At 74.0% G+C, this 57,554-nt stretch carries 52 protein-coding genes (2 of these 52 cut by a window edge); 10 read left to right on the top strand and 42 right to left on the bottom strand.

The genetic code is table 11. The features are described from left to right. The 15 genes from DQ237_RS16655 to pyrR form a co-directional block, all read right to left on the bottom strand. Positions 1-1,845, bottom strand: the 5' portion of a protein-coding gene (locus DQ237_RS16655; protein WP_240619691.1) for a primosomal protein N'. 144 nt of this gene lie to the left of the window's left edge; 1,845 of the gene's 1,989 nt are visible here — the first part of the coding sequence; the start codon lies at positions 1,843-1,845; its stop codon lies off the left edge, out of view. Between the two features lie 39 nt (positions 1,846-1,884). Then, complete coding sequence (locus DQ237_RS16650) at positions 1,885-2,520, bottom strand: transcriptional regulator (protein WP_113801258.1); 636 nt, start codon at positions 2,518-2,520, stop codon at positions 1,885-1,887. Next, entirely contained in the window at positions 2,520-2,915 is a 396-nt protein-coding gene (locus DQ237_RS16645; protein ID WP_113801257.1) for a DNA-binding protein, read from the bottom strand. Before DQ237_RS16645 ends, DQ237_RS16650 begins: the two co-directional genes overlap by 1 nt. A gap of 38 nt (positions 2,916-2,953) precedes the next feature. After that, positions 2,954-4,150, bottom strand: coding sequence for a methionine adenosyltransferase (metK, locus tag DQ237_RS16640; RefSeq protein WP_113801256.1), 1,197 nt, complete (start codon positions 4,148-4,150; stop codon positions 2,954-2,956). 91 nt (positions 4,151-4,241) lie between these two features. Next, positions 4,242-5,468, bottom strand: coding sequence for a bifunctional phosphopantothenoylcysteine decarboxylase/phosphopantothenate--cysteine ligase CoaBC (coaBC, locus tag DQ237_RS16635; RefSeq protein WP_113801255.1), 1,227 nt, complete (start codon positions 5,466-5,468; stop codon positions 4,242-4,244). 95 nt (positions 5,469-5,563) lie between these two features. Next, a complete protein-coding gene (gene rpoZ / locus DQ237_RS16630; RefSeq protein WP_014376157.1) occupies positions 5,564-5,827 on the bottom strand; it encodes a DNA-directed RNA polymerase subunit omega in 264 nt (87 codons plus the stop codon). Positions 5,828-5,891: 64 nt separating this feature from the next. Continuing rightward, positions 5,892-6,491 carry a guanylate kinase gene (gmk, locus tag DQ237_RS16625; RefSeq protein WP_113801254.1) on the bottom strand — a complete coding sequence of 200 codons (600 nt, stop codon included), beginning with the start codon at positions 6,489-6,491 and terminating at the stop codon, positions 5,892-5,894. 43 nt (positions 6,492-6,534) lie between these two features. Beyond that, positions 6,535-6,861, bottom strand: coding sequence for an integration host factor, actinobacterial type (gene mihF / locus DQ237_RS16620; protein WP_113801253.1), 327 nt, complete (start codon positions 6,859-6,861; stop codon positions 6,535-6,537). A gap of 328 nt (positions 6,862-7,189) precedes the next feature. Then, positions 7,190-8,029: an orotidine-5'-phosphate decarboxylase gene (pyrF, locus tag DQ237_RS16615; protein WP_113801252.1), complete on the bottom strand. Its 840-nt coding sequence runs from the start codon at positions 8,027-8,029 to the stop codon at positions 7,190-7,192. Then, positions 8,026-9,348, bottom strand: a complete 1,323-nt coding sequence (locus tag DQ237_RS16610; RefSeq protein ID WP_113801251.1) for a dihydroorotate oxidase — start codon at positions 9,346-9,348, stop codon at positions 8,026-8,028. Before DQ237_RS16610 ends, pyrF begins: the two co-directional genes overlap by 4 nt. Then, entirely contained in the window at positions 9,345-12,671 is a 3,327-nt protein-coding gene (gene carB, locus DQ237_RS16605; RefSeq protein ID WP_113801250.1) for a carbamoyl-phosphate synthase large subunit, read from the bottom strand. The genes DQ237_RS16610 and carB overlap by 4 nt, the downstream gene beginning before the upstream one ends. After that, positions 12,671-13,837, bottom strand: a complete 1,167-nt coding sequence (gene carA / locus DQ237_RS16600; RefSeq protein WP_113801249.1) for a glutamine-hydrolyzing carbamoyl-phosphate synthase small subunit — start codon at positions 13,835-13,837, stop codon at positions 12,671-12,673. The genes carB and carA overlap by 1 nt, the downstream gene beginning before the upstream one ends. After that, positions 13,834-15,123, bottom strand: coding sequence for a dihydroorotase (locus DQ237_RS16595; RefSeq protein ID WP_113801248.1), 1,290 nt, complete (start codon positions 15,121-15,123; stop codon positions 13,834-13,836). The genes carA and DQ237_RS16595 overlap by 4 nt, the downstream gene beginning before the upstream one ends. Then, on the bottom strand, positions 15,120-16,040 hold the full coding sequence (locus tag DQ237_RS16590; protein ID WP_113801247.1) for an aspartate carbamoyltransferase catalytic subunit: 921 nt from the start codon (positions 16,038-16,040) through the stop codon (positions 15,120-15,122). The genes DQ237_RS16595 and DQ237_RS16590 overlap by 4 nt, the downstream gene beginning before the upstream one ends. Next, a complete protein-coding gene (gene pyrR / locus DQ237_RS16585) occupies positions 16,037-16,609 on the bottom strand; it encodes a bifunctional pyr operon transcriptional regulator/uracil phosphoribosyltransferase PyrR (RefSeq protein WP_113801246.1) in 573 nt (190 codons plus the stop codon). The genes DQ237_RS16590 and pyrR overlap by 4 nt, the downstream gene beginning before the upstream one ends. 232 nt (positions 16,610-16,841) lie before the next feature. Between pyrR and DQ237_RS16580 the strand changes: the two genes are divergently transcribed. The 3 genes from DQ237_RS16580 to DQ237_RS16570 all read left to right on the top strand — a co-directional run bounded on the left by DQ237_RS16580 (position 16,842) and on the right by DQ237_RS16570 (position 19,516). Next, positions 16,842-17,399 carry a transcriptional regulator gene (locus DQ237_RS16580; protein WP_113801245.1) on the top strand — a complete coding sequence of 186 codons (558 nt, stop codon included), beginning with the start codon at positions 16,842-16,844 and terminating at the stop codon, positions 17,397-17,399. Between the two features lie 159 nt (positions 17,400-17,558). Further along, on the top strand, positions 17,559-18,482 hold the full coding sequence (locus DQ237_RS16575; protein WP_113801244.1) for an ABC transporter ATP-binding protein: 924 nt from the start codon (positions 17,559-17,561) through the stop codon (positions 18,480-18,482). Further along, complete coding sequence (locus DQ237_RS16570; RefSeq protein WP_113801243.1) at positions 18,479-19,516, top strand: hypothetical protein; 1,038 nt, start codon at positions 18,479-18,481, stop codon at positions 19,514-19,516. Before DQ237_RS16575 ends, DQ237_RS16570 begins: the two co-directional genes overlap by 4 nt. A 10-nt stretch (positions 19,517-19,526) precedes the next feature. Here DQ237_RS16570 and nusB read toward each other — a convergent pair whose 3' ends face one another. From nusB to DQ237_RS16495, 15 genes are read right to left on the bottom strand one after another with little or no spacing between them, the layout of a single operon-like run. Continuing rightward, positions 19,527-19,934, bottom strand: a complete 408-nt coding sequence (gene nusB, locus DQ237_RS16565) for a transcription antitermination factor NusB (protein WP_113801242.1) — start codon at positions 19,932-19,934, stop codon at positions 19,527-19,529. 12 nt (positions 19,935-19,946) lie between these two features. Further along, the gene (gene efp, locus DQ237_RS16560) at positions 19,947-20,507 is read right to left on the bottom strand and encodes an elongation factor P (protein WP_113801241.1); all 561 of its coding nucleotides are present in this window, start codon (positions 20,505-20,507) and stop codon (positions 19,947-19,949) included. Next, complete coding sequence (locus tag DQ237_RS16555) at positions 20,508-21,611, bottom strand: Xaa-Pro peptidase family protein (RefSeq protein WP_113801240.1); 1,104 nt, start codon at positions 21,609-21,611, stop codon at positions 20,508-20,510. Continuing rightward, on the bottom strand, positions 21,608-22,042 hold the full coding sequence (gene aroQ / locus DQ237_RS16550) for a type II 3-dehydroquinate dehydratase (protein ID WP_113801239.1): 435 nt from the start codon (positions 22,040-22,042) through the stop codon (positions 21,608-21,610). The genes DQ237_RS16555 and aroQ overlap by 4 nt, the downstream gene beginning before the upstream one ends. Beyond that, the gene (aroB, locus tag DQ237_RS16545) at positions 22,039-23,100 is read right to left on the bottom strand and encodes a 3-dehydroquinate synthase (RefSeq protein WP_113801238.1); all 1,062 of its coding nucleotides are present in this window, start codon (positions 23,098-23,100) and stop codon (positions 22,039-22,041) included. Before aroB ends, aroQ begins: the two co-directional genes overlap by 4 nt. Further along, positions 23,097-23,630, bottom strand: a complete 534-nt coding sequence (locus DQ237_RS16540) for a shikimate kinase (RefSeq protein WP_113801237.1) — start codon at positions 23,628-23,630, stop codon at positions 23,097-23,099. The genes aroB and DQ237_RS16540 overlap by 4 nt, the downstream gene beginning before the upstream one ends. Beyond that, positions 23,627-24,805: a chorismate synthase gene (gene aroC, locus DQ237_RS16535; RefSeq protein WP_113801236.1), complete on the bottom strand. Its 1,179-nt coding sequence runs from the start codon at positions 24,803-24,805 to the stop codon at positions 23,627-23,629. The genes DQ237_RS16540 and aroC overlap by 4 nt, the downstream gene beginning before the upstream one ends. Before the next feature lie 10 nt (positions 24,806-24,815). Continuing rightward, entirely contained in the window at positions 24,816-25,481 is a 666-nt protein-coding gene (locus DQ237_RS16530) for an A24 family peptidase (RefSeq protein ID WP_113801235.1), read from the bottom strand. A 9-nt stretch (positions 25,482-25,490) separates the two neighbouring features. Next, positions 25,491-26,294 (bottom strand): shikimate dehydrogenase, encoded by an 804-nt coding sequence (locus DQ237_RS16525; RefSeq protein WP_113801234.1) that lies wholly within the window; start codon positions 26,292-26,294, stop codon positions 25,491-25,493. Next, a complete protein-coding gene (gene mltG / locus DQ237_RS16520) occupies positions 26,291-28,006 on the bottom strand; it encodes an endolytic transglycosylase MltG (protein WP_166509655.1) in 1,716 nt (571 codons plus the stop codon). Before mltG ends, DQ237_RS16525 begins: the two co-directional genes overlap by 4 nt. Then, positions 28,003-28,713, bottom strand: coding sequence for a Holliday junction resolvase RuvX (ruvX, locus tag DQ237_RS20295; RefSeq protein ID WP_113801233.1), 711 nt, complete (start codon positions 28,711-28,713; stop codon positions 28,003-28,005). The genes mltG and ruvX overlap by 4 nt, the downstream gene beginning before the upstream one ends. A 5-nt stretch (positions 28,714-28,718) precedes the next feature. Then, the gene (gene alaS / locus DQ237_RS16510) at positions 28,719-31,394 is read right to left on the bottom strand and encodes an alanine--tRNA ligase (protein WP_113801232.1); all 2,676 of its coding nucleotides are present in this window, start codon (positions 31,392-31,394) and stop codon (positions 28,719-28,721) included. A 57-nt stretch (positions 31,395-31,451) separates the two neighbouring features. Then, entirely contained in the window at positions 31,452-31,733 is a 282-nt protein-coding gene (locus DQ237_RS16505; protein ID WP_113801231.1) for a hypothetical protein, read from the bottom strand. Continuing rightward, the gene (locus tag DQ237_RS16500; protein ID WP_113801230.1) at positions 31,733-32,158 is read right to left on the bottom strand and encodes a DUF948 domain-containing protein; all 426 of its coding nucleotides are present in this window, start codon (positions 32,156-32,158) and stop codon (positions 31,733-31,735) included. The genes DQ237_RS16505 and DQ237_RS16500 overlap by 1 nt, the downstream gene beginning before the upstream one ends. Positions 32,159-32,215: 57 nt before the next feature. Next, positions 32,216-33,559, bottom strand: coding sequence for a replication-associated recombination protein A (locus DQ237_RS16495; protein WP_113801229.1), 1,344 nt, complete (start codon positions 33,557-33,559; stop codon positions 32,216-32,218). Between the two features lie 36 nt (positions 33,560-33,595). Here DQ237_RS16495 and DQ237_RS16490 point away from each other — a divergent pair, with 36 nt between their 5' ends. Further along, complete coding sequence (locus tag DQ237_RS16490) at positions 33,596-34,450, top strand: aldo/keto reductase (protein ID WP_113801270.1); 855 nt, start codon at positions 33,596-33,598, stop codon at positions 34,448-34,450. Between the two features lie 60 nt (positions 34,451-34,510). On the opposite strand, the gene DQ237_RS16485 is transcribed toward DQ237_RS16490, so the two are convergent. Next, entirely contained in the window at positions 34,511-36,040 is a 1,530-nt protein-coding gene (locus DQ237_RS16485; RefSeq protein WP_113801228.1) for an APC family permease, read from the bottom strand. Positions 36,041-36,467: 427 nt separating this feature from the next. Here DQ237_RS16485 and speB point away from each other — a divergent pair, with 427 nt between their 5' ends. The 3 genes from speB to DQ237_RS16470 are packed head-to-tail and all read left to right on the top strand — an operon-like array spanning position 36,468 to position 39,846. After that, entirely contained in the window at positions 36,468-37,508 is a 1,041-nt protein-coding gene (gene speB, locus DQ237_RS16480) for an agmatinase (protein WP_113801227.1), read from the top strand. Further along, entirely contained in the window at positions 37,505-39,463 is a 1,959-nt protein-coding gene (locus DQ237_RS16475; protein WP_113801226.1) for a primary-amine oxidase, read from the top strand. The genes speB and DQ237_RS16475 overlap by 4 nt, the downstream gene beginning before the upstream one ends. After that, on the top strand, positions 39,463-39,846 hold the full coding sequence (locus DQ237_RS16470) for a hypothetical protein (protein WP_113801225.1): 384 nt from the start codon (positions 39,463-39,465) through the stop codon (positions 39,844-39,846). Before DQ237_RS16475 ends, DQ237_RS16470 begins: the two co-directional genes overlap by 1 nt. Positions 39,847-39,849: 3 nt before the next feature. On the opposite strand, the gene DQ237_RS16465 is transcribed toward DQ237_RS16470, so the two are convergent. From DQ237_RS16465 to gabT, 3 genes are all read right to left on the bottom strand, one after another. After that, positions 39,850-40,347, bottom strand: coding sequence for an Lrp/AsnC family transcriptional regulator (locus DQ237_RS16465; protein ID WP_113801224.1), 498 nt, complete (start codon positions 40,345-40,347; stop codon positions 39,850-39,852). Positions 40,348-40,454: 107 nt separating this feature from the next. Next, a complete protein-coding gene (locus DQ237_RS16460) occupies positions 40,455-43,520 on the bottom strand; it encodes an NAD-glutamate dehydrogenase domain-containing protein (RefSeq protein ID WP_205730255.1) in 3,066 nt (1,021 codons plus the stop codon). Positions 43,521-43,597: 77 nt separating this feature from the next. Beyond that, positions 43,598-44,956 carry a 4-aminobutyrate--2-oxoglutarate transaminase gene (gene gabT, locus DQ237_RS16455; protein WP_113801222.1) on the bottom strand — a complete coding sequence of 453 codons (1,359 nt, stop codon included), beginning with the start codon at positions 44,954-44,956 and terminating at the stop codon, positions 43,598-43,600. 138 nt (positions 44,957-45,094) lie between these two features. On the opposite strand from gabT, the gene DQ237_RS16450 reads away from it, so the two are divergent. After that, positions 45,095-46,603, top strand: coding sequence for a PucR family transcriptional regulator (locus DQ237_RS16450; protein ID WP_205730254.1), 1,509 nt, complete (start codon positions 45,095-45,097; stop codon positions 46,601-46,603). 112 nt (positions 46,604-46,715) lie between these two features. Then, positions 46,716-48,161 carry a gamma-aminobutyraldehyde dehydrogenase gene (locus DQ237_RS16445; protein WP_113801220.1) on the top strand — a complete coding sequence of 482 codons (1,446 nt, stop codon included), beginning with the start codon at positions 46,716-46,718 and terminating at the stop codon, positions 48,159-48,161. 89 nt (positions 48,162-48,250) lie between these two features. On the opposite strand, the gene DQ237_RS16440 is transcribed toward DQ237_RS16445, so the two are convergent. From DQ237_RS16440 to DQ237_RS16415, 6 genes are all read right to left on the bottom strand, one after another. Further along, complete coding sequence (locus tag DQ237_RS16440; protein ID WP_113801219.1) at positions 48,251-49,687, bottom strand: aldehyde dehydrogenase family protein; 1,437 nt, start codon at positions 49,685-49,687, stop codon at positions 48,251-48,253. Positions 49,688-49,827: 140 nt separating this feature from the next. Then, complete coding sequence (locus DQ237_RS16435) at positions 49,828-50,919, bottom strand: alanine--glyoxylate aminotransferase family protein (RefSeq protein ID WP_113801218.1); 1,092 nt, start codon at positions 50,917-50,919, stop codon at positions 49,828-49,830. Between the two features lie 9 nt (positions 50,920-50,928). After that, entirely contained in the window at positions 50,929-52,719 is a 1,791-nt protein-coding gene (gene aspS, locus DQ237_RS16430; protein ID WP_113801217.1) for an aspartate--tRNA ligase, read from the bottom strand. 45 nt (positions 52,720-52,764) lie between these two features. Beyond that, entirely contained in the window at positions 52,765-53,751 is a 987-nt protein-coding gene (locus DQ237_RS16425) for an aldo/keto reductase (protein ID WP_240619690.1), read from the bottom strand. Further along, positions 53,748-55,001 (bottom strand): histidine--tRNA ligase, encoded by a 1,254-nt coding sequence (gene hisS / locus DQ237_RS16420; RefSeq protein WP_240619689.1) that lies wholly within the window; start codon positions 54,999-55,001, stop codon positions 53,748-53,750. The genes DQ237_RS16425 and hisS overlap by 4 nt, the downstream gene beginning before the upstream one ends. A 9-nt stretch (positions 55,002-55,010) precedes the next feature. Continuing rightward, positions 55,011-55,694, bottom strand: coding sequence for an MBL fold metallo-hydrolase (locus tag DQ237_RS16415; RefSeq protein ID WP_113801214.1), 684 nt, complete (start codon positions 55,692-55,694; stop codon positions 55,011-55,013). Between the two features lie 113 nt (positions 55,695-55,807). Here DQ237_RS16415 and DQ237_RS16410 point away from each other — a divergent pair, with 113 nt between their 5' ends. After that, entirely contained in the window at positions 55,808-56,647 is an 840-nt protein-coding gene (locus DQ237_RS16410; protein WP_113801213.1) for a peptidylprolyl isomerase, read from the top strand. Positions 56,648-56,794: 147 nt separating this feature from the next. On the opposite strand, the gene DQ237_RS16405 is transcribed toward DQ237_RS16410, so the two are convergent. Next, positions 56,795-57,373, bottom strand: coding sequence for a hypothetical protein (locus tag DQ237_RS16405; protein WP_147251841.1), 579 nt, complete (start codon positions 57,371-57,373; stop codon positions 56,795-56,797). Positions 57,374-57,494: 121 nt separating this feature from the next. Beyond that, a protein-coding gene (locus tag DQ237_RS16400) for a bifunctional (p)ppGpp synthetase/guanosine-3',5'-bis(diphosphate) 3'-pyrophosphohydrolase (protein ID WP_113801211.1) crosses the window boundary here: on the bottom strand, positions 57,495-57,554 show its final stretch. Its footprint extends 2,370 nt past the window's final position; only the last 60 of its 2,430 coding nucleotides appear in the window; its start codon lies beyond the right edge, outside the window; it ends in the stop codon at positions 57,495-57,497.

Below are 57,554 nucleotides of genomic sequence, written 5' to 3'. Positions count from 1 at the left end.
CCCCTCCTGCCCGGGGCGGGGCCGCTCGGGCACCGGGCCGAGCAGATCCGCACCGTCGGGCAGCCGCAGCGCGCCGAGGAACTCGGCCAGCGCCGCGGGCGACGCGGAGAGCGACGCCATCCGGGTCACCGGGGGGAACCCCAGCTCGCGCCGGTCGGCGACCTCGCGCTCGGCCAGCCCGGCCGGATCCCAGCGCACCAACGCCTGGACCACGGGGTGGGCGCCGTCGGCGGCCACCACCACCTGCCCTCCGGCCGAAGCCGGGCGCACCAGCGTGGCGGCGTTCAACCACCGCCGCATCGTCTCCTCCGCCGCCCGCAGGTCCGCCCGGCCCAGGAGCGCCCACGAGTCGAGCAGCAGGGCCGCGCCGTAGCCGCCCTCGGCGACCGGTTCCGCGCCGGGGGTGGCGACGACGAGCGCCGGACCCGCGGGCACGGTGGCGAGCACCCCGGTGGTGCTCCCGGAGGTGCGCACCACCGCGCCCGGGAAGGCCCGCGCCAGCTCCTCGGCGGTCCGGCTCTCCCCGATGACCGCGGCCCGCAGCTTGGTCCCGTGGCAGTGCGGGCAGTCGAACGTCGCCGCCGGCCGGGCACACCACCGGCACGCGGGGATGCGGGCCCCCCCGGGGCCCGGCCGCGGGGAGATGCCCAGCGGCCCGGAGCAGTGGGCACAGCGGGCCGGCGCCCGGCAGCGCGCGCACGACAGCGAAGGCACGTAGCCGCGCCGTGGCACCTGCACGAGCACGGGCGCGCCGTCGGCCAGTGCCTTCCGGGCGGCAGCGTGGGCGAGCGAGGGCAGCCGGGCCGAGCGCGCGGCCGGGTCGCGGGCGAGTTCGAAGTCCTCGCCCAGCGCCTGCACCCGGGGGGCGGCGGCCCGCAGCACCGACCGGTCGGCGACCAGCTCGTGCGCCCAGCCGGACTCCACGAGGACCGCCGCCTCCGCGGTGCGCGCGGTCCCGGCGACCACGGCGGCGCACGAGTCGAGCCAGGCGCGCTGGATGAGCACGTCGCGGGCGTGCGGATAGGGGGCGTGCTCGTCGGCGTGCAGGTCGTCGCCGTCGTCCCAGATCACCACCAGACCCAGATCGCGCACGGGCGCGAACATCGCCGCACGGGTGCCCAGCACCACCTGGGCGGCTCCGCGGGACGCGGCGAGGAACCGCCGGTAGCGCTTCTCCGGGGAGTCGTCGGCGCGCAGCACGGTGAACGAGTGCTCCGGCAGCAGCGCCCCGGCCGCCGCCTCCAGCCGGTCCAGGTCCTTGCCGTCGGGGACGACGACGAGCGAGCCCCTCCGTCCCGAGAGCGCTGCCCGGCACAGCTCGACCAGCCGGGTGGGCCAGTCCTCCCCCGGCAGCGCGTTCCACACCGCTCGAGCCGGCCGTCCCTCCGCCAGGGCGGACAGCAGCGCCGGCCCTGCCTGGTAACGGCCGAAGCCGGCGGGATCGGGCGGATCGGGCAGCGCCTCCGGGGTCGGGCACTCACGCTTCTCCGCAGCCGAGCGGCGGGGCGGGAGGGCCAGGCGCAGGACGTCACTGGCGGTGCCGGCGTACCGGTCGGCGACGGCCCGGACCAGCCGGGCGACCTGTGGGGTGAGCACCGGTTCCCCGGAGGGGACGTGCGAGAGCGGCTGCAGGGTGCCGGTGAAGTCGGTGGTGTCCCCGAGCTCCCAGACGACGCCGTCGACCAGCCGGCCGTGGAAGCGGACGCGCACCCGGCAGCCGGGCCGGACCAGGTCGGCGAACTTCTCCGGGACGGCGTAGTCGAACGGCCGGTCCAGGTGCGCCAGGGGCACGTCGACCACCACCCGCGCCACCGCCGGGGCGGGGTCGGCGGAGGCGGGTGGCACGTCGGGGCACGCTACCCAGGGGGTGCGACAGCGCGGGCCTCAGGCATCGGTACCGCGCTCGATCCCCAGGGTGGCCAGCAGGTCCTCGTGGAACTGGATCCACAGCAGGTGCAGCGAGTCCCGGTCGGGGGCGTCGACCCATCCCCGCTCCCCCGCCCGCACCCGCCGGAGCGCCTCCGAGTAGCGCGGCGCGTAGCCGGCGAAGCGGTCCAGCTGGGCGGTCAGCTCCGCACACAGGACGCCGAAGCCCTGCTCCACCGAGGTCAGCGTGCGCAGCACCCGCTCGTCCCAGCGCCAGTCGCCGTGGTCGTTGGCCGCCATCGGGTCGAGCCGGTCGGGACGGACCTGCCAGTCGGTGCAGGCCGCGCCGAACCGCCGGTTGAGCGGACGGAAACGGGCATGCACGTCCTGCACCTGCGGCCGGGCGCCGAGGTCGTCCAGCTCCCGGGCCAGGCGGCGCTCGTCCTCCGCCCGGCCGGCGTCGGTCAGCGACCAGCCGGAACTGCCGCCGAAGGAGGTCTGCCGCGCCCAGCCCCGCGCCTCGGCGTCGAGCAGCGTCTCCTCGACGAACGCGCGGTCCAGCCGCCACCGACCGGCGACCCGGGCCGCCGTCGGGAAACCGAGCACCCGCACCCCGTGCAGCGCGAGGTCGGCGGGGTCGGACGCGTGCGCCATCAGCTCCGCCCGTCCAGCCGGCCGGTCACGCGGTCGAACCGCTGCTGCGCGGCCTGCGGGGAGCTCAGCCCGAGGGCCGCGGAGATCCGGGACCAGGAGAGCCCGGCGGCCCGGGCACTGAGGAGGACTCCTGCCTCCAGCTCGTCGGCCTCGGCCCGGACGGCCGGAAGCAGCGCCAGCGCCGCCAGCACCCCGTCCTCGTCCAGGGAACCGCCGGCGGCCCGCCAGAGGGCGAAACGCACGAGCTCGGACGCCGCCGGCGGTTGGGCGCCCCGCGCCCACGGCGGGCGCGGCAGGGCGTCGGCACCGGCCCCGAGCAGGGCGTTGCGGGCGTCGGCCTCGCGGGCGGCGCGGGCCTGGTCGTCGTCACGAGGAGCCACGACGACCAGGCTCATCCATCAACGGATCGTTGTCAACGATCCGTTGAGGACTGTCAGGCGCCGACGGCTCCGCGCAGCGCCTCGACGCGGTCCAGCCGCTCCCAGGGGAGGTCCAGGTCGGAACGGCCGAAGTGGCCGTAGGCGGCGGTGGGCCGGTAGATCGGGCGGAGCAGGTCCAGGTCGCGGACGATCGCGCCCGGGCGCAGGTCGAACACCGAGGTGATCGCCTTCTCCAGCACCTCGTCGGCGACCGTGCCGGTGCCGAAGGTCTCGACGAAGAGGCCGACCGGGTGCGCGGCGCCGATGGCGTAGGCCACCTGCACCTCGCACCGCTTGGCCAGGCCCGCGGCGACGACGTTCTTGGCGACCCAGCGCATCGCGTAGGCGGCCGAGCGGTCGACCTTCGACGGGTCCTTGCCCGAGAAGGCGCCGCCGCCGTGCCGCGCCATGCCGCCGTAGGTGTCGACGATGATCTTGCGGCCGGTCAGGCCGGCGTCACCCATGGGGCCGCCGATCACGAACTTGCCGGTCGGGTTCACCAGCAGGCGGTGGCCCGTCGTCGGCAGACCGAGCGCGGCGAGCTCGGGCTCGACCACGAGCTCCTCGATGTCGGGGGTCAGCAGGGTCTCGATGGAGATGTCCTCGGCGTGCTGCGAGGACACCACCACGGTGTCGACGGCGACCGGCCGGTCGTCCTCGTAGACGACGGTGACCTGGGTCTTGCCGTCCGGACGCAGGTAGGGCACCGACCCGTCCTTGCGCACCGCGGACAGCCGTCGCGAGAGCCGGTGGGCCAGCGCGATCGGCAGCGGCATCAGCTCCGGGGTCTCGTCGGTGGCGTAGCCGAACATCAGCCCCTGGTCACCGGCGCCCTGGCGCTCGATCGCGTCGTCCGCGCCTCCGGCCGTGCGGGCCTCGTAGGCGGTGTCGACGCCCTGCGCGATGTCCGGAGACTGGGCGCCGATGGAGACGCTGACACCGCAGGAGGCGCCGTCGAAGCCCTTGCGGGAGGAGTCGTAGCCGATGCCCAGCACCGTCTCGCGGACGATCGCCGGGATGTCGACGTAGCCGCCGGTCGTGACCTCGCCGGCGATGTGGACCTGGCCGGTGGTGATGAGGGTCTCGACCGCGACCCGGCTGCGCGGGTCCTGGGTCAGCATCGCGTCGAGGATCGCGTCGCTGATCTGGTCGGCGATCTTGTCAGGGTGGCCCTCGGTCACCGACTCGGACGTGAAGAGGCGGCGTGGCACTCGGTACTCCCTGGGGATCGGCGGCGGCTGACGTCTACTGCGGATGCGCACGTTACCGGCGCGGGGGAACGCCTGGCGCGACGGCGTGCCCTCAGCCCTCCGCGGGCGGGTCGAGCCGCCCGGCGACGGCTGTCCAGACCCCCGCGGCGACGGCGTCCTTGCTGCCCTTGGGAACCTCCGTGACCGAACCGTCGGCACCCAGCACGACGACCGCGTTCTCCGCCCGTCCGAACACCTGCCCGGCCGAGACGTCGTTCACGACGAGCACGTCGCACCCCTTGCGGGCGAGCTTGGCGCGGGCGTGGGCGAGCACGTCGCCGTCCGCGTCACCGGTCTCCGCGGCGAACCCGACGACGACCTGGCCGGGTGCGCGCCCGGCCACCAGCTCGGCCAGCACGTCGGGGTTGCGGACCAGCGGGACGGTGTCCGGCTCGCTGGCCGAGCCCTTCTTCATCTTCGTGGCCGCCACGGCCGCCGGGCGGAAGTCCGCCACCGCCGCGCTCATGACCACGACGTCGGCATCGGCGGCCTCGGCGAGCATCGCCGCGCGCAGTTCCTCGGCGGTGCCGACCGGCACGATCCGGACGCCGAACGGCGCGGGCAGCTCCACGTTCGCCGCGACGAGGACCACGTCGGCGCCGCGGGCGGCAGCCACGCGGGCGAGCGCCCAGCCCTGCTTCCCCGACGACCGGTTGCCGAGGTAGCGCACGGGGTCCAGCGGCTCGCGGGTGCCGCCGGCGCTGATGACGACCCGGCGGCCCACGAGGTCCTGCGCCAGCGCGCCGGCGCCCGCGTCGAGGACCACCGCTGCCAGCGCCGCGATGTCCGCGGGCTCGGGCAGCCGGCCGGGGCCGGAGTCGGGGCCGGTCAGCCGGCCGACCGCCGGCGGGAGCACGACGGCCCCCCGACGTCGCAGCGTGTCGACGTTGTCCTGGGTGGCCGGGTGCAGCCACATCTCGGTGTGCATCGCGGGCACGAACACCACCGGGCAGTGCGCGGTGAGCAGCGTGGCGGTGAGCAGGTCGTCGGCGCGGCCCATGGCCGCGCGGGCCAGCAGGTCGGCGGTGGCCGGGGCGACCACGACGAGGTCGGCGTTCTGCCCGATGCGCACGTGCGCGACCTCGGGGACGTCGGACCAGACGTCGGTCGTCACCGGGTTGCCCGACAGCGCCTCGAAGGTGGCGGCGCCGACGAAGTGCAGAGCGCCCGGGGTCGGGACCACGCGGACGTCGTGCCCGGCCTCGGTGAGGGCTCGCAGCAGGAGCGCCGACTTGTACGCGGCGACGCCACCGCTCACACCCAGCACGATCCGGCTCATGCGCTCATCCTGCCGTAGACGCGACGACGCCCCCGGTACGGAACCGGAGGCGTCATCACAACGAGGGCTGGAAGGCCCCCTGGGGGGTCGGCTGGTCAGTTCTCGCCGGCGGTGTGGGCGAGCAGGCCCTCGTTGATCTCGCGCAGCGCGATCGACAGCGGCTTCTCCTGCGGAGCGGTGTCGACCAGGGGGCCGACGTACTCGAGGAGGCCCTCGGAGAGCTGGCTGTAGTAGGCGTTGATCTGACGCGCGCGCTTGGCGGCGAAGATGACCAGGCCGTACTTGCTGCTGGTGCGCTCGAGCAGCTCGTCGATCGGCGGGTTGGTGATGCCCTCGGGGGCAGGTGCGACTCCGGACACGGGCGGGCGTGCTCCTCAATCGATCGGTGGGAGTGAGCGGGGCGGCGGATGATCAACCGCCGACTCACTCGTGAGCGCCGGCCTCCTGGTGCAGACCGGGCGACGGCGCAGTCAGCAAGCCTACCAACTCGTCCGCAGCCCTGGCGACGTCGTCGTTGACCACCACCCGGTCGAACTCCCCGGAGGAGTCCAGCTCGGCCTGCGCGATGCGCAGCCGCTCGCTCTGGACGTCGGCGCTCTCCGACCCCCGGCCGGCCAGCCGGCTGACCAGGTCGCCCCAGGACGGCGGGGCCAGGAAGACCAGTTGCGCCTCGGGCGCCCGGGCCCGGACCTGGCGCGCGCCCTGGAGCTCGATCTCCAGCAGGGCGGGACGGCCGGTGGCCAGCTGCGCCCGGACCGGCTCGGCCGGGGTGCCGTAGCGGTTGCCGGCGTACTCGGCCCACTCCAGCAGCCCGTCGGTGGCGATCAGCCGGTCGAACTCGGCGTCGTCGACGAAGTGGTAGTGGGCGCCGTCCACCTCGCCGGGACGGGGACGACGAGTGGTGACCGACACCGACACCCACACGTCGGGGTGCCGGCGCCGGACCTCGGCGACCACGGTGCCCTTCCCGACCCCGGAGGGCCCGGAGAGCACGGTCAGTCGTGCCGGTGTCGCTGCTGCCACTCGTCGTCCTCGCCGGGGGTCGTGCGTGCGGCGGAGAGCGGGGTCAGACGACCTGCTCGCCGCCGAACTCCGACTCCAGCGCACGGCGCTGGTTGGCGCCCAGGCCCCGGACGCGGCGCGTCGGGGAGATCTCCAGGCGTTCCATGATCTTCGCAGCCCGGGCCTTGCCGACTCCCGGCAGGGACTCCAGGACGGCGGAGACGCGCATCTTGCCGATCACCTCGTCGGTCTCGCCCTGCTTGAGGACGTCACCGACCGTCGCGCCCTTGCTCTTGAGCCGCTCGCGCAGCTCGGCGCGGGCCTTGCGGGCCGCGGCGGCCTTCTCGAGGGCTGCTGCGCGTTGTTCCGGGGACAGGTCAGGGAGGGGCATGGTGCAACCCAATCGTGTCGAATCGACCCAGGGGCCGACGGTGTTTCCGCTGGTACCGAGGAGCTGCAGCTCTCCGTTGGAAGCGTGTCCGCCACGTTAGTTCCCGGCAAATTCGCTGGTCACGCCTGCCGCCGTCGACACACCGTCGACGACGCGGACGCCGGCTCCGCACGCACGCCGCCCGGCCGGTGACGCAGCGTCATCCACGCTGCTCAGTGGCTTCGACGAACCGATATCGTTCCGCAATCCGTGGAGGCCCGGGTCGGGTCACCGCACGCACGACACGCCGTGGGAGCGACACGCCGGGGCGGCGCCCGGAAGGCCCTGCTCAGGCCGTGAGGGCCTCGGCCCATCGTTCGGCCGCGGCTCGCAGCGCGGCGACGTCCGGCCCGGCTCCCAGCACGTCACGCGACACCGTCGGGACCACGGGCACGCTCGCGCCGAAGAGGCGCCGCAGGTCGCTCACGGCTCCACCCTGGGCCCCGAGCCCGGGAGCCAGCACCGGGCCACCGAGGCCGGTCAGGTCGACGTCCAGCTCCGTCAGGGTCGCGCCCACCACGATCCCGAAGGACCCGGTGGTCGGACCGAACCGGCCGGCCGGGTCCTGCGCCGCCCCGGAGGCGTTCCAGCCGCGCACGGTGTCGACGACGCGCTGGGCCACCGATGGCTCGCCCACGAGCTGCAGCGCCCCGGCGTCGGGGTTGGACGTCCGGGCCAGGACGAACAGTCCCCCACCGAACCGCCGGGCGGTCTCCACGGCCGGCTGCAGGGAGCCCGGGCCCAGGTAGGGGCTGACGGTCATCGCGTCGACGGAGAGGGGGTGCTCGGGGCGGAGGTAGTCGGCATAGGCGTCCATCGTCGAGCCGATGTCGCCCCGCTTGGCGTCCAGCAGCACCAGGGCACCGGCGGCACGGGCCCGGGCGGTGGCCTCCTCCAGGACTGCCAGCCCGCGGGAACCGTGCCGCTCGTAGAAGGCCAGCTGGGGCTTGAGGACGGCGACGGTCCCGGCCAGCGCGTCGACGACCGCGTCGGTGAACCGGGCCAGGCCGCTGGGGTCGTCCGGCAGCCCCCACGCCTCCAGCAGCGGCACGTGCGGGTCGATGCCGACGCACAGCGGGCCGCGAGCGGCCACCGCCTCGGCGAGTCGCTGTCCGAACGGTGCGGTCACAGGGTCTCCCCGAGCTCGATGGTGCACTTCTGCGCGAGGAGCGGGTCGGCGAAGGCGCCGGCGGCGGACTGCACGGCGCCGGCGCCCGCGACGAACAACGCCTCGAACGAGGCCGGGTCGGTGACCCCGCCCATGGCGAGGACGTCGAAGTGCACGCCACCCGCGTCCCGCAGGGCGACGAGGCGGCGGGTGAAGTCCAGCGCGGGGTCGCGCACCGCGATGCCGGAGAGCCCGGCGAGCTCGCGACCCGGGAACGTGGGGGTGCCGTCGCTGCGGCGCACCCGGCTCTGCACGGTGTTGATCCCGGCGATGCCGTCGACCAGCGGTGCCAGTCGCGGGACGAGCGCCGCCAGCTGCCGTTCGTCGAGCCAGGAGAGCTTGGCGACCAGGCCGGTGCGGTCGTCCAGGGCGCGGCGCACGTGCTCGACCACGGCGACGGTGGCGTCCGGGTCCAGGCACAGCGGCGGCTTCACCCCCGCCGCGCTGAGGGTGTTGGGGCAGGACAGGTTCAGCTCGACCACCGCCGCCCCGGCCTCCTGCGCCATCAGCGCGGTGCGGGCGAAGTCGGCGGCGAGGTCCTCCCCCTCCCCCATGACGCTCACCAGCAGCAGCTGCTCGTCGCCGACGGCGGCGACCGCGCGCGCCAGGTCGGCCATCCACTCCTCGGGCTCGGGTGAGGGCACGCCGAAGGAGTTCACGCTGCTGACCGTCGACGAGCCGGGCTCCACCCAGTCCCAGGGGTCGGCCACCACGTCGGCCGGCGCCCCGGGGGCCAGGCTCGCGGTCTCGCGGGCGGCGAACGCCCAGTTCGGCTGCTCGTTGGGCGGGTGCGCGCGACCGCGCACGGTCTTGTAGGTGAGCACGTTCCAGCCGTTGGCCACGTTGTGCCGCACCCACGCCTCGCTGCCGTTGAGCACGCACGCCGGGATGCCGATCGGGAAGCCGATCGTGCGGCCCAGCAGCCGCCACCGCCGCGCCGTCACCGGCCGCTCCGCCAGTCGAGGGCCGAGCGGCCGGGCCAGGTTGTCGCGGAACCCGCCGAGCACGTCGTACATGGGGCTGAGGACGCCACGGCCGGCCAGCAGGTCGGCGTGCCCGCCGAGGTACAGCGCCCGGGTCAGCAGCGGCAGGTCGCCGTCGTCGGCCGTCCCGGCGGAGAGCCGCCCGGCGAGGGCGGTCACCTCCGCCGTCAGGGCGTCCAGCTCAGCCTGGGGCGGTCGGCCGAACCGGGTGATCCCGGCCAGGAAGGCCGCGGGCAGGCCCTCGACCAGCCCGCGGCCGACCAGGTCGTCGCGCAGCTGCCGGGTCGGGGATGTCACTCCCCCGCTCCCGCGACGAGCGCGGCGTGCACCTCCTGCAGGCTGCGGACCCCGATGCCGCCCTGGCGCAGCGACTCGATGCCCTGGACCGCGGCGGCCATCCCCTGCACCGTCGTGATGCACGGGATGCCGGCGGCGACCGCGGCGGTGCGGATCTCGTAGCCGTCCAGCCGCGGCCCGCTGTTGCCCGGGGCGCCGAAGGGGGTGTTGAAGACCAGGTCGACGTCGCCGGCCTGGATCCGCTCCACGACGTTGCCCGGGCCCTCGCTGAACTTGCCCACCACCTCCGCGGCCACGCCGTGGCGGCGGAGCACCTGTGCGGTCCCGACGGTGGCCAGCAGCGTGAAGCCGAGGTCGGCCAGCCGCTTGATCGGGAAGACGGCGGAGCGCTTGTCCCGGTTGGCCAGGGAGACGAACACCGTTCCCTCCGTGGGCAGCGACCCGTAGGCCGCCGCCTGGGACTTGGCGAACGCCCGGCCGAACTCGCTGTCCAGCCCCATGACCTCGCCGGTGGACTTCATCTCCGGCGAGAGCACCGTGTCCACGCCGTAGCCCTCGACGGTGCGGAAGCGGTGGAAGGGCAGGACCGCCTCCTTGACCGCGATCGGGGCGTCGACGGGCAGGTCGGTGCCGTCACCGGACGCCGGCAGCACGCCGGCGGCGCGCAGCTCCGCGATCGACTCACCCACCGCGATCCGGGCGGCCGCCTTGGCCAGCTGCACCGCCGTCGCCTTGGAGACGAAGGGCACCGTCCGGCTGGCCCGGGGGTTGGCCTCGATCACGTAGAGGATGTCGTCCTTGATGGCGTACTGGACGTTCATCAGCCCGCGCACGCCGATCCGCTCGGCCAGCTTCTCGGTCGCGGCCCGGATCTTGAGCAGGTCCGCCGAGCCCAGCGTGATCGGCGGCAGCGCGCAGGCGGAGTCACCGGAGTGGATGCCGGCCTCCTCGATGTGCTCCATGACGCCGCCGAGGTACAGGTCGGTGCCGTCGTAGAGCGCGTCGACGTCGATCTCGACCGCGTCCTCCAGGAACCGGTCGACCAGCACCGGGTGGGCGGCGCTGACGTCGGTCGCCTTGGCGATGTAGGCCTCGAGCGTGGCGTCGTCGTAGACGATCTCCATGCCGCGACCGCCCAGGACGTAGGACGGCCGCACCAGCACCGGGTAGCCGATCGCGGCGGCGATCTCGTGCGCCTCGGCGTAGGTCGTCGCCGTGCCGTGCTTGGGTGCCAGCAGCCCGGTGTCGGCGAGCACGCGGGAGAAGGCACCGCGGTGCTCGGCGTCGTCGATGGCCTCCGGCGAGGTACCGAGCACCGGGACGCCGGCGTCCTTCAGCCGCTGGGCCAGGCCCAGCGGCGTCTGGCCGCCGAGCGTGCAGATGACCCCGGCCACCGGGCCGGCGGCGCGCTCGGCCTCGACCACCTCGAGGACGTCCTCGAAGGTGAGCGGCTCGAAGTAGAGCCGGTCGGCGGTGTCGTAGTCGGTGGAGACGGTCTCGGGGTTGCAGTTGACCATCACCGCCTCGTAGCCGGCGTCCTGCAGGGCCATCACCGCGTGCACGCAGGAGTAGTCGAACTCGATGCCCTGCCCGATGCGGTTGGGCCCGGAGCCGAGGATCAGCACCGCCTCCTTCTCGCGGGGCTGCACCTCGGTCTCCTCGTCGTAGGACGAGTAGTGGTACGGCGTGCGGGCGGCGAACTCCGCGGCGCAGGTGTCGACGGTCTTGTAGACCGGCCGGACGCCGAGGCGCCAGCGCAGCGCGCGGACGCCGTCCTCCCCGGCCAGCTCCGGCCGCAGCGCGGCGATCTGCCGGTCCGAGAGCCCGTGCCGCTTGGCCCGCCGCAGCAGCGCGGCGCTCAGCGACGGCGTCTCACGCACCTCGTCGGCCACCTCCCGGACCAGCGCGATCTGGTCGACGAACCACGGGTCGAACCCACTGGCGGCCGCGACCTCCTCGACGGTCGCGCCGGCCGCGAGCGCGGCCTCGGCGGTGTAGAGCCGGCCCTCGACCGGGGTGCGCAGCGCCTCGAGCAGCTCCTCGGCCGAGCGGGTCGCTCTGCCGCCACCCGCCCACGCCGCCCCGTCGTCCTCGGTCCAGAAGCCCGACGCCTTGGTCTCGGTCGACCGCATCGCCTTGCCGAGTGCCTCGGCGAAGTTGCGCCCCATCGACATGACCTCGCCGACGCTCTTCATGGTCGTGGTCAGCCGGGGGTCCGCACCCGGGAACTTCTCGAAGGCGAACCGCGGGATCTTCACCACGACGTAGTCCAGCGTCGGCTCGAACGCGGCCGGGGTGACGCCGGTGATGTCGTTGGTGATCTCGTCGAGCGTGTAGCCGATCGCAAGCTTCGCCGCGATCTTCGCGATCGGGAAGCCGGTGGCCTTGGACGCGAGCGCGCTGGACCGGGAGACGCGGGGGTTCATCTCGATGACGACCAGGCGGCCGTCGGCCGGGTTGACGGCGAACTGGATGTTGCAGCCACCGGTGTCGACGCCCACCTCGCGCAGCACCGCGATGCCGACGTCGCGCATCCGCTGGTACTCGACGTCGGTGAGGGTCATCGCCGGGGCGACGGTCACCGAGTCGCCGGTGTGCACGCCCATCGCGTCGATGTTCTCGATCGAGCAGATGACGACCACGTTGTCGCTGCGGTCGCGCATGAGCTCGAGCTCGTACTCCTTCCAGCCCAGCACCGACTCCTCGATGAGCACGGTGTGCACCGGGGAGTCGGCCAGGCCGTGGGCGGCCATGCGGCGCAGCATCGCCTCGTCGGTGGCGAAGCCCGAGCCCAGGCCGCCCATGGTGAAGCTCGGCCGGATGACGACCGGGTAGCCGACCTCCTCGGCGGTCTCCAGCGCCTCCTCGACGGTGGCGCAGACCCGCGAGCGGGGGGCGTCGGCCCCGATGGAGCGGACGATGTCCTTGAACTTCTGCCGGTCCTCGCCGCGGTTGATCGCGTCGACGTCGGCGCCGATCAGCTGGACGCCGTACTTCTCCAGCACGCCGTTCTCGAAGAGGCCGATGGCGATGTTGAGCGCGGTCTGCCCGCCGAGGGTGGCCAGCAGCGCGTCGGGACGCTCCTTGGCGATGACCTTCTCGACGAACTCCGGGGTCAGGGGCTCGACGTAGGTGGCGTCGGCGACCTCCGGGTCGGTCATGATCGTGGCCGGGTTGCTGTTGACCAGGCTGACCCGCAGCCCCTCGGCCTTGAGCACGCGGCAGGCCTGGGTGCCGGAGTAGTCGAACTCGGCGGCCTGGCCGATGAGGATCGGCCCGGAGCCGATGACCATGACGTGGCCGATGTCGGTGCGCTTGGGCATCAGTTCTTCTCCCCGGTGCTGTGCTCGACGACCGGGACGGGCCCGCCCGCGTGTGCCTCGCCTGCGCGGGCAGCTTCCATGAGGTCGACGAAGCGCTGGAACAGCGGCGCCGCGTCGTGCGGCCCAGCGGCGGACTCCGGGTGGAACTGCACGCTGAACGCCGGGGTCTCGGTCAGCCGCAGCCCCTCGACGACCTGGTCGTTGAGGCCGACGTGGCTGACCTCCACGGGCCCGTAAGGGGTGTCGGTCGGCCGGTCCAGCGGGGCGTCGACGGCGAAACCGTGGTTGTGGCTGGTCACGCGGACGGTCCCGCTGACCCGGTCGAGCACCGGCTGGTTCAGGCCGCGGTGGCCGAACTGCAGCTTGTACGTGCCCAGCCCCAGCGCCCGGCCCAGGATCTGGTTGCCGAAGCAGATGCCGAACAGAGGACGGCGCGCGTCGAGCACGCCCCGCACCGCCTCGACCGCGTAGTCGGCGGCGGCCGGGTCGCCCGGGCCGTTGGAGAGGAAGACGCCGTCCGGGCCGGCGGCGAGCAGCTCCTCGGCGGTGGCCGTCGAGGGCAGGACGTGGGTCTCCACGCCGAGCTCGGCGAGGTGCCGCGGGGTGGCGGTCTTGATGCCGAGGTCCAGCGCCGCGATGGTGAACCGCTTCTCCCCCACCGCGGGCACGACGTAGGCCTCCTGCGTGCTCACGGTCGGCGCGAGGTCGGCGCCGGTCATGCCCTCGGCGGCGGTGACCCGGGCGAGGAGCTCGTCGGCGGAGAGCTCGGTGCTGATGCCGGCGCGCATGGCGCCGCGGTCGCGCAGGTGCCGGGTGAGCGCGCGGGTGTCGATGCCGCTGATGCCGACGACCCCCTGCGCGACCAGCTCGTCGTCCAGGCTGCCGGTGGCCCGCCAGTTCGCCGGGCGCCGGGCGGGGTCGCGGACGACGAAGCCCGCCACCCACATGCGGCGGCTCTCGTCGTCCTCGCCGTTGACCCCGGTGTTGCCGATGTGGGGTGCGGTCATGGCCACGATCTGACCGGCGTAGCTGGGGTCGGTCAGCGTCTCCTGGTAGCCGGTCATGCCGGTGGCGAAGACCGCCTCGCCCAGCGTCGTCCCGGTCGCCCCGTAGGACTCGCCCCGGAAGGTGCGCCCGTCCTCGAGCACGAGCAGAGCCTCTGTCACCGTGTCGCCTTTCCGTCCAGAACGGTCGCCGTCCCGCGGAGGAACGTCGCGACCACCCGGCCGGGGAGCTCCCGGCCGGCATAGGGGCTGTTGCGGCTGCGGCTGGCCAGCGCCGCGGGGTCGACCGTCGAGCGGGCGGCCGGGTCGACGAGCACCAGGTTCGCGGGCTCGCCGGGGGCGATCGGGCGGCCGTGGTCGCCGAGGCGGCCGATCTGCGCCGGGCGCACCGACATGCGGTCGGCGACGCCGGCCCAGTCCAGCCGGCCGGGCTCCACCATCGTCTCGATGACCACGGAGAGCGCCTGCTCCAGCCCGAGCATCCCGGGCCGGGCCTGCGCCCACTCGCTCTCCTTGTCCTCGACCGCGTGCGGGGCGTGGTCGGTGCCGACGGCGTCGATCGTGCCGTCGGCGAGCCCGGCGCGGAGGGCCTCGACGTCGGCGTCGGTCCGCAGCGGCGGGTTCACCTTGAACACCGGGTCGTAGGACTCCGCGCAGGCGTCGGTGAGCAGCAGGTGGTGCGGCGTCACCTCCGCGGTCACCTGCACGCCGCGGGACTTGGCCCAGCGCAGGATCTCCACCGATCCCGCCGTCGAGACGTGGCAGACGTGCAGCCGCGCGCCGACGTGCTCGGCCAGCAGCACGTCGCGGGCGATGATCGCCTCCTCCGCGGCGGCCGGCCAGCCGGTCAGTCCGAGGCGGGCCGAGCGGTCGCCCTCGTGCATCTGCGCGCCGACGGTGAGCCGCGGCTCCTCCGCGTGCTGGGCGACGACGCCGTCGAAGGCCTTCACGTACTCCAGCGCGCGGCGCATGAGCGCGGGGTCGGAGACGCAGTGCCCGTCGTCGGAGAAGACGCGGACGCGGGCGGCGGAGTCGGCCATCGCACCCAGCTCGGCCAGCCGCTCGCCCGCGAGCCCTACGGTGACCGCCCCGACCGGGACGACGTCCACCAGGCCGGCCTCCTGGCCCAGGCGCCAGACCTGCTCGACGACGCCGGCGGTGTCGGCGACCGGGTCGGTGTTGGCCATGGCGTGCACCGCGGTGAACCCGCCGAGCGCGGCGGCGCGGGAACCGGTCCCGACCGTCTCGGCGTCCTCGCGGCCGGGCTCGCGCAGGTGGGTGTGCAGGTCGACCAGGCCCGGCAGGGCGACCAGCCCGGCCGCCTCGACCACCTCGGCGCCGGTGGCGCTCAGCGAGTCGCCGACCGCGGCGATCCGGCCGTCCGCCACGAAGATGTCGACGGCGTCGCCGCCGAGGGGCTTCGCGCCCTTGATCAGGTAGTTCGTCACTGGGGCGACCCTCCGAGCAGCAGGTACAGGACCGCCATGCGGGTCGAGACGCCGTTGGCGACCTGCTCGACGATCGTGGAGCGGACGGAGTCGGCCACCTCGGCGGCGATCTCCATCCCGCGGTTCATCGGGCCCGGGTGCATGACGATCGCGTCGTCGGGCAGCACGGCCATGCGCCGGGCGTCGAGGCCGTAGCGGCGGCTGTACTCGCGGGCGCTGGGGAAGAACGAGGCGTTCATGCGCTCGGCCTGCACCCGCAGCATCATCACGACGTCGCTCTTGGGCAGGACGGCGTCCAGGTCGTAGCCGACCTCCGCCGGCCAGCTGCCGACCCCGACCGGCAGCAGCGTCGGCGGGGCGACCAGGGTGACCTCGGCGCCCAGCGTGTGCAGCAGGCCCACGTTGGACCGGGCGACCCGGCTGTGCAGGACGTCGCCGACGATCGTCACGCGGACGCCGTCGAGCCGGCCCAGCCGCTGCCGGATCGTGTACGCGTCCAGCAGTGCCTGCGTCGGGTGCTCGTGGGTGCCGTCCCCGGCGTTGACCACGCTGCCGCGCACCCAGTTCGCCAGCCGGTGCGGGGCGCCCGACGCCGAGTGCCGGACGACGACGCCGTCGGCGCCCATCGCCTCGAGGGTCAGCGCGGTGTCCTTGAGGCTCTCGCCCTTGGAGACGCTGCTGCCCTTGGCCGAGAAGTTGATGACGTCGGCGGAGAGCCGCTTGGCCGCCAGCTCGAAGGAGATCCGGGTACGGGTGGAGTCCTCGTAGAAGAGGTTCACCACGGTGCGGCCGCGCAGCGTCGGGAGCTTCTTAACCTCCCGGCCGGCCAGCGCCTGCTCGATCTGCGCCGCGGTGTCGAGCACCAGCGTGGCGTCGTCCCGATCGAGGTCGGCGGCCTCCAGCAGGTGCCGCTTCACGCGTCCTCCCCCTCCGTCACCAGCACCTCGTCGGCGCCGTCGGTCTCGGCCAGGTGCACCCGCACCTGCTGCGACCGGGAGGTCGGCACGTTCTTGCCCACGTAGTCGGCGCGGATCGGCAGCTCCCGGTGGCCGCGGTCGACCAGGACGGCCAGCTGCACCGCCTGCGGCCGGCCGAGGTCACGGAGGGCGTCCAGCGCCGCGCGGACCGAGCGGCCGGAGAACAGCACGTCGTCGACGAGGACGACCAGCCGGTCGTCGATGCCGCCGTCGGGCATGACGGTCGGCTCCAGCGCCCGGACGCCGCGCCGGCGGAGGTCGTCGCGGTAGAGCGTGATGTCCACGGTGCCGACGTCGACGGTCACACCGGAGAAGGCCTCGATCCGGGTGGCCAGCCGGCGGGCCAGCGGTGCGCCGCGGGTCGGGATGCCGACGAGCACGAGGTCGGCGAGGCCGTCGCGGCCGGGGTGCACCGTGGCCGCGCGCTCGATGAGCTGGTGCGCGATCCGGTCGATGACGCGGGCGACGTCGGCGGCGGAGAGCAGGGCAGGCAGGGTCGTGCGGGCCATGAGGCCTCCTTCCCCGCCTCACGGGACGGGTCGTTAAAGGAGTGGTCGGACCGCCTGCGACGGTACTGCACCCCGCGCCCGGCCCCGTCGCCGGGCCGAGGGCGAACACCCTGCGTGGCGGCCCGATCACCTCCCCCCGGGTGGGCAGGCCGCCTGTTGTGATCCACGCTTCACCAGTACGCTGCGTGACGACCAGCACCGATCCGAGACGACGGACAGTGAGCAGACAGCGATGAGCACCGACTACTCACGGGCCCTCGGCGCCCGGCTCCGCGCGATCCGCAACCAGCAGGGCCTCTCCCTGCAGGGGGTGGAGGACAAGTCGCACGGCCGCTGGAAGGCGGTCGTCGTGGGCTCGTACGAACGCGGTGACCGCGCCGTCACCGTGCAGCGCCTCTCCGAGCTCGCCGTGTTCTACGGCGTCCCGGTGTCCGAGCTGCTGCCCGACCCGCGGCCCAGCTCCGCGGTGACCGCCACGAACAAGATCGTGCTGAACCTGGAGTCGCTGGGCTCGCTCCCGGCGGACGAGGCCGGCCCGCTGGCCCGCTACGCCTCGACGATCCAGGCGCAGCGGCACGACTACAACGGCAAGGTCCTCTCCATCCGCGCGGAGGACCTGAAGTCGCTGGCGATCATCTACGACATGAGCCCCGACGAGCTCACCTCCCGGCTGATCGAGTGGGGCGTCCTCTCCCCCGGCATGGAGGGCATCGTCAGCTCCGGAGGTGACGACGACCTCGAGGAGGACGTCGACGACTCCTGGGGCGACCGCCGCCGCTCCCCCCGCTGACGGAATCGACGGAGGGCCCCTGCCGATCCGGCAGGGGCCCTCCGTCGATTCCGGTGCCGCACGCACCGACACGCGCCGCCGGAGCCGTCCGGACGGCGCCGGCTGTGCCAGGGTGCACGCACCTCGGGCGCTCGGCCCGCTCGGCTGGGAGGAACCCGGATGCCGGCAGTGGAGATGGTGGGCGTCTCGAAGACCTACCGCAGGCGCGGGGGCCACCCGTTCCGCGCGCTCGACGACCTGCACATGACCGTGGGCACCGGCGGCGTGCACGGCCTGCTCGGTCCCAACGGGTCGGGCAAGACGACGTCCATCCGCATCCTGCTGGGCCTGGTCCGCCCCGACGCCGGAACCGGCTCGATGCGGCTGCTGGACCGCCCGGTCCCCCGGGAGCTCCCCAGCGTCGTCGCCGAGGTCGGGGCGCTGGTGGAGACGCCGCTGTTCTCGCCCAACCTGTCCGGGCGCATGAACCTGCGGCTCCTGGCCGAGACCGCGGGCGTACCCCGCCCGCGCATCGAGGAGTGCCTCGAGCTCGTCGGCCTGCGCGAGCGCGCGAACGACCGGTTCAAGGGCTACTCGCTCGGCATGAAGCAGCGGCTCGGCATCGCGGCGGCCCTGCTGAAGGGGCCGCGGCTGCTCGTCCTCGACGAGCCCAGCAACGGTCTGGACCCCGCAGGCATCAAGGACGTGCGCGAGCTCGTCCGCCGCCTCGGGCACGACGGCCGGACGACCGTGCTCGTGAGCTCCCACCTGCTCGCCGAGGTCCAGCAGATGTGCGACTCGGTCACCATCCTGGCCCGCGGCCGGCAGGTCGCGTCCGGCCCGGTGTCGCAGGTGCTGTCCCGGACCGGCTCGGGTGACGTCCGGGTCGCCGTTCCCGATCCAGCTGCCGGCGCCGCGGTCCTGGCCGCGGCGGGCTACGCGGTCTCACCCGCGCCCGACGGCCAGATCCTCGTGCACGGCTCCCCCGCTCCCGGCGGCGTCAGCCGCACGCTCGCCGAGCACGGCCACTACGTCGAGGAGCTGGTCCGCGTGACCCCCGACCTGGAGAGCGCCTTCCTCGCACTCACCGGTGGGCAGGCATGAGCGCCGCCACGCAGCAGCCACCCGTGCCCGTGCGGGAGACGGCGGGTCGCCGCCGCGGCAGCCTGGTTCGTGCCGAGCTGCTCCGCTTCGCCTCCCGCCGGTTCGTCCAGGTGCTCCTCGGGGCCGCCGTGCTCGGCTGGCTCGCCGCCATCGGGATCGGGCTCACCGTGTTCAGCGACGACGCGACCCCGGCCGACTACGCGCTGGCGCAGGAGCGCTACGACCAGGCGCTGGCCGAGGACGAGCAGTGGCGCGAGGACTGCGCGGAGGAGGCCGAGAGCGCCGGCCAGCCCGTCGACTCGTTCTGCGGCCCCTCGCTGGCCGACTCCGGGGTGCGGGTCGAGGAGTTCCTCGACCGCCAGCCCTTCGACCTCGCCTCGGCCGCGGCCCCCGGAGCGATGGCGTTCTCGGCCGCCTCGGACGTCCTCGCCTTCCTCGTGGGCGCCACCTGGATCGGCGCCGAGTGGTCGAACCGCTCGATCGTCGCGCTGCTCTTCTGGGTGCCGAACCGGATGCGGGTGATGGGCAGCAAGCTGGCGGTGCTCGTCCTGGCGGCGGCCGCTATCGGGCTGCTCGCGCAGGCGGGCTGGTTGGCGATGGCGTCGGTCCTCGATGCGACCGCCGGCGCCGACGCCGAGACGCCCGCCGGCTTCTGGGCCCACCTCCTGGCCCAGCAGGGCCGAGGGGTGCTGCTGACCGTCCTCGTGGCACTGCTCGGCTTCGGGCTGGCCAACCTGACCCGCAACACCGGCGCGGCACTCGGCGCCGGGTTCGTCTACTTCGCGATCGTGGAGAACACGCTGCGGGCCTTCATCGGAGCAGGGGCCGACCGCTGGACGCTCACCACGAACGCCGCCGCGCTGGTCCTCCCCGGCGGCATGCGGGTGTACGACTACAGCGCCTCCTACGACGGCCTGTCCGAGCCTCCGTCGTTCCTGGTGACGAACCTGCAGGGCGGCCTGGTCGTCTCCGCCTACGCCGCGGTCCTGGTCGCGGTCGGGGTGTGGTTGTTCGCCCGCCGCGACCTGCACTGAGACGGAGGACCTACGCCGTCGGGACCTCGGCGGCGAGGATCGCGCCCAGCACGCCGTTGACGTACTTCGGCGACTCGTCGGTGGACAGGGCCTTCGCCAGCTCCACCGCCTCGTCGATCACGACGGCGTCGGGCACGTCGTCGACCCACAGCAGCTCGTAGGTCGCCATGCGCAGGATCGCGCGGTCGACGTCGGGCAGCCGGTCCAGCGACCAGCCGGCGGTGTGCGTCTCGATCAGCTCGTCGATCCGGGCGCCGTTCTGCTCCACGCCCTCGACCAGCCGGACGGCGTGGTCGGGCACCGGCGGGTTGCCGTCGGCCACCCGCTCGCCGAGCAGTTCGAGGCGGTCCCGCCCCCGGACGTCGGCCTCGTACAGGACGTCGACGGCGCGCTTGCGGGCCTTGGTGCGTGCGGCCACGGGATCAGCTGGTCAGTTGGCGCGGCCGAGGTACCGGCCGTCCCGGGTGTCGACCTTGAGCTTCTCGCCGGTCGAGATGAACAGCGGGACCTGGATCTGCGCGCCGGTCTCCAGCGTCGCGGGCTTGGTGCCGCCGGTGGAACGGTCGCCCTGCAGGCCCGGGTCGGTGTGCTCGACCACGAGCTCCATGGTCACCGGGAGCTCGACGTAGAGCGCAGTGCCCTCGTGCACGGCCACGGTGACCTCGGTGTTGTCCAGGAGGTAGTCCGCGCCGCCGCCCACGGTCTCGGCCGGCACGTAGATCTGCTCGAACGTGTCGCCGTCCATGAAGACGAAGTCGGTGCCCTCCTTGTAGAGGTAGGTCATCGACCGCTTGTCCACGGTGGCCGTCTCGACCTTGGTACCGGCGTTGAAGGTCTTGTCGACGACCTTGCCGGTCAGCACGTTCTTCAGCGTGGTGCGCACGAACGCGCCACCCTTGCCGGGCTTGACGTGCTGGAACTCGGTGACGGACCAGAGCTGGCCATCGAGGTTGAGCACCATGCCGTTCTTGAGGTCGTTGGTGGTAGCCATCTAGAGAACCAGCAGTTCCTTGCTCGTGAGGGTCAACAACTCGGGCTCGTCGTCCGTGACGATCAGGGTGTCCTCGATCCGGACACCACCGTGCCCCGGGAGGTACACCCCCGGCTCGACGGTGACGGCCATGCCGGCGGCAAGACTACCCGCGCCCAGCTGGCCGATGCCCGGCGCCTCGTGGATCTCCAGTCCCACACCGTGCCCGAGGCCGTGGGTGAAGTGCTCGCCGTGGCCCGCCGCGACGATGACGTCCCGGGCAGCGGAGTCGACCGCGACGACGTCGGCGCCGACCGCCAGCGCCGCGCGCCCGGCCGCCTGGGAGGCGGCGACCAGGTCGTAGATCTCGCGCTGCCAGTCGGCCGCGTGCCCGAGGACCAGGGTGCGGGTCATGTCGGAGTGGTAGCCGTCGACGGTGGCGCCGAAGTCCAGCTTGAGGAAGTCGCCCGCGCGCAGCTCGGTGGTGTCGGGGCGGTGGTGCGGGATCGCCGAGTTAGCGCCTGCCGCCACGATGGTCTCGAAGGACGGCGCCTCGGCACCGAGGGCCAGCATGCGGGCGTCCAGCTCGCGGCCGACCTGCAGCTCGGTGCGGCCCGGGCGCAGCGCCCCCTCGGCGGCCAGCTCGGCCAGGGCCCGGTCGGCGACCGCGCAGGCGCGGCGCAGCGACTCGATCTCCTCGTCGTCCTTGACCGCCCGCTGCGCCTCGACGGCGCGGCGGACCGAGACCAGCTCCGCCACCGTGCTCCCGGCGGCGGCATCGGCGAGCACCCGCTCCAACGCGCGCAGGCCGTCGACGGTCAGGTCGTGCGACTCGTAGCCCAGGCGGCCCGTGCCCCGGCGGACCGCCTCGCCCGCGAGCGCCGGCACCGTCGTCCGGTCCACGAGCAGCTCGACGTCGGGGACCTGCGTGCCGGCCTGCGTGGTGTAGCGGCCGTCGGTGCCGAACAGGTCGCCACCGTCGGTACGGACGAGCAGCGCCCCGTTGGAGCCGGTGAACCCGGTCAGGTACCGCACGTTGAGCAGGTTGGTCACCAGGACGGCGTCCAGGCCCCGCTCCGCCGCGGTGGCCCGGAGGGCGTCGCGGCGCGCCGCGGTCCGGCTCACCGGGCTCCCCGCAGCGACAGCCACTGGAGCGCCAGGACGTAGCCCTCGATGCCGAGGCCCGCGATCACGCCGTCGGACGCCGCCGAGACGTAGGAGTGGTGCCGGAACGCCTCGCGCTTGTGGATGTTGCTGATGTGCACCTCGACCACCGGCGCGGTCGTCGCGGCGAGCGCGTCGTGCAGCGCCACCGAGGTGTGCGACCACCCCGCGGGGTTGATGACCACCGGGTCGCCGGCGTCGGTCGCCTCGTGGATCCAGCGGAGCATCTCGGCCTCGTCGTCGGTCTGCCGGACCCGGACGGCCATGTCGAGCTCGCGGCCGGCCTCCTCCAGCACCTCGACCAGCTGCGCGTAGGTGGTCGAGCCGTAGATCTCCGGCTCACGCGTGCCGAGCCGGCCGAGGTTCGGCCCGTTGAGCACCTGGATCGTCATGCATCCACTCCTGATACGGCGGCCCATGCGGCGTCGAGCCAGGCCTGGTCGGGGTCGGTCAGGATCCTGGGGCCGCCCAGCCCGTCGAGGACGACGAAGCGCAACGACGCGCCGCGGGCCTTCTTGTCCACCCGCATCACCTGCTGCAGGCGGTCCCAGTCGCCGGCGTAGCTCGTGGGCAGCCCCATGGCCGAGACGAGGTCCCGGTGCCGGTCGACCTCGGCGCGGGTGAGCAGACCCGACTGTCCCGCCAGCTCGGCGGCGAACACCAGGCCGACGGCGACCGCCTCGCCGTGCCGCCAGCCGAAGTCCTCCACCCGCTCGATCGCGTGCCCGAGCGTGTGGCCGTAGTTCAGGAACTCGCGGACGCCGGTGTCGAGGAGGTCCTCCCCCACCGCCTGCGCCTTCACGCGGACCGCGCGCTCGATGAGCTCCTCGGTGCCGGCGCGCCCGGTGGGGTCGGCGTCGAGCAGCTCGAGGATCCGCCCGTCGGAGATGAAGCCGCACTTCACGACCTCGGCCAGCCCGGAGCGGAACTCCGCCTCGGGCAGACCGGCCAGCAGGTCGGTGTCGGCGAGCACGGCAGCCGGGGGGTGGAAGGCGCCGACGAGGTTCTTGCCCGCTCCGGTGTTGATGCCGGTCTTCCCGCCGACGGCGGCATCGACCATGCCCAGCAGGCTGGTGGGCACCTGGACGACGCGGATCCCGCGGGTCCAGGTGGCGGCCAGGAACCCCGCCAGGTCGGTGACCGCTCCCCCGCCGATGCCCACCACGGCGTCGGACCGGGTCAGGCCGAGCCGGCCGAACTCCTCCCACGCCTCGGCGGCCACCGCCGCGGTCTTCGCGGCCTCGCCGTCGGGGACGACGACCGCCTCGGCGGCGACGCCCGCGGTCTGCAGGGTCTCGACGGCGGCACCGGCGGCCGCGGCCAGCGGCGGGGCGTGGACCACGGCGACCTTCGGCGTCCCGGCGAGCACGATGCCCAGCTCGGCCTGCACACCGGCGCCGATGACGACGTCGTACGGCTGCTCCCCCGCGACGGCAACGCGACGGCTCACGACGACTCCTCCGGGGTCAGGACGGCGAGCACCTCCGCGACGACCTCCTCGGGGAGGCGTCCGGCGGTGGCGACCCGGTGGGTGGCCACCTCGGCGTAGAGCGGGGCGCGTTGCTCCAGCATGGTGCGCAGCATCGCGCGGGGGTTCACCGCGAGCAGCGGGCGGTCCCGGGAGAGGCCGACACGGCGGGCGGCCGAGGCGACGTCGACGTCGAGCCAGACCACCGTTCCCCCGCTCCGCCCGTGCGCCACGAGCAGGTCACGGGTGAGCGCACTGGTGACCGCGCCCCCGCCGAGGGCCAGCACGCCGTCGTGCTCGGCGACCGCCCGGGCGACCGCCTGCTCCTCCAGCGCGCGGAAGTGCGGCTCCCCGTGCTCGACGAACAGGTCGGCGACGGTGGTCCCGGTGGCGTTCTCCACGTCGCGGTCGGTGTCCCGGAACGCCAGCCCACGCGCTGCGGCCACGGCGGTCCCGACCGTCGTCTTACCCGCGGCGGGCGGACCGACCAGGACCAGGACCGGGCCGCTCACCGGTAGGGCAGCGCGTCGAGGTACCCCTGCACGTTCCGGCGGGTCTCGGCGAGCGAGTCCCCGCCGAACTTCTCCAGGACGGCGTCGGCGAGCACCAGGGCGACCATCGCCTCCATGACGACGCTGCCGCGCGGCACCGCGCAGGCGTCGCTGCGCTGGTTGATGGCGACCGCGGCCTCCCCGGTCGCGACGTCCACCGTCTGCAGCGCCCGGGGCACCGTGCTGATCGGCTTCATGGCGGCGCGCACGCGGAGCACCTCGCCGTTGGTCATGCCCCCCTCGATGCCACCGGCGCGGTCGGTGAGCCGCTGGAGGCGTCCCTCGGTGCTGACGATCTCGTCGTGGGCGACCGAGCCCCGGCGCCGGGCGGTCTCCAGCCCGTCGCCGACCTCGACGGCCTTGACCGACTGGACCCCCATGAGGGCCCCGGCCAGGCGGGCGTCCAGGCGCCGGTCCCAGTGGACGTGGCTGCCCAGGCCCGGCGGCAGGCCGTGCACCACGACCTCGATGACCCCGCCCAGGGTGTCGCCGGTCCTGCGGGCGTCGTCGATCTCGGCGGTCATCCGCTCGCTCGTCGCCGGGTCGGCGCAGCGCACCGGGTCCTCGTCGAGGCGGGGGTTGTCGTCGGGGCCGGGGACGATGCCCTCGGGGGCGGTGACCGCCCCGATGCCGACGACGTGGCTGACCACGGAGACCCCCAGGGCCTGCCGGAGGAACTGCTGGGCGATGGCGCCCAGGGCCACCCGCGCCGCGGTCTCCCGCGCGCTGGCGCGCTCCAGGACCGGGCGGGCGTCGTCGAAGCCGTACTTCTGCATGCCCGCGAGGTCGGCGTGGCCCGGCCGGGGGCGGGTGAGCGGCGCGTTGCGCGCCTGACCGGCGAGCACCTCGGCGTCGACCGGGTCGGCGGACATGACGGTCTGCCACTTGGGCCACTCGGTGTTGCCGACCTGCACCGCGATCGGCCCACCCTGGGTGCGGCCGTGCCGCACGCCGCCGGTGAGGGTGACGACGTCCTGCTCGAAGGACATGCGGGCGCCGCGCCCGTGGCCCAGCCTGCGGCGTTCCAGCTGCAGGTCGAGATCGGAGGTCTGCACCTCGACCCCGGCCGGGAGTCCTTCGAGGATGGCGGTGAGCTGCTGGCCGTGCGACTCACCGGCGGTCAGCCAGCGCAACATGCGCGCGAGTCTAGAAGGACCCCGGGACCGCTCCGATCACGAGGGCGAGAACCGCACCGGCCAGCAGCGGAGGGCCGAACGGCACGGTGCTGCGCCACGTCGCGCGGCGGGCCAGCACGAGCAGCACCGAGACGCCCGCGCCCACGAGCAGACCGAGGAAGATCCCGACCAGGAGCACCCCCCAGCCGAACCAGCCGAGGACCAGCCCGAGCAGCCCCAGCAGCTTCACGTCGCCGTAGCCCAGCGCCGCGGGGGCGACGATCCGCGCCACCGCCGGGACCGCGAAGGCCGCCGCACCCGCGAGCACGGCGCGCGCGAGGGCCCACCAGGTGCCCAGCACGGCGGCGTCGACCAGCGCCGCACCGGCGAACACGACCGCGGTGGGCAGGAGCACGCGGTCGGGCAGCCGGTGGACGTCCAGGTCCACCGCCCCGAGGACCACCGCGGCGACGGCCGCCCACGCCAGGCCGACCGTGACGGGGCGCATGCCGTCCTGCAGGGCCACCGCGCACAGCAGCGCGGTGACCGTCGCGGTCACGACGCCGACGCGCGCCGGGGTGGCGCGCGCCCGGTCGTCCCGCGTCGCCAACCGCACCGACGCGACCGCGGCCCACGGGCCCGCGGCGAGCCCGAGGCCGGCGGCGAGCGCGAGCACCACCGGCGGGGGCACGTCCACGCGGGTTCGTCAGCGCCCGGCGAGCGCCGCGTCCAGGGCGTCGCGCATGGCACCGATCGGCGCCGGCTCTCCCGTCATCAGCTCCACCTGCTCGGTGGCCTGCCAGAACAGCACCTCGAGGCCACCGACGACGGTGCCCCCCGCGGCGGTGACCCGTTCGGCCAGCGGGGTCGGCCACGGCGAGTACAGGACGTCGAGCACCGTCTGCCCGGGCCGCCAGTCCAGCGCGGCGACCGCCGGCTGACCGTCCACGGGCACGGTGCTCACCACCACCGGGGCGGTCACCGCGCCCTCGCCGAGCGGGACGATCGTGGCCGCCACGCCGAGCGTCTCCAGCACCCGGACGAGGTCTCCCGCCCGGCGCGGGTTGCGCACCACGACGTCGACCTCGCGGGCCCCCAGCGAGGCCAGCGCGACGGCGGCCGCCGCGGCCGTGCCACCGGCGCCCAGCACGGCCGCCCGCGGCGCGGACCCGACACCGGCAAGCTGTAGTGCCATGCCGACACCGGCGACGTCGGTGTTCTCGGCCCGCCAGCCGGTCTCGGTGCGGACGAGCGTGTTGGCCGCCCGCAGCAGGGCGGGCAGCGCCGCCACCTCGTCGGCGACCTCCACCGCGGCCTGCTTGTTCGGCATGGTCACCGAGAAGCCACGCCACTCCGGGCCGAGACCGGCCAGCAGGTCGGGCAGCTCCTCGGCCCCGATGTCCAGGGCGTCGTAGCTCCAGTCGGTGAGCCCCAGCGCGGCGTAGGCCGCCCGGTGCAGCAGCGGGGAGAGCGAGTGCGAGACCGGCCGGCCGAGGACGGCGGCCCTCATCCCTCGGGGTTCTCCCGCAGCCACTGCTGGAAGAGCAGCACGTTCTGCTGGTGCTCCGCGCCCGTGCGGGCGAACCGGGTCTCGCCGGTGTCGGGGTTGACGACGACGAAGAACCGCCAGTCGCCCTCGGCCGGGGCCAGCACCGCCTTCAGCGCTTCCTCACCCGGGTTGCTGATGGCACCCGGGGGCAGGCCGGGGTGCACGTAGGTGTTGTACGGCGAGGGGTTGGCCCGGTCGGCCGCGGTCGTGGTGATGCCCCCCTTGCCGTTGGCGTAGTTCACCGTGGTGTCCAGCTGCAGCGGCATGCCGTCGGCGAGACGGTTCTCCAGGACCCGGGCCACCTTGGCCATGTCCTCGGTCCCGGCGGCCTCGGCCTGCACGATGGATGCCTTGGTCAGCACGGTGAGCCGGTCGGCCTCGGGCACCTGCAGGGCGTCGAACGCCTGCTCGGCCCGGACCACCATCGCGGAGAGCATGTCGACGGCCGTGTCGTCGGGCTCGAAGTCGTAGGTGGCGGGGAACAGAAACCCCTCGAGCATGCCGTTGGCGTAGGCGGGCAGCCCGAGAGCGACCGGGTCGGCCGCCGCGGCCTGGAGCTCCTCCAGCGGGGTGCCGGTGTCCTCGGCGATGAGGGCAAGGGTCTGCACCACCGTGAGCCCCTCGCGCAGCGTGACCCGGGAGACCTGCCGGGCGGCGGGGTCGAGCAGCAGCTCCAGGGCGGACTCGCCGCTCATCTTCAGCCGCAGCGTGTAGACCCCCGGCTGGATGCCGGTCGCGTCCGGGTGGCTCTTGGCGGCGCTGACGAAGGGTCCGGTGGACGCGATGACGTCGGCACCGTCGAGGGTGCGGGCGATGTCGCTGAGCGTGTCGCCCTGGTTGACCCGGATGTCGATCGAGCCGCTGCCGGAGCCGGTGTAGTCCCGGGACGAGGGGTCGAGCAGGTCGAGCAGCTTCTGGCCGCCCAGCACGATGCCCCCGACGATGCCGCCGAGCACCAGCAGGGCGAAGAGGATGGCGAAGGGACGCCGGCGACGGCGACGACGCCGCCGGTCGTGGCGCGAGTCGTAGGGGACCACCGGGATCTCGTCGTCGGTGAGGGGCCCGGCCGCCTCGGCGACGGGGGGCTCGGCGAGCACCGGCTGCGCGGGGATGGCCGCCGTGGGCGGCACGTCGGCGGTGCGGGCGCGGCGGGGACGCCGCAGCCCGCGCCGGCGGGGCGACTCCTCGTCGACGTTGGCGCCGATGACCTCCAGGCCGCCGGTCTGCTCCTCCCACGACGCCGGGGAGTCGGCGAGGACCTCCTCGTCGCGGTCGTTCCCGTCGTCCGGGCGCCCGCCGACGCGCGCGGTGGCCACGGTCGCGTCGTCGCCCGCGGAGCCGGCGCGCGGACCCAGCCGGTCCCAGATGCCGACCGGCATCGGCGGCAGCGGTCCGGAGGGGTGCTGCCGGCCGAACCCGTGGGCGTCGGTCCCACCGGTGCGCGGGTGGTCCGGGTGGTCGGTGGACCCGTAGGACCACCAGTCCGGCTCGACGAGCGGGCCGGTCTGGTCGCCGCGATCGATGAGGCCCGAGCCCGGGCGGACGGGGGAACCCGGCGGGTACTCGCCAGCGGTGGGGGTGCCGGGGCCGGTCCAGAAGGACGCGGGAACCCCACCGGTTGCGTCGTCGGAGGCGTGCCTCCCCCGACGCGGCGGCCCGCCGGGCGCGCTCACGTGGGCGTCCGCCGGCTGTCGAGATACTGCTGCAGGATGACCACGGCGGCCGCCTGGTCGATCACCGGGCGCGAACGGCGGCTGTCGATGCCGCCCTCGCGGAGGTGACTGGCTGCGGTCACGGTGGAGAGCCTTTCGTCGATCATGTGGACCGGCACATCCGCTATGCGGTCGGCCAGTTCCTGAGCGTAGTTGCCCGCATCGACGGCGGAGGCGCCCGACGCACCTGACAGATGCCTCGGCTCTCCCACGACCACCTCTGTCACCTCGTGTTCCGCGACGAGTGTGACGAGACGGTCCAGATCGGACCCGTCCTTGGCCCGCTTGAGCGTCTCCAGCGGGCTGGCCAGCGTGCCGGTCGGGTCGGACAGCGCGAGCCCGACCCGCACCGTGCCCACGTCGATCCCGAGCACCCGCCCGCGCGCCGCGCCGGCGCCCGCCCGCCGCGGCGGCACCTTGAGGTGCTGCGGCCAGCCACCGGACAGGTCGATCTCGGTGGTCTCGTGCTTGACGGGCGGGAAGCCCTGGCTGAGATCGATCTCCGTGGTCGGGTGGTGCGCCGGCTGCTCGCCGGTGCCGCCCGCGGGCCGGGGACGTGCCGGCGGGACCGCCGGCAGCTCGCGGCGTCGCCGCGCGACCGGTCCGGTGTCGGAGGGGTTCTCCCCGAAGCCGGAGTGCTCGTTACCGCTGTTGTCGGAGCTCCCCACGGGGCTCACCTCCCTGTGGCGGCCGCAACCGCCTGCTCGCCGGCCTGCAGTGCTGCGGGGATACCCGCGGGATCGGTGCCGCCCCCCTGGGCGACGTCGGACTTGCCGCCACCGCGGCCACCGACGGGGGCCGAGGCCGCCTTGAGGACGTCGTTGGCCGACAGCCCCTGGGCGACCGCGGCCGGGTTGAGCGCCGCCACCAGTGCCACCTTGCCACCGGACTCCGACGCCAGCAGCACGACCGACGGACGGTCGGCGGCCAGCCGGCCGCGGACGTCGAGAGCCAGCGTGCGCAGGTCACCACCACCCAGACCCGCCGGGGACCCGGTGACGACGGCGACGCCGCCGACGTCCTTGGCCGCGCCGGCCAGCTGACCGGCCGCCGCCAGCGTCTGCTGCCCGCGCAGCTCGGCGACCTCGCGGTCGAGGTCGCGCATCCGGGCGACCATGCCGCTGACCCGCTCGACCAGACCGTCCTGCGGTGCCTTGAGGAGATCGGACAGCTGACGCACCAGGTCGCGCTCGCGGGCCAGGTAGCGGAAGCCCTCCAGGCCCACGACCGCCTCGACGCGCCGGGCACCGGAGCCGACCGAGGACTCGCCGGTCAGCGCCAGGGTGCCGATCTGCGCGCTGCCGCGCACGTGCGTGCCACCGCAGAGCTCCCGCGACCAGGGACCGCCGATCTCCACGACGCGGACCTGCTCGCCGTAGGTCTCCCCGAACAGGGCGATCGCCCCGAAGGCCTGGGCCTCGGGCAGCGTCATCCACGACGCGGTGACCTTGTGGTCGGCGCGGACCGCGGCGTTGGCGACGTCCTCGATGTCGGTGCGCTGCTGCTGGGTGAGGGCGCCCTGCCAGGCGAAGTCCAGCCGCAGGTACCCGGGCCGGTTGTAGGACCCGGACTGCAGGGCCTGCGGGCCGAGCACCTCGCGCAGCGCGGCGTGCACCACGTGCGTGCCCGAGTGCGCCTGGCACGCCGACAGCCGCCACTCGCGGTCCACCTCGGCGGTCAGCTCCGCACCCGAGCGGAGCTCGCCCTCCAGCACCCGCACCTGGTGGGCGACCAGGCCCTTGACCGGGCGCTGCACGTCGACGACCTCCGCGCGGCCGCCGTCCCAGGTGAGGACGCCGGCGTCGGCGATCTGGCCACCGGACTCCGCGTAGAACGGCGTCCGGTCCAGCACGACCCGCACGATCTCGCCGGGCGCGGCCACCTCCGGCCCCTCCTCCTCGCCGACGACCGCCAGCACGCGGGAGTCGGTGCGCAGCGTCTCGTAGGCCCGCCAGTCGGTGGGGCCGTGCTCGGCGAGCAGCCGGCGGTAGGCCAGGACGTCGACGGAGCCGGTGCGCTTGGCTCGGGCGTCGGCCCGCGCGCGGTCCCGCTGCTCCTTCATGAGGGCGCGGAAGCCCTCCTCGTCGACGGTCACCCCCTGCTCGGCGGCCATCTCGAGGGTGACGTCGATCGGGAAGCCGTAGGTGTCGTGCAGGGAGAACGCCTGCTCGCCCGAGAGCTTCGGCGCACCGGCCCTCTTGGCCTGCGTCACCGCCGTGTCGAACAGCGCCGTGCCGGAGGTGAGGGTGCGCCGGAAGGCCTCCTCCTCGGCGTACGCGACGCTCGAGATCCGGGCGAAGTCGGTCTCCAGCTCGGGGTAGCTGGCGCTCATCGCGTCCTTGGAGACCGGCAGCAGCTCCGGCAGGGTGGCCTCGTCGACGCCGAGCAGCTTCATCGAGCGCACGGCGCGGCGCAGCAGCCGGCGCAGGATGTACCCGCGGCCCTCGTTGCCGGGGGTGACGCCGTCGCCGATGAGCATGAGACCGCTGCGCACGTGGTCGGCCACCACGCGCAGCCGGACGTCCGCCTCGTGGTCCTTGCCGTAGGACACACCGGCGAGGTCCGCCGCGCGGCGCAGGACGGGCGCCACCTCGTCGATCTCGTACATGTTGTCGACGCCCTGCAGCAGGTAGGCGACCCGCTCCAGGCCCATGCCGGTGTCGATGTTCTTCTTCGGCAGCTCGCCGAGGATCGGGAAGTCCTTGCCCTCCCCGGCCCCGCGCTCGTACTGCATGAAGACGAGGTTCCAGATCTCCAGGTACCGGTCGCCGGCGCGGTCGACCGCCGGACCGCCGTCGGGTCCGTACTGCGAGCCACGGTCGATGTAGATCTCCGAGCAGGGACCGGCCGGGCCCGGGGCACCGGTGGACCAGTAGTTGTCCTCCATGCCGAGTCGCTGGATCCGGTCCTTCGGCAGCCCGGCGATCCGGTGCCAGGCGTCGGCGCCCTCGTCGTCGTCCAGGTAGACGGTCGCCCAGATCTTCTCCGGGTCGAAGCCCAGCCCACCCTGCTCCACCGGGTTGGTGATGAGCTCCCAGGCGTACCGGATCGCGCCTTCCTTGAAGTAGTCGCCGAAGGAGAAGTTGCCGTTCATCTGGAAGAACGTGCCGTGGCGGGTGGTCTTGCCGACCTCCTCGATGTCGAGGGTGCGCACGCACTTCTGCACGCTGGTGGCCCGCGGGAACGGCGCGGGCTCCCGGCCGGTCAGGTACGGGATGAACGGCACCATCCCGGCCACGGTGAACAGCAGCGACGGGTCCGGGGAGACCAGGGACGCGCTGGGGACGACGGTGTGGCCGCGCTGCTCGAAGTGCTGCAGGAAGCGGCGGCGGATCTCGGCGGTCTGCATCAGCGATCTACTCGGTTCGACAGGAGCGGGGGCGGCGGACCGCCCCCGCCAGGGGGATCAGGAGTCGGCGGAGTGCGCGCCGCGGCGCAGCGAGGCCTCGCCGACGGCGGGCAGCGGTGCGTCCAGGCCGGTGCCGGCGCGCAGCTCCTGCTCGCGCTCGGCCATGGCGTCGCGGACGTCGGCGCCGAAGTCACCGATCGCGTCGGCGACGTCGCGCAGGCCGGCGGCGATCGAGGCACCGATGCCGGCCGGCGTCATCTTCTCGGCCGCGGCCGAGAGCTTGCGGACCACGAGGGCGCCGATGGTGATGCCCATCGCCAACCAGAACAGCCGGCGCATCAGGCGGACCGCCGGGCGGCGCGGCGCGCACGGCGCTCGGCCTTCTCGCGCGCGGCGGCGTCGGCGATCGCCTGCCCCTCGCGCTTCTTCTTCGCCGCGCTGCGCACGCCGTAGCTGAACGCGGCGACCTTGATCAGCGGGCTGCCCAGGGTGGCGGCGGCCACGCTGGTGAGAGCGGCGACGTTGCTGGAGACGTTAGCGGCGTTGCCGGTGATGTCGTCGACCCGCTCGAGGTTCGAGTTGACGTGCGCGACCGTCGTGCCCGCCTGGGCCAGGATCGGCGCGCTCTGCTCCCGGACCTGGCGGATGGTCAGCGTGGTCTCGTCGAGCGTGCGACCGAGCTTGAGCAGCACGACCGCGGCCACCACCACCAGCAGCACCAGGGCGCCGGCTGCGACCAACCCGGCGATCTCTCCTACGGACACGCGTGCTCCTGTTCTCGGGGGATTCGGCGCCGGGAGCGACAGTCCGGCCTCGTCACACTAGTCGCGGGCGCGGGTGCGCCGGATGATCGCCCGCAGCTTGGCCAGCCGCTCCCCCAGCCGCGCCTCGACGCCGCGGTTGGTCGGCCGGTAGTAGTCCTTGCCGACGAGCGCGTCCGGGGGGTACTGCTGCGGCACCACGCCGTCGGGATGGGCGTGCGGGTAGACGTAGGTCCTGCCGTGGCCGAGCTTCTTCGCCCCGGCGTAGTGCGCGTCGCGCAGCCCCGGCGGGACGGGGCCGGCCAGCCCCGCCCGGACGTCGGCCACCGACTCGCTCATCGCCAGCGTGACCGCGTTGGACTTCGGAGCCGTGGCCAGGTGGACGACGGCCTGGGCCAGCGGGAAGTGCCCCTCGGGCATGCCGATGAACTGCACCGCCTGCATCGCGGCCACCGCCACCTGCAGCGAGGTCGGGTCGGCCATCCCGATGTCCTCGCTGGCGGAGATGACCAGCCGGCGGGCGATGAACCTCGGGTCCTCCCCCGCCTCCACCATGCGGGCCAGGTAGTGCATCGCGGCGTCGACGTCGCTACCCCTGATCGACTTGATCAGCGCACTGGCGACGTCGTAGTGCATGTCGCCCTGGCGGTCGTACCGCACCGCGGCCTGGGCGACGGCGGTCTCCAGGGTGGCCAGGTCGATCTCGGTCGCGCCCACCGCCTTCGCCGCCCCCGCGCCGGATTCCAGGGCGGTCAGCGACTTGCGCCCGTCGCCGCCCGCGATGCGCACCAGGTGCTCCTCGGCCTCCGCGGTCAGCGTGAACCCGCCGTCCAGACCGCGCTCGCTGGCCAGCGCGCGGCGCAGCAGGGTGCGGACGTCGTCGTCGGTGAGCGGCTGGAGGGCGAGCACGAGGCTGCGGGAGAGCAGCGGGCTGACCACCGAGAAGAAGGGGTTCTCGGTGGTGGCGGCGATCAGGCTGACGATCCGGTCCTCGACCGCGGAGAGCAGGCTGTCCTGCTGGGTCTTGGAGAAGCGGTGGACCTCGTCGATGAAGAGCACCGTGCGGCGGCCGGCGTAGGTCAGCTCCCGCTTGGCGCTGGAGATGACCGCCCGCACCTCCTTGACGCCGGAGTCCAGCGCGGAGAGCTGCACGAACTGCCGCTTGGTCGCCAGCGAGATGACGTGCGCCAGCGTGGTCTTCCCCGTTCCCGGCGGGCCGTAGAGCACCAGGGACATGGGCTCGTCGGACTCGACCAGCCGGCGCAGCGGGGCGCGGTCCCCGAGCAGGTGCTGCTGGCCGACGACCTCCTCCAGCGAGCGCGGCCGCATCCGCACCGCCAGCGGCGCCCCCGGGTCGACCGCGGCAGGGCCGTCGTCCTCGGGAGCGTCGAACAGCGAAGTCACGGGTCGGAACGCTACCCGCGGGGCACGACCTCCTTCATGGAGCAGCGACGCATCGGGAACGCATCGGTCAGCGCGGTCGGGCTGGGGGCGATGCCCCTGTCCACCAAGGACCCCCGCCCGTCCGAGGACGAGGCCGTGGGCGTGGTGCACGCGGCCCTGGACGCCGGGGTCACGCTGATCGACACCGCCGACGCCTACGCCCGCGACGAGGCCGAGTTCGGGCACAACGAGTCGCTGGTGGCGCGGGCGCTCTCCTCCTACGGGCAGGCCGACGTGCTGGTGGCGACGAAGGGCGGGCACACCCGCCGCGGCACCGACTGGGAGCTGGACGGGTCCCCGGCCTACCTGCGCCGGGCCTGCGAGGCGTCGCTGCGCCGGCTCGGGGTGGACGCGATCGGGCTGTACCAGTTCCACCGGCCGGACCCGGCGACCCCGTGGGAGGACTCCATGGGCGCCCTGCGGCAGCTGGCCGACGACGGGCTGGTGCGCATGGTCGGCATCTCGAACGCCGACATCGCGCAGATCGACGCCGCGCGCGCGATCATCGGCGACTCGCTGGTCAGCGTGCAGAACCAGTTCTCGCCGGGCTGGCGCTCCTCGGCCGACGAGCTCGCCCACTGCGCCGCGCACGGGCTCGCCTTCCTGCCGTGGAGCCCCTTCGGCGGGGTCGGCGCGGCCGGGTCGCTCGGCGCGACCGCACCCGCGTTCGCGGAGGTCGCCGACGAGATCGGGGTCTCGGTGTTCCAGGTCGCGCTGGCGTGGCACCTGGCGCAGAGCGACGTCGTCGTGCCGATCCCCGGCGCCTCCCGGGCCGCCTCGATCCTCGACTCGGCCGCCGCCGCGGACCTCACCCTCTCCCCCGGCCAGCTGGCCCGGCTGGGCGCTGCCTGAGCTGACGGCCGGGTGGAGCGGCCGCCGGCAGGTGGGGACCCACACCTGCCGGCGACCGGCTCACTCGTCGAAGACCAGCGCCGGAGTGTCCTGCCGGAGCGTCTCGCCCCGGAAGAACGCCGGGTGCCTGGCCCGCCAGACGAGCATGAAGATGGCACCGGCGACCAGCAGGCCGATGCCGATGACGAACACGCTGCCGATGCCGAACACCGAGGAACCGCTCCCGTAGGCCGGGTCCAGGGTGTCGATCGCCGTCTGCACGAACACGGCCGCGAGCATCAGCCCGCCCAGCAGCGGGAACAGACCCTTGAAGACCAGGTCCCGGGCGCTGCGCCGCAGCTCGTGGCGGAAGTACCACACGCAGGCGAACGCGGTGAGCCCGTAGTAGAAGCAGATCATCAGCCCGAGCGCGTAGATCGTGTCGATCAGGACGTTCTCGCTGATCAGCGTCATCCCGACGTAGAACACCGCGGTGGCGGCGCCGGCGACCAGGGTGGCCGTCGAGGGCGCCAGGAAGCGCGGGTGCACGTCGGCCAGCCGCTTGGGCAGGGCGCCGTAGACGGCCATCGCCAGCATCGTCCGGGTGGTCGGCAGGAACGTCGTCTGCAGCGAGGACGCGGAGCTGGCCACGACGGCGAGGAACAACAGGAAGGCCAGACCCGGGCCGAGCACCGGCCCGGCCAGCGCGGCGAAGACGTTGTCACCGGTGTCGGGGTTGCCGAGCCCTGTGCCCTCGGTGCCGATGCCTGCGTACATCTGCACGGCGATCGCCACGCCGACGTAGGTGACGATGATGACCAGCATGGTGACCAGGGCGGCACGGCCCGGTGTGCGGTCGCTGCCCGCGGTCTCCTCGTTCACGGTCAGGCAGGTGTCCCAGCCCCAGTAGATGAACAGGGACAGCGACAGGCCGGCGGTGAAGGCGCTGAACGAGGTGATGGCGGTCGGGTCCAGCCAGGAGAGCTCGAAGGGGATGCCACCGGGCGCCGAACCGGCCTTGGTGAGCGCGAGCACGGCGAACACGGCCAGCACCAGCATCTGGAAGCCGACCAGCACGTACTGGACCCGCTTGGTCGCCTCGACCCCGCGGTAGGTGACCCACGTGGCCAGGGCGATGAAGGCGACGCAGGTGAGGACGTGCACCAGGGTGTTGTCGCCCAGTGCGCCCACGGTCTCCGAGCCGGTGATCTCACCGAGCAGCAGGTAGAAGAACTCGACGGCGATGCCGGCCAGGTTGGACAGCACGATCACGGTCGCCAGCAGCGCGCCCCAGCCGGCCAGCCAGCCGATGTAGGGGTTGAACGCCTTGGTCGTCCAGGTGAACGAGGTCCCGCAGTCGGGCGCGACCTTGTTGAGCTCCCGGTAGGCGTAGGCCACCAGCAGCATCGGGAGGAAACCGGCCAGGAAGACCGCCGGCATCTGCAGCCCGACCTCGGTCACCGTCGGGCCGAGCGTCGCGGTGAGCGCGTACACGGGCGCGATGCTGGAGACGCCGAGGACGACGCTGGCGAGCAGCCCTACGGAATTCGTGGACAGGCCCTTGGCCCGCAGGTCGGTGCTCCCCGCGGGAGCACCCTGGTCCAGGGTCATGCGGTCCTCCTCGCCGCGCCGCGCCGGCGCGCATCGATGCCGGGCTGTGTCCCGGGTCACGTGAAGCCAGCCAGTCAGCCCTCGACGGGGGAAGACTCCGTCCCGTACACCGACCGTCGACGGCATCGACAGTCCGGCACGGTTGGCGTGGCGGATACCGACGCGCCGAGGATGTACGACAACTGTTTCGGTCGCGTGTCCCCGCACGACATCGCCCTGCGGTGGACACGGCCGGATGCGTCGCCCGACCGGCGTCCCCCTACCGCTGTCGGGGAACCGGCGCGGCGGGAAGTGTCATCGGACGCTTGCTGGCCGACGGATACGTCATCTAGATTGCGGCTCCGCGACGGATTCCGTCGTCGGCGGCCATGTGAGCGTGGGCCGGACAGCACGAGACCGTGACCGAACGACCGATCGGACGCCGACGATGACGCGCTACGGCTCCCAGTACGGGCCCGACATCACCTACCTGGGGATCGACCGCTGCGACCTGGACGACCCGGCCACCTTCGCCGACGCCGACGTCGTCGTGCTGGGTGCTCCGTTCGACGGTGGCACCTCGCACCGGCCAGGCACACGTTTCGGCCCACAGGCGATCCGCATGACCGACTACCTGGCCCATGACGGCTCCCGGCCCAGCCTGGCGCTGCGCACCGACGGCCTGCGCGACCTGCGCGTCGTCGACGCCGGCGATGTCGAGATGTACTCCGGCGACATCGAGACCGCCCTTCCGGCGCTCGAGGCGGCGGTCGAGACCGTCACCCGCGCCGGGGCCATCCCGGTGGTTCTCGGCGGCGATCACTCCATCGCCTTCGCCGACGCCAAGGGCGTGGCCAACGCCCTCGGGCACGGCCGGGTGTCGATGATCCACTTCGACGCCCACGCCGACACCGGCGACATCGAGTTCGGCTCCCTGTGGGGCCACGGTCAGCCGATGCGCCGGCTCATCGAGTCCGGAGCCCTGCGCGGCGACCGCTTCCTCCAGATCGGGCTCCGCGGCTACTGGCCGCCGCCGGAGACGCTGGACTGGATGGCCGAGCAGCGGATGCGCTCCTACGAGATGACCGAGATCGTCCACCGCGGGCTGGACGAGTGCCTGACCGAGGCGTTCGGCATCGCGACCGACGAGTGCGAGGGCGTCTTCCTGTCCGTGGACATCGACGTCTGCGATCCCGGGCACGCGCCGGGCACCGGCACACCCGAGCCGGGCGGGCTCACCGCCCGGCAGCTGCTCGACTCGGTGCGCCGCATCTGCCTGGAGCTGCCGGTGGTCGGCGTCGACGTCGTCGAGGTCAGCCCGCCCTACGACCACGCCGACATCACCGCGGCCCTGGCCAACCGGGTCGTCCTGGAGGCGCTGTCGGCGATCGCCCGCCGCCGTCGCGACGCCCGGGACGGCACCCGCTGGGACCCGTCCCTCCCCCTGCTCGCGAACCGCCCCGACCCCACCCCGGAGAACCCCTCATGACCGATCCCGCGCCCTCGTGCCACAGCTCCGTCGGCTCCGCCGGCACGTCCGCGCCCCCCGGCACCCCGCACCCGCTGGATCCGCTCTCGGCCGAGGAGTTCCGCGCCGCGGCGTCCATCCTGCGGCGCGACCGCGGGGTGGACGAGCGCTGGCGCTTCGCCGCCATCGAGCTGCGCGAGCCGGCCAAGGACGTCGTCCGCGGGTTCCGTCCGGGCGACCCCATCCGCCGCGAGGCCCGGGTGACGGCGTGGAGCCGCGACGAGGGCATCCCCTACAAGGCGGTCGTCTCGCTCCCCGACGGCCAGGACGCGGAGGGAGGGGTCGTCTCCTGGGAGGCGGTGCCGGGCCAGCAGGCCAACATGACCGTCGACGAGTGGCACGAGGCGCACGAGGCGCTCATCCGGCACCCCGACGTCGTCGCCGCGCTGGCGAAGCGCGGCATCACCGACCTCGACCTCGTGCTGATCGACACCTGGGCCTACGGCCACTCGCTGATCCCGCAGGGTTTCCAGGACCGCCGGGTCGGCTGGACCGACGTGTGGCGCCGCGCGGCGCCGGACGCCAACCCCTACGCCAACCCGGTGATGGGCCTGCACTTCGTCGTCGACCTCAACAGCATGGAGCTGCTCCAGATCGAGGACACCGCGCCGCCGGCGGAGGCGCCGGTGATGGGCGAGTACGTGCCGTCGCTGGTGCCGGGGCTGCAGCAGCGCACCGACGTCAAGGCGCTGGAGATCATGCAGCCGGAGGGCGTCTCCTTCGCCCTCGACGGCCACGAGCTGCGCTGGCAGAAGTGGACGATGCGGCTGGGCTTCAACTACCGCGAGGGCCTGGTCATCCACCGGCTGGAGTACGACGGACGGCCGGTCGCCCACCGCATGTCGTTCGCCGAGATGGTCGTGCCCTACCGCGACCCGAGCCCCGACCACCACCGGCGCACCGCCTTCGACGCCGGCGAGTGGGGTCTGGGCTTCATGACGACGTCGCTCAAGCTCGGTTGCGACTGCCTGGGCGACATCACCTACGTCGACGCCGTCCTGCACGACACCCGCGGCGAGCCCTACACGATCGAGAACGCCATCTGCCTGCACGAGGAGGACGACGGCGTGCTGTGGAAGCACGTCGACGAGCAGGCCGGGTCGGAGGTGCGCCGATCGCGGCGGATGGTGGTGTCCTTCCACGCCACGGTGGCCAACTACGAGTACCTGACCTACTGGCGCTTCTACCAGGACGGCACCATCCAGTGCGAGGTCCGGGCCACCGGGATCATGGTGACCAGCGCCTTCGAGGGCGAGGCCCCGCCCTACGGCACGGTCGTCGACGAGCGCACCTACGCCCCGATCCACCAGCACTTCATCGTGGCGCGGCTGGACATGGAGGTCGACGGCCCGGAGAACACGGTCGTGGTCACCGAGAGCGAGGCACTGCCGGTCTCGGCGGAGAACCCGCACGGCCTGGCAGTGGTCACCCGCAGCCGGCCGGTGGAGTCGGAGGCCGAAGGGCGGCTGGACGTCGACTTCGCCACCCAGCGCTCCTTCAAGGTGGTCAACCGGACCAAGCCCAACCGGCTGGGCACGGCGCCGGGCTTCAAGCTCTACCCCAGCTCCGCGCTGCCGTCGATGGCCCACCCCGATGCGCCGTTCCGCCAGCGGGCGCAGGTCATCGACCACCCGGTGTGGGTGAGCCGGTTCGACGAGGAGGAGCGCTGGCCCGCGGGCGAGTTCTGCAACCAGAGCCGCCGCGACGAGGGCCTGCCGGAGTGGCAGAAGGCCGACCGGCCGCTGGTCGACACCGACGTCGTCCTCTGGCACGTCTTCGGCATCCACCACGTCCCGCGGCCGGAGGACTGGCCGGTCATGCCCGTGGACGTGGTGTCCTTCGAGCTCAAGCCGGTCGGCTTCTTCGATCGGAACCCCGCGCTCGACGTGCCGCCGGCCCCGGGCCGCTGCCACTGATGGAGCCGCTCGGTCCGGCGGCCGCGCCGCGGTTCCTCGCCCGGACCGCGGCGGGAGCCGCAGCGGGGTGCGCCACCCTGCACGGGCTGCTGCTCGGTGCGGTGCCGGGTCCCGGCACCGCACCGAGGGCCCTGCTGGTCGGGGTCTGCCTGCTGTGCGCGGTACACCTGTTCCGCCGGCCGGGGCGGGCCGCGTGGGCGGCGCACGTCGTGCTGACGACGGCGATGCTCGCCGCACACCCGCCGGAGCTCGCCGGGCACTCCGGGCACGCGGGGACCGGCCTGACCACGTGGGTCGCGCCGGTCGCGGGTGCACTCGCGGCGGCCGGCCTCCTGCTGGCCGCCGTGCGCGGCCTCGGCGGGCTGGCGCTCAAGCGCGGCTGAGCGTCACAGCCCCGCGTCGGCGGGCGCGGGGCGCTGCGGGTCCCGGGTGCCCCAGGCGTAGGTCTGCTTGGCCAGACCCAGGTACAGGTGGGTCTCGGTGGACTCCACCCCGTCGACGGCACGGATGCGCGCGACGACGTCCAGCAGCTGGTCATCGTCCTCGCACACCACCTCCACCAGCAGGTCGACCGACCCGGCGGTGATCACGACGTAGTCGACCTCGCCGAAGTCCGCGATCCGCTCGGCCGCGACCCGCGCGTCGCCGCTGGTCCGCACGCCGACCATCGCCTGCCGGGAGAAGCCGACCTGCAGCGGGTCGGTGACGCCGACGATCTGCATGACGCCGGCGTCGAGCAGGCGCTGCACCCGCTGCCGGACGGCGGCCTCGGACAACCCGACGGCCGCGGCGATCCGGGCGTAGGGACGGCGACCGTCCTCCTGCAACTGCTCGATGATCGCCCGCGAGACGTCGTCGAGCACGAACTGCCGACGGATGGTCACCCGGTTCTCCCGCCTGGGTCGCGTCGACCCGGCGGCTCCGGGCTCCCGCATCGTAACGACCACGTCAGGAGCCCGGCGCCCTCCTTCCGGGGGAGCCGCTCCGCGGCTCAGCCCACGCTCCGCACCAGTCGTCGCAGCTCCGCCGTCACCACGCACGCGCGGCCGAGGACGTCGCCGCGGGCGCCGTCGGCCTGCTCGAGGACGGCGGCGAAGCGACCCAGCGCCTCGGCGTGCCGCTCCGCGAAGGCGGTGGCGTCCCCGTCGGCGTGCCGCAGCAGCGCGGCCACGAGAGCCCAGCGCAGCTGGTCGGTCTCGTCGCGCAGCGCGGCCCGGGCGGCGACGCCCCAGTGCGAGAGGCCGACCTCCTCCGCGGTCCACCCCCGCATCCGCGGCAGGGCCAGCAGCGCCCCGACGGCGGCGTCGGCCGCGACCACCCGGCCGACGGCCACCCCGGTCGCGCGGGCCACGGCCGCCAGGTCGACGACGTCCGCGCGCGGAGCCAGCACGGCGACCCGGGCGGCGAGCCCGGGATCGGCCCCCGCGGCTGACAGCCGGTCCCGGAGCTCGCGGGCGCGGTCGCCCGCGAGCCCGTCGGCGTCCAGCCAGGCCGCCGGGTCCAGCTCCGCGGCGACGGCGGCGAGCTCGGGGGCGATCCCGCTCAGCGCGTCCGGAACCGGGTGCGTGCGCAGCAGCCGGTCGGCCACCCGCTCGGTCGCCGCCTGCAGCTCCGGCAGCGCCAGGCGCTCGACCTCCAGCGGGACCTCGCTCCCCGACAGCCCGCCGACCAGTGCCCACACGGCGTCCAGGTCGAGGACCCGGGTGGCCACGGTGTACGCCCGGGCGGCGACCGCCGTCCCCACGCCGTGCCGCTCCTCCAGCCGGAGCAGGAAGCCCGGCCCTACACGGTTCACCAGGTCGTTGGCCAGCTGCGTCGCGGTGATCTCCCGGGCCAGCGGGTGGGCCGTCACCCGCTCGGGCCAGCGCTCGCGCACCGCCCGCGGGAAGTAGTCGGACAGCACGCCGGCCAGCGAGGGGTCGTCGGGCAGGTCCGAGGCCAGCAGCTCCTCGCGCACCAGGTTCTTGGAGTGCGCCAGGAGCACCGCCGCCTCCGGGCGGGTCAGCCCGGCGCCGGCCTGGCGCAGCCGTTCGACCTCCGCCTCCGACGGCAGCTGCTCCAGGTCGCGGTCCAGGCCGTGGCGCTCGAGGTCGCCGATCAGCTGGGCGTGCCGGTCCAGCAGGAACGGCGCCTGCGCCGCGCAGACCGACAGGGCACGAGCCTGCAGCGCGTTGTCCGCCAGCACCGCGCGGGCCACGTCGTCCTCCACCGCGCGCAGCACCGCGTCGCGCTCGGCCCGCGGTACCCCGGACAGTGCGATCTTGAGGTTCACCTCCCGGTCGGAGGTGTCCACCCCCGCCGAGTTGTCGATGAAGTCGGTGTTCAGGGCGACACCGGCTCGCGCCGCGGCGATCCGGGCGCGCTGGGTCAGGCCCAGGTTGCCGCCCTCGCCGACGACCCGGCAGCGCAGCTCACCGGAGGTGATGCGGACGGCATCGTTGGCCCGGTCGCCCACCTGCGCGTCGGTCTCGTCGGCGGCGCGCACGTAGGTGCCGATCCCGCCGTTCCAGAGCAGGTCCACCGGTGCCCGGAGGACCGCCCTGACCAACTCGGCCGGGGACAGCTCCTCGGCGTCGACGTCGAGGAGCTGCCGCACCTGGGGCGGCAGCGGCACGCTCTTGGCGTCCCGCCGGTGGACGCCCCCGCCCGGGGACAGGGCCGCCCGGTCGTAGTCGTCCCAGGAGGAGCCGGGGAGGGCGGACAACCGCCGGCGCTCGGCCGCCGAGCGCACCGGGTCCGGGTCCGGGTCGAGGAAGACGTGCCGGTGGTCGAAGGCGGCCACCAGCCGCAGCCCCTCCGAGAGGAGCATGCCGTTGCCGAAGACGTCGCCGGACATGTCGCCGATGCCCACGGCCGTGAGCGGCCCGTCCGGGTCGATGCCGAGCTCCCGCAGGTGCCGGCGGACCGAGACCCAGGCCCCGCGCGCGGTGATCCCCATGGCCTTGTGGTCGTAGCCGCTGGACCCACCGGAGGCGAAGGCGTCGCCGAGCCAGAAGCCGCGCCGCTGCGCCACCTCGTTGGCCAGGTCGGAGAAGGTTGCCGTCCCCTTGTCCGCGGCCACCACCAGGTAGGGGTCCGGCCCGTCGTGCACCACGGTGCGTGCCGGATGGACGACGTCCTCCCCCCGGCGGTCGTCGGTCACGTCCAGCAGCGCGCCCACGAAGGCGCGGTAGGCCCCGGAGACCTCCTGCGCGACCGTCGCCCGGTCCAGGCCGCGCAGGTCGCGACGCACCACGAAGGCGCCCTTGGCGCCGGCCGGAACGATCAGCGCGTTCTTCACCTTCTGCGCCTTGACCAGCCCGAGCACCTCGGTGCGGAAGTCCTCCGGCCGCTCGGACCAGCGCAGCCCGCCCCGGGCGACCCGGGCACCGCGCAGGTGCAGTCCCTCCATGTGCGGGGAGCACACGAAGGTCTCGATCTCCGGTCGCGGTGCCGGCAGCAGGTCCAGGCCCGCCGAGGCGATCTTGAGCGCGAGTGCCGGCCGCGGCGTCCCGTCCGGGCCCGTCTGGTACCGGTTGGTGCGCACGACCGCGGCGAGCACGTCCCGCAGACCGCGCAGGATCCGGTCCTGGTCCAGGCTCGTCGTCCGGCCGAGCAACTCGGCGAGGTGCCCTGCCGCCGACGCGGCAGCGGTGGGGTCGGCGGCGTCGGGGTCGTGCCGGGCCGCGAAGTGCGCCAGCAGCGCCCGGGCGAAGTCCGGGGCGGCCAGCACCGTCTCCTCGACGTACCCCCGGGACAGCCCCAACCCCACCTGGGCGAGGTACCGGCAGGCGGCGCGCAGCACGTCGACGTCCTGGACGGCCATCCCCGCGCCGACGGTCAGCCGGGAGAGCCGGTCGATCTCCGTCTCCCCCGCCCACGCGGCGGCCAGCGCCTGCTCCATGCGGGGCAGCGCGGCCTCGGCCACGGCGCCGGACGGCAGGAGCAGGTCCAGGCGGGTGGCCGGCCGGCCGTCGTCCGCGGTGACGGCGACGGCGTCGGCCACCCGGACGCCCAGCCGGTCGAAGACCGGCACCAGGTCCGCGAGCAGCGGCCGGGTGGAGGGCCACGTGACCACCCCGGCCACCCGCCCTTCGCCGACCGGACCGTCCGGGCGGAGCGTCAGCCGGCGAACAGCGTCGGTCGCCGGCGCGCTCACGTCACCGGGACGTGCGCGTCGAAGGCCGCGTCCAGCACGTCGAGCGCCTCGGTGAGCAGGTCCTGGCCGATCACCAGCGGCGGCAGGAACCGCAGCACGTTGCCGAACGTGCCGGCGGTCAGCGTGATGACCCCCTCGGCGTGGCAGGCCCTGGAGACGGCGGCGGTCAGGGCGGCGTCGGGCTCGTCGGTGCCGGGCCGCACCACCTCGACGGCCAGCATGGCGCCGCGGCCACGGATGTCGCCGATGACGCCGGTGCGCTCCTGCAGGGCGCGCAGCCGGGGCAGCATGGTCGCCTCGATCGCGCGGGCGGCCGCGTTCAGGTCCTGCTCCTGCATCACGCGGATGCTGGCCAGTGCGGCGGCACAGGACACCGGGTTGCCGCCGTACGTGCCACCCAGCCCACCGGAGTGCACGGCGTCCATGAGCTCGGCGCGCCCGGTGAGGCCGGCCAGCGGCATTCCAGCGGCGATGCCCTTCGCGGTGGTGATGAGGTCGGGCACGACGCCCTCGTGCTCCGAGGCGAACCACGCACCGGTGCGGCAGAAGCCGGTCTGCACCTCGTCGGCGATGAAGACCGCGCCCGACCGCCGGCACCAGTCGGCCAGGGCCGGCAGGAATCCCGGGGCCGGGACGACGAAGCCGCCCTCGCCCTGGATCGGCTCGATCAGCACCGCGGCGACGTTGTGCGCGCCGATCTGGGTCTCGATGAGCGAGAACGCGCGCGCGGCGGCCTGCTCACCGGTCAGGCCGGGCTGGTCGCGGTACGGGTAGGACATCGGCACCCGGTAGACCTCGCCGGCGAACGGGCCGAAACCGTTCTTGTACGGCATGTTCTTGGCGGTCAGCGCCATCGTGAGGTTGGTGCGGCCGTGGTAGGCGTGGTCGAACACCACGACCGCGGAACGACCGGTGGCCACCCGGGCCACCTTGACGGCGTTCTCCACGGCCTCGGCCCCGGAGTTGAACAGTGCCGAGCGCTTCTCGTGGTCACCCGGGGTGAGCCGGCCCAGCTCCTCGGCGACGGCCACGTAGCCCTCGTACGGCCCGACCATGAAGCAGGTGTGCAGGAAGGAGGCGGCCTGCGCCTGGACGGCGGCGACGACCTCCGGGGCGGCATGACCGACGTTGGTGACGGCGATGCCCGACCCGAGGTCGATGAAGGAGTTGCCGTCGACGTCGACCACCACGCCACCCGCGGCACGCTCCACGTAGACCGGCAGCACGCTGCCCACGGCGCCGGTGACGGCGGCGGCCCGCCGGGAAGCCAGCTCGCGGGACCGGGGCCCGGGCACCTCGGTACGCAGGCGGCGCTCCTGGACGACGGGCTCGGGGCCGGTGAGCAGGTCGGTCATCGCTGTCTCCTCTGGGGCGGCGTCCCCCGACGGGGGAGGTCCTCGCCCGTTCAGGGTCCGGGGAGCACCGGCAGGTCGGTAATGTCCGAAACGGCACGCCGGCTGCACCGGGGTGTCCGATTCGTCGAGAGGATCCCCGTGCCGGTCACCGTCGCGACCCTGCTGGGCACCACCTCGCTGGGACTGGAGCTGCACACCCGTACCGCGCCGGTCGACCGACCGGTCTCCTGGGTGCACGTCAGCGAGCTGGCCGATCCTGCTCCGTTCCTGGAGGGCGGCGAGCTGCTGCTCACCACCGGGCTGGCACTGACGCCCGAGGACACCGCCGCGTACGTCCGTCGCCTGGCCGCAGCCGGCGTCGTGGGGCTGGGGCTGGGCACCGGCCTCAGCCACGCCGAGGTGCCCGCAGCCCTGGTCGCCACGGCCCAGGAGCACGGTCTCGCCGTCCTCGAGGTCCCGCGGCAGACGCCGTTCATCGCCCTGTCCCGCGCCGTCTCCAGCGCACTGGCGGCCGAGGAGTACGCGGCGGTCGCCCGGACCGCGGCCGTGCAGCGCGAGCTGACGCGGGCCGCCGTCGCGCCCGGCTCCTCCAGCGGGGTCGTCGGCCGGCTGGCGCGGCACCTGGACGGGTGGGCGGTCCTGCTCGACGCCTCCGGGACGCCGCTGGAGGCGGCACCCCCGGCGGCCCGGAGCCGCGCCGCCGCCCTCTCCGCCGCGGTCGACCGGCTGCGCACGGCCCGCCCCCCGGCGGGTGCCGCCCTCACCCAGCCCCACGAGACGGTGCTCCTCCAGTCGCTGGGCACCGGCACGCGGGTGCGCGGGTTCCTGGCCGTCGGCCGGCCGGCGCCCTTCGCCCCGGAGGACCGGCACGTGGTCAACGTGGCGGCGCTGCTGCTCACCCTACGGCTGGAGCAGTCGCGCGCGCTGGACAGCGGCACCGCGGCGCTGCGGGCGGCGATCCTCCGCCTGCTGCTCGCCGGCCGGACGGATGAGGCCGCCCCGGTCGTGGCGGCGCTCGGCGAGCGGTTGCCCGACGCCCCGGTGCGGGCACTCGCGGTGCTGGGCAGCCCCGAGCAGCGGGCGGCGGCCGTCGACGTCACCGCCGATGCGGCCGCCGACGTCGGCCAGCCCTGCCTGTCCGCCGAGGACGGCGACGCCCTCGTCGTCCTGGTCCCCGGCGACGGGCCCCTCGCCGACCGCCTCTCCACGCTGCCGAGCCGGGTGCCCGGCGCCGTCGTCGGGAGCGGGCCGCCGGTGCCGTGGGCACGGCTGGCCGACGGTGTCCGCCAGGCCCGCCAGGCGGCCGGGCACGCTCGCGCCGCCGGGCTGGCCGCCACCGACTTCGCCGACCTGGCCGGGCGCGGTCTCGCCGCCCTGCTCGACGCCTCGGCGACCGCCGCGTTCGCCGAGGCGGCACTCGCACCGCTGGCGGCCGCCGACCGGGCCGGCCCCGGTGACCTGGTCGAGTCGCTGCGGGTGTGGCTGGGCGCGCACGGCCAGTGGGAGCCGGCCGCCGCCCGCCTGGGCATCCACCGGCACACGCTGCGCAAGCGGATCCGCCGGGCCGAGGAGCTGCTGGGCCGCGACCTGGACTCCCCCGGCGTCCGTGCCGAGCTGTGGCTGGCACTGCACCCACCGGTTCGCTGAGGATTCCGTCGTCATCGGGGTTGAGGCTGGACATAACGGCGGTCGCCCCTGACCATGACCACTGGATCAGCGGCCCGGGACGTCCGGGGATGCACGACGAGAGGACCAACCGGTGAGCGACGACGCCCAGCTGCGCAACTTCGTGGGCGGTGAGCACGTCGACACCGTCGAGGGCCGCCGGATGGACCTGGTCGACCCGTCCACCGGCGAGGTGTTCGGCTCCGCGCCGGTCTCCGGCGCCGAGGACGTCGACCGCGCCTACCGGGCGGCCGCGAGCGCGTTCGAGACCTGGCGGGACACCACCCCGTCGGAGCGGCAGCAGGCGCTCCTGCGGCTCGCCGACGCGGTCGAGGAGCACGCCGAGGAGCTGGTGGCCCTGGAGAGCCGCAACACCGGCAAGCCGATCGGGCTGACCTCGTCGGAGGAGATCCCGCCGATGGTCGACCAGATCCGGTTCTTCGCCGGAGCGGCCCGCACGTTGGAGGGCAAGGCCGCGGCCGAGTACATGGCCGGGCACACGAGCTGGGTGCGGCGCGAGCCCATCGGCGTCGTCGGGCAGGTGACCCCGTGGAACTACCCGATGATGATGGCGGTCTGGAAGATCGCCCCCGCGCTGGCGGCGGGCAACACCGTCGTCCTCAAGCCGTCGGACACCACCCCGGTGACGACGCTGCGACTGGCGGAGCTGGCCGCCGACATCTTCCCCGCGGGGGTCCTCAACGTCGTCTGCGGCGACCGCGACACCGGTCGGGCGCTCGTGGAGCACCCGACGCCCCAGCTGGTGGCCATCACCGGGTCGGTGCGCGCGGGCATGGAGGTCGCCGGCGCAGCGGCCAAGGACGTCAAGCGCGTGCACCTGGAGCTGGGCGGCAAGGCGCCGGTCGTCGTCTTCGACGACGCCGACGTCGCGGCGGCCGCCGAGGCGATCGCCGTGGCCGGGTACTTCAACGCCGGTCAGGACTGCACGGCCGCCTCACGGGTGCTCGTGGCGCCGGGCATCCACGACGACTTCGTCGCCGCCCTGAGCGAGCAGGCCCGGAACACCGCCACGACCTTCGCCAACGGGGCCGGTGACGAGGACGCCATGGTGCCGCCGGTGAACAACGCCAACCAGTTGGCCCACGTCACCGGCTTCCTCGACCGGGCCCCGTCGCACGCCGAGGTCACCGCCGGCGGTTCCCGCCAGGGCGACCGCGGCTTCTTCGTCGAGCCCACCGTCGTGGCCGGCCTGCGCCAGGACGACGAGATGGTGCAGCGGGAGATCTTCGGCCCGGTCATCACCGTGCAGCGCTTCAGCGACGAGGACGAGGCGGTGCGCTGGGCCAATGGTGTGGACCTGGGGCTGGCGTCCAGCGTGTGGACCCGGGACTTCGGCCGGGCCATGCGGATGAGCAAGCGCCTGGACTTCGGCTGCGTGTGGATCAACACCCACATCCCGCTGGTCGCCGAGATGCCGCACGGCGGCTTCAAGCACTCCGGCTACGGCAAGGACCTCTCCTCCTACGGCCTGGAGGACTACACCCGCATCAAGCACGTCATGGCCAACATCGAGAGCTGACCGCCGACGCGACGAGGCCCCGATCCGATCGGATCGGGGCCTCGCTGCATCCCAGCCGCCCGAGATCGTCAGGTGCGGCCGGGGAGCTCTCAGACGGCGACGCCGGTGAGCACGAGCACGCGCTCCTCGGTCAGGTCCTCCATGGCCGCGTGCACACCCTCCCGGCCGGTACCGGAGTCCTTGACCCCGCCGTAGGGCATCTGGTCGGCGCGGAAGCTCGGCACGTCGCCGATCACCACTCCCCCGACCTCGAGCACCTGGGCGGCACGGAAGGCCAGCTGGAGATCGCTGGTGAACACGCCGGCCTGCAGGCCGAAGCGGCTGGCGTTGACCCGGTCGAACGCCTCGTCGACGGAGTCGACCACGTCCAGGACGACGACGGGACCGAAGACCTCCTCGCAGCTGACCTTCGCGTCGGCCGGCACGCCGGTGAGCACGGTCGGTGCGTAGGACGCGCCGTCCCGGGTGCCCCCCGTGAGGACGGTCGCACCCGCGGCCACCGCCTCCTCCACCCAGCTCTCCACCCGACGGGCAGCCGCCTCGTCGATCAGCGGGCCGACATCGGTGGCGGCGTCGGTCGGGTCCCCGGTGACCAGCTCGCCCACGGCATCGACCACCCGACGGGTCAGCGCCTCGGCCACGTCGCGGTGGGCCAGCACCCGCTGCACCGAGATGCACGACTGGCCGGCCTGGTACATCGCGAAGGTCGCGATCCTGGCGGCCGCCCGGTCCAGGGCCGCCTCGTCCTGGTCCGGGGCGACGACGGCCGCCGCGTTGCCGCCCAGCTCGAGGGTGACGTGCTTGCGCGGCACCGACTCACGGATCGACCAGCCGACCGGCACCGAGCCGGTGAAGGAGACGACCGGCAGCCGCGGGTCGCGGACCAGCTCGGCGGCCACCTCGTTCGGCACGGGCAGCACCGACCAGGCACCGGCCGGGAGCTCGGTCTCGGCCAGGATCTCCCCGAGCAGCAGGGCGCTGAGCGGCGTGGCCGGCGCCGGCTTGAGCACGATCGGGGCGCCGGCCGCGATCGCGGGCGCGACCTTGTGCGCCACCAGGTTGAGCGGGAAGTTGAAGGGGGCGATCCCGAGCACCGGCCCGCGGGGCACACGGCGGACCAGCGCCATGCGGCCGGTCGCGGCGGGATCGGTGTCCAGCCGCTGAAGACTGCCCGACCAGCGGCGCGCCTCCTCCGCTCCCCAGCGGAACGTCGAGACCGCGCGGGCGACCTCGAGCCGGGCCCACTTCAGCGGCTTCCCCGACTCCGCGGTGATCAGCGCGGCGATCTCCTCGCTCCGCTCGGCGAGCCGGCGCGAGACGTGGTCCAGGGCGGCGGCGCGCACGTGCGCGGGGGCGGCGGCGCACGCGGCCCGGGCACCGTCGGCAGCGGCGACCGCGGCCTCGACGTCCTCCGCGGTGGCGTTCGTCGTCCGGCCGGCGAGCGCGCCGTCGAACGGCGAGCGGACCTCCAGCACGTCGGTGCCGGTCGCCGGCCGGCCCGCGATCCAGTACGGGGTGGTGGTCATGCGTCCTCCTCGGGTCCGCTGCGAGACTGCCCGAGCCCTGCGGCCGCCGGGATGACCGATCCGTCCACCGCCCGGTCAGGAGTACGCCACCCCGGCACTGGCGGCGGAGGGATACCGTCGGGCCGGAGCGATCCGTGCGCTCAGCGGCCGAGGACGTCCTCCAGCGCGCCGAGCACCAGCGCCACCTTCGCCGGCGAGGCGTTCGGTCCCATCAGGCCGATCCGCCACACCGTCGAGGCGTAGGCGCCCGCTCCCGCCCCGAGCTCCAGGTCGAAGCGCTCCAGCAGCTCCGTGCGCACGGCCGCGGAGTCGACACCCTCGGGGACCTTCACCGTGGTCAGCTCCGGCAGCCGCGAGCCCTCCGCGGCGAAGAGCTCCAGTCCCATCGCCTGCAGGCCCTCGTGCAGCAGCCGGCCGGCCTCGGCGTGCCGGGCGTGCACGGCGTCGAGGCCCTCCTCGAGGATCCGGCCGAGCCCGGCGTGCAGTGACACGACCATCCCGGTCGGCGCGGTGTGGTGGTAGGTACGGCCACCCGACCCGGCCGCCTCACCCGCGTACCCGCCGAGCATGCCCAGGTCGAGGTACCAGCTCTGCGGCTTCTCGATCCGGCGCTCCCAGGCGCGGTCGGAGATGGTGAACGGCGCCAGTCCCGGCGGGACGCCGAGGCACTTCTGCGAGCCCGAGTAGGCGAGGTCCACGCCCCAGTCGTCGAGCCGCACCGGGATGCCACCCAGCGAGGTCACGCAGTCGGCGAGCAGCAGGGCGTCACCCTTGCCGGCGGCCAGCGGCTCCAGGTCCGACCGCACGCCGGTGGAGGTCTCCGCGTGCACGGCGGCGATCAGCTTCGGCGACGGGTGCGCGGCCAGGACCCGCTCGGCGTCGACCGGCTCGCCCCACTCGTGCTCGACGGCGACCACCTCGGCACCGCACCGGGCGGCGACATCGGTCATCCGCTGCCCGAACAGCCCGTTCACCGCGACGACGACGACGTCGCCCGGACCGACGGTGTTGACGAACGCCGCCTCCATGCCCGCGGAGCCCGTGGCCGACAGCGGCAGGGTGCGCCGGTTCGCCGTCCCGAACACCTGGCGCAGCCGGTCGGAGGTCTCGTCCAGCACCTGCAGGAAGAGCGGGTCGAGGTGCCCGAGCAGCGGGAGGCCGAGCGCGGCGGTGGCCTCCGGGTAGGGGTTCGACGGGCCGGGACCGAGCAGGGTGCGGGCACGCAACGGCATGCCCGCACCCTACGAGCCGGGCTGGCCCTTCGTCGGGTCGGAGGCGCCGGGGGCACCCGGCTCGCCCGGGAGTGCCGGCTCCTCGGGCGTGGCGTCGATGCCCGCTTCCTTGCGCTGCGCCTCGGTGATCGGCGTCGGTGCGCCGGTCAGCGGGTCGAATCCCGCGCCGGTCTTCGGGAAGGCGATGACCTCGCGGATCGACTCGACACCGCTCAGCAGCGCCGAGAGCCGGTCCCAGCCGAGCGCGGCGCCCGCGTGCGGCGGCGGCCCGTAGGCGAAGGCCTCGAGGAAGAAGCCGAACCGCTCGCGGGCCTCCTCGCGCGACATGCCGAGGGTCTCGAACACGCGTTCCTGCAGGTCGGCGTCGTGGATGCGCACCGAGCCGCTCATGACCTCGTTGCCGTTGATCACCATGTCGTAGGCGTCGGACAGCGCCGCACCCTTGTCCTCGGCGAACCGCTCCCGCCACTCGGGGGTGGGCGAGGTGAAGGGGTGGTGCATGAAGGTCCAGTCGCCGTCCTCGGTCTCCTCGAACATCGGGAAGTCGACGACGAAGAGGAAGGACCAGGAGCCGGGCTCGATGAGGTCGAGCCGCTTGGCGATCTCGTTGCGGGCGGCGCCCAGCAGTTCCTGCGCCGACCGCCGGGGCCCGGCGGCGAAGAAGATGCAGTCGCCCGGCGCGGCACCCACGGCCTCGACCAGGCCCTCCCGCTCGGCGTCGGAGATGTTCTTGGAGACCGGACCGCCGAGCGTGCCGTCCTCGGCGATGGTCACGTAGGCCAGGCCCTTGGCGCCGCGCGACTTCGCCCAGTCCTGCCAGGCGTCGAACGCGCGCCGCGGCTGCGAGCCACCCCCGGGCATGACGACGGCGCCGACGTAGGGCGACTGGAACACCCGGAACGGGGTGTTCGCGAAGTACTCGGTGAGCTCGGTCAGCTCGATGCCGAAGCGCAGGTCGGGCTTGTCGGAGCCGAAGCGGTCCATCGCCTCGCGGTAGGTCATCCGCGGGATCTCGGGCACCTCGTAGGAGGCCAGCTCCCGCCACAACGCACGGACGACGTCCTCGGCGATCGCGAGCACGTCGTCGCGCTCGACGAAGCTCATCTCGAAGTCCAGCTGGGTGAACTCCGGCTGCCGGTCGGCCCGGAAGTCCTCGTCCCGGAAGCAGCGCGCGATCTGGTAGTAGCGCTCCAGGCCGCCGATCATCAGCAGCTGCTTGAACAGCTGCGGTGACTGCGGCAGCGCGTACCACTTGCCCTGCTGCAGGCGGACCGGCACCAGGAAGTCGCGCGCACCCTCGGGGGTCGAGCGGGTCAGCGACGGCGTCTCGACCTCGGTGAACCCGTGCCCGGCCATCACACCGCGGGCGATCCGGCTGATCTCCGACCGCAGCCGGATCGCCTTCGCCGGCCCCTGCCGGCGCAGGTCCAGGTAGCGGTACTTGTAGCGGACGTCGTCGCTCGCCGCCTGGTCGGTCTCGATCGGGAAGGGCAGGGGCGCCGACGCGGACAGCACGCGGAGCTCCGTCGTCGCCACCTCGATCTCGCCGGTCGGCAGCTCCGGGTTCTCGTTGCCCGCCGGGCGGGTGCGCACCTCACCGGTGACGAGCACGCAGTACTCGTTGCGCAGGTGGTGGGCCTCCTCCTCGCGGACGACGACCTGCACGTACCCGGAGGCGTCGCGCAGGTCGAGGAAGACCACGCCGCCGTGGTCGCGGCGGCGGGCGACCCAGCCGGCGAGGGTGACGGTGGTACCGGCGTCGGACGCGCGGAGGGCGCCGGCGTCGTGGGTGCGAAGCAACTGAGGAGCCTTTCAGAGGGCGGCGGGGTGTGGGCCGGAAGACGGTTACCAGCGGTCGTGCACGTGGGCGCGGATGCGCTCGTCGTACAGCCGCTCGAGGTCGGAGAGCTGGGAGTCGGTGAGCGGCGGCAGCGAGGCGGCGGCGACGTTGCCCCGCACCTGCTCGACGTTGCGAGCGCCCGGGATGACGGTGGTGACCCCGGGCTGGTCGATCGCCCAGCGCAGCGCGAACGCCGCGGTGGAGACGTCGCCGGCGACGGCGGCGACCTCGCGGGCGGCCTCGACTCCCACCTCGAACGGCACCCCGGCGAAGGTCTCGCCGACGTCGAAGGCCTCGCCGTTGCGGTTGAAGTTCCGGTGGTCGTCGGCGGGGAACGTCGTCGACTCGTCGTACGTGCCGGTGAGGAGGCCGCTGGCGAGGGGCACGCGGGCCAGGATGCCGACGCCGGCGCGCTGCGCGGCGGGCAGCAGCTCCTCCAGCGGCTTGCGCCGGAAGATGTTGAGGATGACCTGGATGGTGGCCACACCCGGGTGCTCGAGCGCCGTGAGCCCCTCCTGCACGGTCTCGACGCTCACGCCGTAGGCGGCGATGGCGCCGTCGGCGACGAACGAGTCGAGCGCGTCGTACACCCGCTGGTCGGAGTAGACCGCCGGCGGCGGGCAGTGCAGCTGCACCAGGTCGAGGGTGTCGACGCCGAGGTTGCGACGGGACCGGTCGATCCAGGCGCGCAGGTTCTCGGGCGTGTACTGCTCGGCCTCGAACGGGTCGGCGCGGCGGCCGGCCTTGGTGGCCACGAACGGACGCTCGGCTCGCGGTGCGAGGGCCTTGCGGATCCGCTCCTCCGAGCGGCCGTCGCCGTAGACGTCGGCGGTGTCCACCAGGGTGACGCCGGCGTCGAGGGCGGCGTCGAGGACGTCGGCGGCGTCGTCCTCGGAGACGTCGCCCCAGTCACCGCCCAGCTGCCACGTGCCCAGACCGATCACGCTGACGTCGGCGCCGGTGCGCCCCAGCGGCCGCTGCTCCATGCTCATCCCCCCACGCTTTCACGAAGACGCTCGAACAGCTCCCCGACCGGCACCGCGACCTGCTCGCCGGTGCGCAGGTCCTTGACCTGCCCCACTCCCTCGGCCAGGTCCCGCTCGCCGATGACGACGACGTGCGAGGCGCCCGAGCGGTCGGCGGCCTTCATGGAGCCCTTGAGGCCACGGTCCCCGTAGACGGTGTCGGCGGCCACCCCGGCCTGGCGCAGCTGCCCCACGAGCCGGACGGCGAGCCGCTTGGCCTCCGCCCCCAGCGGGACGACGAACGCCTGCACCCCGGGGGTCGCGCCGACGTCGAGCCCCTCGGCCTGCACCGCGAGCATCGTGCGGTCCACGCCGACCGCGTAGCCGATGCCCGACAGGTCCGGGCCGCCGAGCGCCGCGGACAGGCCGTCGTAGCGCCCGCCGCCGCCGATGGCTGACTGCGCCCCGAGGCCGTGGTGCACGAACTCGAACGTCGTCTTCGTGTAGTAGTCCAGCCCGCGCACCAGCCGCGGCGCCTCGGTCCAGCTGACGCCGAGGTCGGTGAGGTGCTGGCGGACGGCGTCGTAGTGCGCCTTGGTCGAGTCCGACAGGTGGTCGACCATCAGCGGGGCGTCGCCCAGCTGGGCCTGCACCTCGGGCCGCTTGTCGTCGAGCACCCGCAGCGGGTTGATCTCGGCGCGGCGGCGGGTCTCCTCGTCGAGGTCCAGCTTCGCGAGGAATGCCACGAGCAGCTCGCGGTACTGCGGCCGGCAGGTCTCGTCACCGAGCGAGGTGAGCAGCAGCTCGAAGTCGGTGAGCCCGAGGTCGCGGAAGCCCTGCACGCCCAGTGCCACGACCTCGGCGTCCAGCGCCGGGTCGTCGGTGCCCAGCGCCTCGCAGTCGACCTGGGTGAAGTGCCGGTAGCGACCGGCCTGCGGCCGCTCGTAGCGGAACGCCGAGCCGACGCTCCACAGCTTCACCGGCAGCGCGCCGTCGTGCAGGCGGTGCTCGATGAAGGCGCGCATGAGCCCGGCGGTGAGCTCCGGGCGCAGCGTCAGCGAGCGGCCACCGCGGTCGGAGAAGGTGTACATCTCCTTGGTCACGACGTCGGTGGACTCACCGACCCCGCGGGAGAAGACTGCGGTGTCCTCGAACACCGGGGTCTCGACGTAGCCGTACCCCGCCCGGCGCAGCGGCGCGGTCAGCGTGTCGCGGACGGCGAGGAACCGCGCGGAGTCCGGCGGCAGCGTGTCGAACGTGCCCTTGGGGGCGGTCATGCCGGACATCTAGAGACCACGGCCCTTCGGTGCGGAGGCCGCCTCGGCCAGGTACGGGTTGGTGGCGCGCTCGCGGCCGATCGTCGTCGCCGGGCCGTGTCCGGGGAGCACCACCGTCTCGTCGTCCAGCGGCAGCACGACGTCCCGCAGGGAGCGGAGCATGTCGTCCCAGGACCCGCCCGGCAGGTCGACCCGGCCCACGGAGCCGGCGAACAGCACGTCACCGGCGAGGAGCCCTGGGGCCTCTCCGAGGTCCAGGGAGAACACCACCGACCCCTGCGTGTGCCCGGGCGCGTGCCGGACGGTGAGCTCGACGCCGGCCAGGGACAGGACGGCGCCGTCGTCCAGCGCCTTCACGTCGGACGGGTCGGGCAGCCGGACGCCGGTGATCAGCGGGGCCAGCTGCGGGCCGTGCCACCGGGCCGGGTCGCTGAGCATCCCGGAGTCCTGGGGGTGCAGGTAGGCCGGGATGTCGTAGCCGTCGCAGACAGGCAGCACGGAGAAGGTGTGGTCCAGGTGGCCGTGGGTGAGCACCACCGCGACCGGCTTGAGGCCGTCCGCGGCCAGCATCTGCGCCAGGGGCTCCACGGCGTCCATGCCGGGGTCGACGACGACGCACTCCTGCCCCGGCCCGGAGGCGACGGCGTAGCAGTTGGTGCCGAACGCGCCGGCGGGGAACGAGCGGATGAGCACCCGTGCAGGTTACGCGGGTGCGCCGACGCCCCCCGTGCTGCCAGGGAACGCCCAGTGCCGCCACCTAGACTCGCTCCCCGACCAGCGCATCCGCCCGTCGAGGAGTCGCACCCGTGCCCACGAACAAGCAGCGGCGTCAGGCCGCGCAGCGCCACCTGCAGCGCCAGCTGGAGCGCCGCGCCGAGCTGGCGAAGAAGCGCCGCCGCAACCTGGGCCTGCTCCTGACGGCGCTGGCCGTGATCGTGGTCGTCGGTGCCGCCCTGCTGATCACCGGTGTCCTCGGCGGCGACGACGACGAGAAGGAGGACCAGGCCGCGGGCTCGTCGACGCCGGCTGCCACCTCCTCCGCCGCGCGCACCACCAACCCCGACGGCACGGTCAGCTGCGACTACCTGCCCGACGACAGCGGCAACCCGAACCTCAAGGACGTCGGCACGCCGCCCACCCCCGAGGCCACCCCGACCCAGGGCACCGCCACGGTGCGGATGACCACCGACCAGGGCGACCTGACCCTGACCCTCGACCGGGCCAAGGCGCCGTGTGCCGCGGCCAGCTTCGTGTACCTGACCGACCAGGGCTTCTACGACAACACCCCGTGCCACCGCCTCGTGACGCAGGAGCAGTTCGGGCTGCTGCAGTGCGGCGACCCGACCGGCACCGGCTCGGGCGGCCCGTCGTACAAGTACGCCGAGGAGGTCACGCAGGACACGACCTACCCGCGCGGGACGATCGCCATGGCGAAGACGCAGGCACCCAACTCGACCGGGAGCCAGTTCTTCCTCTGCTTCACCGACGTGACGCTGCCCCCGCAGTACACCGTGGTGGGCACCATCGACGAGGCCGGCCTCGCCGTGCTCGACAAGGTCGGTGCGGGCGGGGTCCAGGGCAGCGACGGCCCCGGCGACGGCACGCCGAACATCCCGGTGACCATCAAGGACATGGCCGTCGTCTGACGTAGCCCACCCCGAACGCCGAGAGCGCCGGTGCCCAGGCGGGTACCGGCGCTCTTGTCGTTCCTGAGGCGCCCTCCTCGCCGTCGGCACGCGGACCTCGCGCTCGAGTGCGAGGTCCGTGTGCCGCAGGTGAGGTCGATCGGCCCGTCAGCCGCCGAAGGCGGGATCCGTCATCTCCAGGAACACCCCGGCCAGGCAGAAAGAGGTGAAGGCCCCGATCAGGAGGAGCCAGGTCCACCAGGCCAGCCGAACCGGGAGCGGGTCGGGCTGACGGCCGGGAAGGGGTGCCGCCGAGGCCGGGGAGCCGGTGTCGAGCGCGAGCCACCTGTTGAGCTCGGCGCACTCCGCCACCCCGACGCCGTCCCCGTCCAGCTTCGTGTTGGTGAAGGCACCGCAGTAGCGCACCCGGCCGTCGACCAGCACGATCCGCAGGGAGGCTCGTCGGAACGCCTTCCCGTACGGGACCGGCGGGTCGAACCGTGCGACCTCCGCCGCGGCGAGACGGCGGGTCGTGCAGAGACCACGAACGACCACCCGGCCCGGCGTCACGACGATCCCCCTCCGGAGGACTCGGACGGCCGCCACCAGCGTGCCGGCGACGACGGTTCCGGCGATGGCCGCCGCCAGCTGGTGATTCCCCACGACGAACTCGCTCGTCGGACCGATGGCCAGCACGACGCCGAAGAACAGCAACAGCACGGCGTGCGCGGTCCGCATCCGCCTCATGTAGACCCGACGGTCCCCGCCCCGCGTCACGCGCAGCGCCGGAGACGATCTCTCGGGCTCGGGCGCGCTCACGATTCCGGTATCGGCAGCCGAGCGGACGGCGGGGAGCCCGGGGCGGTCGTCAGGCGGTGACGCGCTCCACGTCGAAGACGCCGTCGACGTTGCGCACCGTCTGCAGCAC

The organism is Blastococcus sp. TF02-8 (genome assembly GCF_003319175.1).
Lineage (GTDB): Bacteria > Actinomycetota > Actinomycetes > Mycobacteriales > Geodermatophilaceae > Blastococcus.
This window is presented reverse-complemented; position numbering and strand designations above follow the sequence as displayed.

Bases quoted from the DNA above. Each gene is read 5' to 3' on its own strand.
- DQ237_RS16650 (WP_113801258.1), bottom strand. From the start codon at position 2,520: ATGGCGCACGCGTCCGACCCCGCCGACCTCGCGCTGCACGGGGTGCGG.
- DQ237_RS16645 (WP_113801257.1), bottom strand. From the start codon at position 2,915: ATGAGCCTGGTCGTCGTGGCTCCTCGTGACGACGACCAGGCCCGCGCC.
- coaBC (WP_113801255.1), bottom strand. From the start codon at position 5,468: ATGAGCCGGATCGTGCTGGGTGTGAGCGGTGGCGTCGCCGCGTACAAG.
- mihF (WP_113801253.1), bottom strand. From the start codon at position 6,861: ATGCCCCTCCCTGACCTGTCCCCGGAACAACGCGCAGCAGCCCTCGAG.
- carB (WP_113801250.1), bottom strand. From the start codon at position 12,671: ATGCCCAAGCGCACCGACATCGGCCACGTCATGGTCATCGGCTCCGGG.
- pyrR (WP_113801246.1), bottom strand. From the start codon at position 16,609: ATGGCCCGCACGACCCTGCCTGCCCTGCTCTCCGCCGCCGACGTCGCC.
- DQ237_RS16580 (WP_113801245.1), top strand. From the start codon at position 16,842: ATGAGCACCGACTACTCACGGGCCCTCGGCGCCCGGCTCCGCGCGATC.
- DQ237_RS16575 (WP_113801244.1), top strand. From the start codon at position 17,559: ATGCCGGCAGTGGAGATGGTGGGCGTCTCGAAGACCTACCGCAGGCGC.
- DQ237_RS16570 (WP_113801243.1), top strand. From the start codon at position 18,479: ATGAGCGCCGCCACGCAGCAGCCACCCGTGCCCGTGCGGGAGACGGCG.
- efp (WP_113801241.1), bottom strand. From the start codon at position 20,507: ATGGCTACCACCAACGACCTCAAGAACGGCATGGTGCTCAACCTCGAT.
- aroQ (WP_113801239.1), bottom strand. From the start codon at position 22,042: ATGACGATCCAGGTGCTCAACGGGCCGAACCTCGGCCGGCTCGGCACG.
- aroC (WP_113801236.1), bottom strand. From the start codon at position 24,805: ATGTTGCGCTGGCTGACCGCCGGTGAGTCGCACGGCCAGCAGCTCACC.
- DQ237_RS16525 (WP_113801234.1), bottom strand. From the start codon at position 26,294: ATGAGGGCCGCCGTCCTCGGCCGGCCGGTCTCGCACTCGCTCTCCCCG.
- alaS (WP_113801232.1), bottom strand. From the start codon at position 31,394: ATGCAGACCGCCGAGATCCGCCGCCGCTTCCTGCAGCACTTCGAGCAG.
- DQ237_RS16505 (WP_113801231.1), bottom strand. From the start codon at position 31,733: ATGCGCCGGCTGTTCTGGTTGGCGATGGGCATCACCATCGGCGCCCTC.
- DQ237_RS16490 (WP_113801270.1), top strand. From the start codon at position 33,596: ATGGAGCAGCGACGCATCGGGAACGCATCGGTCAGCGCGGTCGGGCTG.
- DQ237_RS16485 (WP_113801228.1), bottom strand. From the start codon at position 36,040: ATGACCCTGGACCAGGGTGCTCCCGCGGGGAGCACCGACCTGCGGGCC.
- speB (WP_113801227.1), top strand. From the start codon at position 36,468: ATGACGCGCTACGGCTCCCAGTACGGGCCCGACATCACCTACCTGGGG.
- DQ237_RS16475 (WP_113801226.1), top strand. From the start codon at position 37,505: ATGACCGATCCCGCGCCCTCGTGCCACAGCTCCGTCGGCTCCGCCGGC.
- DQ237_RS16470 (WP_113801225.1), top strand. From the start codon at position 39,463: ATGGAGCCGCTCGGTCCGGCGGCCGCGCCGCGGTTCCTCGCCCGGACC.
- gabT (WP_113801222.1), bottom strand. From the start codon at position 44,956: ATGACCGACCTGCTCACCGGCCCCGAGCCCGTCGTCCAGGAGCGCCGC.
- DQ237_RS16440 (WP_113801219.1), bottom strand. From the start codon at position 49,687: ATGACCACCACCCCGTACTGGATCGCGGGCCGGCCGGCGACCGGCACC.
- DQ237_RS16435 (WP_113801218.1), bottom strand. From the start codon at position 50,919: ATGCCGTTGCGTGCCCGCACCCTGCTCGGTCCCGGCCCGTCGAACCCC.
- DQ237_RS16425 (WP_240619690.1), bottom strand. From the start codon at position 53,751: ATGAGCATGGAGCAGCGGCCGCTGGGGCGCACCGGCGCCGACGTCAGC.
- hisS (WP_240619689.1), bottom strand. From the start codon at position 55,001: ATGACCGCCCCCAAGGGCACGTTCGACACGCTGCCGCCGGACTCCGCG.
- DQ237_RS16405 (WP_147251841.1), bottom strand. From the start codon at position 57,373: ATGAGGCGGATGCGGACCGCGCACGCCGTGCTGTTGCTGTTCTTCGGC.